Origin of the sequence: Evansella cellulosilytica DSM 2522 (assembly GCF_000177235.2) — a bacterium.
GTDB lineage: Bacteria > Bacillota > Bacilli > Bacillales > Salisediminibacteriaceae > Evansella > Evansella cellulosilytica.
This window is the reverse complement of the sequence record NC_014829.1, coordinates 2,710,565-2,768,235: the sequence shown is the minus strand read 5'-3', so window position 1 is coordinate 2,768,235 and position 57,671 is coordinate 2,710,565. Positions and strand designations below refer to the sequence as shown.

Genomic DNA, 57,671 nt, shown 5'->3' with positions numbered 1-57,671 from the left:
ATTATCGCCGCATATATGATATCCAATTCAAAGATAGAAATTCGTTCTTACAGGAAGCGAAATAAAGGGGGGAAACAGCTTGTCACATAAAGATGTACAAACGAAAGAGAATGTTGAAGATAGAACACTTAAACGATTTCATTATTCAAATGATAATGCAATAGAAAAACCGTTTAACTGGAAACAAATGACAAGGCTTTTTGGTTATATGAAACCATATGCGAAAAAGTTATTGCCTTTAGCCATACTAGGTATGGTTCTAGCAACAGCTGTCCGCCTTATCGCACCAATACTGATTGGTAGTTATGCACTTGATAATATTATAGAAGAAGGTAGTCTTAACTTTTTATGGCTCATTGTCACTATATTAATTGGATTATATCTGATCCAATGGGCTGGAAATGCGATTAGAATTTACTATATGAATAAAGTTGGGCAACATGTCATTTTTGATTTAAGAAAATCGTTGTTTGATCATATTCAACGGCTTTCACATCGCTTTTTTGACCAACGCTCTGCTGGATCAATACTTGTGAGAGTAACAAACGATGTAAATTCACTGCAAGATTTATTTACAAACGGAGTTATTAACCTACTTATGGATGTCATTATGTTGTGTGGTATCATCTTCTTATTGTTTATGATAAGTCCAGAACTCACGCTAGCGATCATGGTCATCCTTCCAATTATGTTTTTAATTTCCACTAAATTAAGACGCAAAATACGTAGGTCTTGGCAGGATGTAAGAATAAAACAATCTATGATTAATTCACACTTGAATGAGAGTATTCAAGGTATTAGAGTCACACAATCATATACACAAGAAAAAGAAAATATCGGTTTTTTTAGAAAAATGAATAAAGAAAACTATGAAGCGTGGAGAAATGCAACACAGAAGAATGCTATATTTCGTCCATTCGTTGAAATGAGTGGTGCGTTCGGAACTGGAATTTTGTTATGGTACGGTGTGTACCTCATACAAATCGAGTCTATTTCTATTGGAGACTTCTTAACTTTTGCTATTTTTATAGGGATGTTCTGGGAGCCAATCTCAAGGTTGGGGCAAGTGTATAATCAGTTATTAGTAGGGATGGCCTCTTCAGAAAGAATATTTGAGTTTCTAGATGAGCGTCCTTCTGTTCCAGAAAAGCCTAAGGCGGAAAAACTGCAACATATAAATGGTGAAATTCGTTTTGAAAATGTTGAATTTGCTTATGATGAAGAAAGAAAAGCGCTAAAAGGTATCGATTTAACGATGCATGCTGGGCAAACTGTAGCATTAGTTGGTCATACAGGAAGTGGGAAAACGACTATTGTAAATTTAATAACTAGATTCTATGACCCTACTAAAGGAAAAGTGACGATTGATGGTACTGATTTAAGAGATATTACGCTAGATAGCTTACGTGAAAAGGTTAGTATCGTATTACAGGATACTTTTATTTTCTCAGGAACGATTATGGATAATATCCGTTTTGGTCGTCCAAGTGCTACGGATAAGGAAGTAATCGAATCTGCAAAAATTGTAGGGGCACACAAGTTCATATCTCAATTAAAGAACGGATATGAGACAGAAGTTGAAGAGAGAGGTAATGTTCTTTCAGTTGGAGAGCGACAGTTAATCTCTTTTGCCCGTGCACTATTAGCAGATCCTCAAATTTTAATATTAGATGAAGCGACAGCGTCTATCGATACAGAAACAGAGCAAGTAATTCAAGAAGCATTGCGTAAGCTTCTTGAAGGGCGTACTGCTATTATGATCGCACACCGTTTATCTACTATTAGAGAAGCAGATAATATTATTGTATTAGAGCAAGGGAATATTATCGAACAAGGTAATCACGACGAGTTAATGAATCAAAAAGGGGAATACTATTCATTAGTAAAAGCACAATTTAAAGTTTTAAATGCAGGATAATGAAAAAAGAGGCACTGAAAAAGTACAATACAACTTTTTCAGTGCCCTCTGTTTTTTACTTTTCGAATACAGATTTTGAATAAAGCTGTTTTCGTAAACTTTGTTGTTTTTTATGCGGCTTCGGCTACTAAGCACATTCCTTACATTCAAATCGATCGTTAAAAATAATCTTATGACTCAATTTTTTGCTTATTTTTTTAGTTTTCTTATAAGGTCTTCGTCAGGTGTAACATACAAAGTATTTTGATTATCATATATTACATAACCTGGTTTTGCACCATTAGGTTTTTTTACATGGCGAATAAGCGTGTAATCAACGGGCACTTGACCTGAATGACGACTTTTACTATAAAATGCTGCTAAGTTAGCAGCTTCGTTGAGAGTAGTTTCTCCAAACTCAGTGCTACGAATAACAACATGCGAGCCTGGAATATCCTTTGTATGCAACCAAGTATCATTTTGATGTGCCATTCGGTTTGTTAAGTACTCGTTTTGTTTATTATTTCTACCGACATAAATGTCGACACCTTCAGAGGATACGTAGTGATCAAGTATAGGTTTTTCTTGTTTTTTCTTTTGTTTTTTTTGCGGGCGTTTTTTAATATATCCTTCTTCTGCTAATTCTTCACGAATCCCTTCTATATCACGCGGTGAAGCACTTTCTACTTGCTGTATAAGTTGATCTAAATAACTCATTTCATTTTTTGCAGCAACAATTTGTTCCTTAACTACCGATACTGAATTTTTTAATTTATGGTACCGTTTAAAATATTGTTGTGCATTATCAGCTGGTGACTTTTGTGGATCAATTGGTATCGTTACTGTACCTTGATTTTCGTCATAATAATCAGTTACAGTTACTTCTTTGTCACCTTGACGAACAATGTGCATATGGGCAGTTAAAAGCTCACCGAATCGTTGTTGCTTTTGAGCTTTATCTGCATCCTTTAATGTTTTTTCAAGCTTTTTTATTTTTTTCTTATTTTTATTGTATTCGTTACGTAAAAATTTTTCTAAGTCATGAGCCTGTTGCTTTACACGATCCCTCTCTGCTTTACCATAAAAGTATCTATCTAACAGATCGTGTACATTTTCAAATTGTTGTCTTTTTCCATTTTTATGTGTGAGATCTATAACAGAGAAAGCCTCTGTATCGTTCGTTTGTATCATCTGAGGTGTGTATTTGTGCTGTTTTATTGGTTCTAACACGTCAAAGAAAGCTTTAGGTAGCGTCTCTCTATTTGTAAATTTTGCACGAGATAATATTTCTTTCACTACTTGTGGAGACAATCCACTAAAGAGTTGTATTAATTGTTCATTCATTTTTCCTTTATTGAAATCAAGCTTTTTTAGTAAATCCTCCTCGGTTACCTCTAATGGATTAAGCTTTTCTAGGTGTGGCGGCTCCTTATAAGGCTGACCAGGAAGTACAGTGCGATAGCTAGATAGAGAGGGTGGGATATGCTTAATGCTATCAATAATTTTATTGTCATCCGTATTAACGAAAAGAATATTACTGTGCCTTCCCATTAGTTCAATAATTAGTGTTTTATACGATACATCACCGATTTCATTTGTTCCTTTAAAAGAGAAGGTCACAATTCTTTCTAAGCCAGTTTGTTGAATATTTTCTAGGACACTTCCTTCTAAATGTTTCCTTAATAACATGCAAAACATTGGTGGCTCTTGAGGGTTGTCGTATTTCTCCTTTGTAATATGAAAGCGAGCAAAAGAAGGGTTTGCTGACAGGAAAAATGATTTATTTCTCCCGTGAACCCTGATGGTCAACACTAAGTCGGTCTTATATGGTTGGTGTATTTTTACGATTCTTCCTGAAATTAATGCTTTTTGTATGTCATGAACAACTGCTCTTGTTACAATGCCATCGAAGGACATATTAAAACCCCCATACTTACTTACAATTTAAATTTTAATACTTTAAAATAATAATCTAATTATTAATTATAGCAAAGAAGTATAATCACAGGAAATAATTCCTAAAATGCTCACAATATTTATGCACTTTCATATTGGAATAACTTGTTAAATTATGTTTTAATGTACGAAGAAAGACGGAATTAAGTGTAGATATACATGTTTCTTATACTTTCTCTTGTTGTAGGCGATAAAATAATTTAGAATATAAGTGTGGATGTGATAGAAATGATTATAAGTATGACAGGATATGGAAGAACTCTAAAGGAAAACAGGGATTGTCACGTAACAGTGGAGATGAGAGCTGTAAATCACAGATTTTGCGAAATAAATATTCGAATGCCCCGACAATTTTTCTTTCTAGAGGATAAATTAAAGAAAATTATATTGAAGCAGGTCAAAAGAGGTAAAGTTGATGTCTTCATTAATTTAAAAGGTGAGGGTATAGTTAATCGTTCTTTACAAGTTGACTGGGATTTGCTAGATGAATACCATCAAGCATTCGAAGAAATTGGTAGTAAGTACGTTACCTCACAAACCTTTCCTATAGATAAGCTTTTACTACATGAGGATGTCGTTGAAGTACAAGAGTCAGACAGTGTAGCTGAATCTTTAGAAACGATGGTGATTGAAGGGACGATTGAAGCTACTAGCCAATTGAAGGAAATGAGGAAAAGAGAAGGGATAATGCTTTATGAGGATATACATAAACGCATTAATAAAATGGACGAAGGTACACAAAAACTAAAGGACTATGCACCTCAAGTACAAGCACATTACCGTGAACGATTAATGAAACGGGTGCAAGAATTTATGAGTGGAAACCTTGATATTGATGAATCGCGTATATTAACGGAAGTGGCAGTATACGCAGATAAAGCAGACATACAAGAAGAGCTAACCCGAATTGAGAGCCATTTAAAACAGTTTTCACAAGTGTTAAATCAATCGGAGGTTGTCGGTAGAAAGCTAGACTTTCTTGTACAAGAGTTAAATCGAGAGATAAATACAATCGGTTCAAAAGCGAATGATGTATCTATTAGTCAAACTGTCGTCGATTTAAAATCTGAACTCGAAAAAATACGGGAACAAGTACAGAATATTGAATAACTGAAAGAGATTATGAACTACAATGACATATTATATAGTTAGGGGAAATGAAAATGGATATTCGTCTTATTAATATTGGGTTTGGAAATATTGTATCTGCAAATAGAATTATTTCCATTGTAAGTCCAGAATCAGCACCTATTAAGAGAATTATTACAGAAGCAAGGGACCGAAACATGCTTATCGATGCAACGTACGGGAGAAGAACACGTGCAGTTATTATTGCTGACAGTGATCATGTTATTTTATCAGCTGTTCAACCAGAAACAGTTGCGCAGCGTGTATTCAATAATAAAGATGAAGTGTCTGAAGAGTAAAGCGGTTGACAATAATAAATGCGAGGGTGTCCTATCATAAGTCCGGCAATGACGACTCTCGCGGCGTGCCCACTATAAGAAACACACTTATAGTGGGCTTTCAAGTAACAGAGGTGACACCGCACATCCCTTCGAGGGATCGGAAAAGATAAGTAACGGAGGACACTGAAAAAGTAAAAAGCATGATTGTATCGTATATTAATATTCATAATCTATATTTTAAGAACGAATTGATGAGATTGGAGCAAGCGAGACTCCTGTGGGATCAAAGGCAGGGGTGAGACCCCACAGACCGCAGGTCGAGGAGGCTCACCAGCCGCCCACGGAAAGCGAGCTTGTGCAGGGATCATCAATTCACAATATACAGAGCAATGAGCGTCCTGAATCGAAAATCAACAACAAAGTTTAACATAGCCAAAAGATAAAAAAATAAATATGTTTGCATTACCCACCTTGTCATTCAAAATATACATTTATGATGAAAGACGCAGAAAAAATTTGCTGAATTTCATAAAAGTCCTTGAATATAGGTGAACATTTATGGTAAAACATGATAGATGAGTTGGTATCATGAAAGCTGGGGGTTAGTATGAAAAGAGATAAAGGTTTACTAATTGTTCTGTCTGGACCGTCTGGAGTTGGAAAAGGAACGGTATGTGGGGCGTTACGAAAGCATGACACACATATTCGTTATTCTGTTTCTGCAACAACTCGAAACCCTAGAACAGGTGAAGTAGACGGGGTAAACTACTTCTTTAAGACAAAAGAACAGTTTGAGCATATGATTGAAAATAATCAACTATTAGAATGGGCAAAATATGTAGATAACTATTATGGAACTCCTCGAACTTATGTTGAAGAGACCATTGCGTCAGGACATGATGTAATACTTGAAATTGAAGTACAAGGGGCACTTCAAGTAAAGGAAACGTTCCCTGAAGGAGTATTTATTTTCTTAATGCCTCCTAGCTTGAAAGAGTTACGCAATCGCATAGAAGGTAGAGGTACGGAAACGAAAGATCTTATAGATAGTCGCATGACAATTGCTAAAGATGAAATTGAATTAATGGATAAATATGATTATGTAGTTGAAAATGATGAGGTGGAGGCTGCTGTAGAACGTATTAAAGCAATCGTAACAGCAGAGAATTGCAAAAAAGAACGTCTCATTGATAAATATAAAGAGCTTGTGGAGGAGTGAGTCTATGCTACAACCATCAATCGATTCTTTAATGACAAAAATTAATTCAAAGTATACGTTAGTAACGGTTTCATCTAAACGAGCTAGAGAACTTAGAGAAAAACCTGAATCTTATCAAAAAACTTCTAAATCAAAGTCTGTAAACTATGTAGGGATGGCTTTAGAAGAAATTGATGCAGAAAAACTAACGTTGCAAGGCAAACTAGATTAAATAGTATTATATGACGTAGTTGAAGAAGAGGAATCAAAGGGGGGGAAAGAAGCAACCTTTGACGCCTCTTCTTTATTGTTTTTCTCAACGTTTTTCTGTAATGTGTAAGTAGATAAAGATAGTATTATTTGCTGGAGGCGAATATTGTGGAGAAGAGAAATGTTTTACTATGCGTATCAGGTGGTATTGCCGTTTTTAAATCGGCAGCGCTAACAAGTAAACTAGTACAAGCTAACTACAATGTGAAAGTGGTTATGACAAAATCCGCTTGTGAATTTGTAACACCTCTAACATTCCAAGCACTTTCTCGAGACTATGTTTATACAAATACATTTGAAGAGCTAGAAAGAGATAAAATAGCACATATAGATGTTGCTGACTGGGCAGATGTTGTAGTCGTTGCTCCAGCTACGGCGAATGTTATAGGGAAGCTTGCTAATGGTATTGCGGATGATATGCTCACAACAACTTTGCTAGCTACTACTGTGCCGGTATATATTGCACCTGCAATGAATGTACATATGTATGAACATCCAGCTGTAAAAAAGAACATGGATACACTGCATGCATACGGTTACCAGTTTATTGAACCGAATGAAGGATATTTAGCTTGTGGTTATGTCGGAAAAGGAAGAATGGCTGAGCCAGATGATATCCTATCTGTCGTGCAACGTCATTTTACTAAATTAGAAAATAAAAGTTGGCAGGGGAAAAAAATACTAGTTACCGCAGGTCCAACCCAAGAAAAAATCGATCCCGTGAGGTTTTACTCGAATCGATCTTCAGGAAAAATGGGTTATGCAATAGCAGAGGAAGCAGCAGAAAGGGGAGCGGAAGTAATCCTTATAACAGGTCCGACTAATATAAAGCCTCCTCATGGTGTTACTACTATTCCTGTAGAGAGTGCAAGTGACATGTATGACGCTGTCACAAAACACTTTGAAGGTCAGGATATTGTTATTAAAGCAGCGGCTGTTGCAGATTATAGGCCAAAAACTACTTTCGACCACAAAGTGAAAAAACAAAGTGGAGACTTAACTGTAGAAATGGAAAGGACACTTGATATTTTAAAAACATTAGGGGAACAACGCACAAACCAAATACTAGTAGGTTTTGCAGCTGAATCCGAAAATATCGAGACATATGCAAAGAATAAATTGAACAATAAGAATCTTGATATGATAGCAGCAAATTCAATTATAAGCCCTGGAACTGGATTTCAATCTGATACGAATGAGCTTCTCTTATATAAAAGAGATGGACAAACTGTTCATATACCGATGACAACGAAAAAAGAAGCTGCTAAAAAGCTATTAGATAACACGCTTGAAATTTATATGGAGAAACAAAAATGATTGCAAGAGTGATAGTTGATGTGGCAACGAATAATACAGATAGGCTATTTGATTATATCGTGCCAGATACGTTAATGCATATCGTGTTACCTGGAATGAGGGTCGTTGTACCGTTTGGTCCTCGGAAAGTACAAGGGTTTGTCATCGAAGTGAACAAAAATAGTTCGGTTGATGAATCGAAACTGAAGCCAATAGCAGATTTAATCGATATTGAGCCTCCATTAACGAGTGAATTACTACAATTAGCTCAATGGTTGAAGGAGAAAACACTGTCTTTTCATATTAATGTACTGCAAGTAATGCTTCCTGCTGCAATGAAGGCGAAATATAATAAGCTTGTTATGTTACATCAAGATGCCGATATGAATGATTTAACTCCATATATAAAGAAAGTTTTTTCGTCAAAAGAGCAAACGTACAATTGGAATGACTTAATTAAAAAGTCGGGTCCAAGAGAACATAAAGAGCTGTTAAATGGGGTGAAATCTCGACTCCTTTATATAAAGCCTGTAGTAAGTTCAAAAGAAACGAAAAAATTAAGAACTGTAGTAAAACCAAATATGACAATCACTGAATTACATTCAATTTGTGAGTCTTTACCTAATAACGCTAAAAAGCAAAAGGAATTAGTGCAGTATTTTATTAATCATTTTGAAACAGTTACAGTAGTTGATCTCATTGAAAAAGTCCCAACGTCAAGAAGTACCATCAGTACGTTAGTTGAGAAGGAGATACTCATTAAGGAAGAGGTTGAAATGAGAAGAGACCCTTTTAAAGGAAGGGAATATAAAAGGACGAGTGCACTACCTCTAACCGAACAGCAAACAGTCGCATTGAGTCCAATTATAAACACACTAGAAAATAATAAACATGAAACGTTTTTACTAAGAGGTGTGACAGGTAGTGGGAAAACAGAAGTATATCTCCAAGCAATTGATAAAGCGTTGAAGTTAGGAAAAGAAGCGATTATGCTTGTTCCAGAGATATCATTAACCCCACAAATGGTTACACATTTCAAACAGCGTTTCGGTTCCGAAGTGGCAGTCCTTCATAGCGCTCTTTCAAAAGGTGAAAAATACGATGAATGGAGAAGGATAAGGGATAAAAAAGTAAAAGTAGCTGTAGGAGCTCGCTCCGCAATTTTTGCACCATTTGAAAATTTAGGCATTATTATTATAGATGAAGAGCACGAAACGAGTTATAAACAAGAAGAAGCACCACGTTATCATGCACGTGACGTAGCAATTAAGCGCGGTGAACATTACTCATGCCCTGTAATTTTAGGAAGTGCTACCCCTTCACTCGAGAGTTATGCGAGGGCAAAAAAGTCTGTATATCATTTATTAACGATGACCACACGAGTGAATAATGTTCAAATGCCCTCGGTAAACATTATTGACATGCGTGAGGAATTACGAAGTGGAAACAGGTCCATGTTTTCAGAGCCGCTTATTGAGGCCATGATTAACAGAATAGAGAAACAAGAACAAATCGTTCTCTTTTTAAATAGAAGGGGCTACTCGACCTTCATTCTTTGTAGGGATTGTGGTTATGTGGCTGAATGTCCGCATTGCGATATATCTTTAACATACCACCGCACAAATCAAACGCTTCAGTGTCATTACTGTGGACATGTCGAAACACCCCCTAATGTTTGTCCTAGCTGTGAAGGTGACTCTATTCGTTTTTTCGGATCCGGTACGCAAAAAGTAGAAGAAGAGTTAAACAAAGTGTTGTCTGGTGTCCGTGTGATTAGAATGGATGTAGACACAACTAGAAGAAAGGGATCACACGAAGAACTACTTAATAAGTTTGGTCGTGGTGAAGCGGATGTCCTTTTAGGTACTCAAATGATTGCAAAAGGGTTAGACTTTCCTAATATTACGCTCGTCGGTGTATTAGCTGCCGACTCAATGTTGCACATACCAGATTTTCGTTCAGCAGAAAGAACCTTTCAACTTTTAACGCAAGTAAGTGGGAGAGCTGGGAGGCATCAAAAGAAAGGTGAAGTACTCATTCAGTCGTATACACCAGATCACTATAGTATTCAAGATGTAAAACAACATGATTTCGTATCTTTTTTCGAGAAAGAAATGAAGATTAGAAAGCAAGCGGGTCACCCACCTTACTACTATCTTATACTCATACATGTTAGTGATACTGACCTTGGGAATACTGTAAGTGTTGCAGAAAAAATCAGCAAATTTATAAAGTCTAGCGTATCTCCCGACACTTATGTATATGGACCAGTAACATCAGCTATCCCGAGGATCAAAGATAGATATCGCTATCAATGCATGATAAAATACAAAGTTGAACCAAATATCACTGTCGTTTTACAAGAAGTGTTAAAAACGTATCAAAGTGAAATGAATAAATCTGATTTATCTATCATGATCGATACAAACCCATACATGATGATGTAGATTTGCACATTTACCTAATGGTGGAATGTGGTAAAGCCTACAATTGAAAGCGAGGTTAAAACATGAAAGTAGTTTTTATGGGAACACCAGATTTTGCGGTTCCAATATTAAATCAACTAGTTGAAAATGGGTACGACGTCCAATTAGTTGTTACACAACCTGATCGACCGAAAGGCCGGAAGCAGCAATTAACAGCACCACCAGTAAAAGTGGCAGCTGAAGAACATGGTATTAAAGTATTTCAGCCCAAGAAAATAAAAATGGAAGAACAGTGGAGGAAGGTTGAGGAGGTTCAACCTGATATCATCATTACTGCAGCTTTCGGTCAAATACTCCCAAAAGGACTTTTAGAAATACCACCATTAGGTTGTATTAATGTTCATGCATCACTCTTACCAAAATATCGAGGTGGTGCACCAATACATCAATCCATTATTGATGGAGAACGTGAGACTGGAATAACAATTATGTACATGGTCGAGAAATTGGATGCCGGAGATATTTTGTCTCAAAAAGCGATCCCTATAGAAGAAAATGATACAACTGGTTCGATGCATGACAAGTTAAGCAAGTTAGGTGCAACCCTATTACTAGAAACATTACCGGAAATACAAAGCGGAACAATTGTTGCTGAAGAGCAAGCAGAGGATGAAGTTACATACGCACCAAATATATCAAAAGAGCAAGAAAAAATTGACTGGAATAAAACAGCAAGAGAAATTTATAACCAAGTTCGTGGTTTGGCACCTTGGCCAGTGGCTTATACTACTATTAACGGCAATAGGTTAAAAGTTTGGTGGACAGAAGAAACGGATGAAACAACGAAAGAAACACCAGGTACTATTATAAACGTCGAAGAAGGTCGTATTCTAATTGCTTGTGGAAATGGCTCTGTTTTAAGCATGAGGGAGTTGCAACCTTCCGGTAAAAAAAGAATGGATGTAAAAACTTTCCTTCTCGGTGCAGGGAAGGATTGGTCAAAAGGTATGAAATTAGGAGAAAATGATGAAACAAGGTAATGTACGAGATACTGCAGTAGAAGTACTATTAAAAATTGAAAAGCAACAAGCATATAGCCATTTACTTCTTAATGAGACGATAAAAAAGTCAAATTTAAATCAAAAAGATGTTCCTTTATTAACAGAGCTAGTTTATGGTACGATACAGTATCAAAAGCTGCTTGATTTTTATTTAAAACCTTTCTCAAAAAGACCGTTAGAAAAGCTAGAACCTTGGGTTCTTGTTTTACTTAGGCTAACGCTCTATCAGATGGTTTATCTAGATCGTATTCCAGATAGGGCAGCTGTACACGAGGCGGTACAGATTGCAAAAAAGAGAGGTCATCAAGGAATTTCAGGAATGGTAAATGGTATTTTAAGATCGATTCAACGCAATGAACTTCCTCAGTTAGATACTGTTAAAGACCCTGTGGAGAGACTTGCTCTAAAAACGAGTCATCCAGAGTGGCTCATCAAGCGGTGGATTGATCAATATGGCATTGACAAAACTGAAGAAATGGCTTTAGCTAACTTAACTCACCCTACTCACTCTGTAAGGGTAAACGAATTAAATGCTAGTGTAGAAGAGGTTATTGCAGCTTTAAAAAATGAAGGAATTGAGGCGGAACAAAGTAAAAATATTCCTGAAAGTGTTTTAATTTATAAAGGTTCTGTCATTAATACGAAACCATTTGTAGATGGTTGGATTACTGTACAGGATGAAGGGTCAATGCTTGTAGCCCACGCTTTATCTCCTAAAGAAAATGAAAGAGTGTTAGATGCATGTGCTGCACCAGGAGGAAAATCAACACATATAGCAGAAAAAATGAAAAATAGTGGGCAAATTGTCTCGCTCGATATCCATAAACATAAAGTAGGTTTGATCGAAAAAAACGCGAAAAGATTAAATCTCTCTATTATAAATACAGAACAATTAGATGCACGTCAAGTGAGTGGGCAATTTGAGGAACATTCATTTGACCGTATATTAGTCGATGCCCCTTGTTCTGGATTAGGTGTAATACAACGAAAACCCGACTTGAAGTGGTCAAAAAATGAGGGCGATATAAACCGTTTAGCTCAAATTCAAACGGAAATCCTTGAAGCTGTGTGGCCGTTATTGAAAAAAGGTGGAACGCTCGTTTATAGTACTTGTACTGTTGATAAGGAAGAAAATAACGAGGTTATTACACAGTTTGTGCAAAAAAAAGAAAATGCTCAATTTGATGACCAACTCATGGACAGACTCCCAAAAGCTTTTCATGATTGTAAAGGAAAGGGAAATGGAATGATTCAGTTGTTCCCTGGTGAACAATCAACTGATGGTTTCTTCATTTCTTCTGTCATTAAGAGTTAAAAAATACTAGAATCTTATATAAAGGTGGATATGATGTTAACACAAGAAAATAAACAAGAAGAAAAAACGAACGAAAAGCCTTCTATATATTCCTTAACTTACGAGGAATTAATACAATGGATAGAGGGAATTGGAGAGTCAAAGTTCCGAGCAAAACAAATTTTCGATTGGTTATATGTAAAAAGAGTAACTTCTTTTGAAGAGATGACAAATTTGTCAAAGGATTTACGGCATAATTTGGCGAATGAATATTCAATAACGACATTATCTACTATTACAAACCAAACTTCTAAAGACGGAACAATTAAGTTTTTATTTGAACTTCAGGATGGGTATTCAATAGAAACAGTTGTTATGCGTCATGAATATGGCAACAGTGTATGTGTGACTACACAAGTAGGGTGTCGATTAGGATGTACTTTTTGCGCTTCTACATTAGGTGGTTTAAAAAGAAACTTGGAAGCTGGTGAAATAGTAGCACAAGTTTTAAAGGCACAGCAATTTTTAGATGATACAGATGAGAGAGTTGATTCCGTTGTTGTAATGGGAATTGGTGAACCATTTGACAATTATGATGAATTGATTCGATTTTTAAAAACCATTAATCATGATAATGGTTTAAATATTGGAGCGAGACATATTACTGTTTCAACTAGTGGAGTAGTTCCTAAAATTTATCAGTTTGCAGATGAAAATATGCAGATTAATTTTGCCATTTCACTTCATGCAGCTAAAACAGAAACGAGAACCCGTCTTATGCCTATTAACCGCGCGTATCCAATAGATAAATTAATGGATGCTATTCGTTATTATATTAAAAAAACAAATAGGCGGATAACGTTTGAATACGGTTTGTTTGGAGGCGTTAATGATTCGATAGAGGATGCAGAATTATTAGCCGACCTGATTAAGGACATAAAGTGTCATGTTAATTTAATACCTGTTAATGATGTTTTGGAGAGGAATTATGTTCGTACACCAAAAGAGCAAATTTTTGCTTTTGAACGAGCATTAAAAAATAGAGACATAAACGTTACTATCCGAAGAGAACAAGGACATGACATAGATGCTGCTTGCGGACAACTTCGGGCAAAGGAGCGTAATGAAGAAACGAGGGGATAATGGATGGATGCAGTTTTTTTAACAGATGTAGGTCAATTAAGACCACATAATGAAGATGACGGTGCTTTTCAACAAGATAATCTCGGTCAATTAATTGCGTTAGTTGCAGATGGAATGGGTGGTCATCAAGCAGGAGACGTTGCTAGTAAGATGACGAAAGAAGCATTAATAAACAAATGGAAGCAAAATGATACTCAATTTACTGCAGGAGAAGCAGAAAAATGGCTCGAAGATGCAATACATGAAGTGAACAGCACTCTATATGAACATGCACAAAATAATCCTGAATGTGAAGGTATGGGAACAACGTTAGTTGCGGCGATTTGCAACAGCCAATTTATTTCTGTCGCACATGTTGGAGACTCAAGAATATATTTAAAGTCCCCAACTGGATTAAAGCAAATGACGGAAGATCACACTTTAGTAGGGGAACTTGTTCGATCTGGTCAAATTACAGAGGAAGAAGCGATGTTTCATCCGAGGAAGAATGTTGTGTTAAGAGCTCTAGGTACTGAACCATCTATAAAAGTAGACATTGATACAATTCATTGGGAAGAAGGATCATCTTTACTGCTATGCTCCGATGGCCTTACGAATAAAATTGATGATGATGATATAAATGAAATGCTTTCTTTAAATAAGCCACTTCACACGATAGCTGAAGGATTCATTCAAATGGCTAACGATAGAGGTGGGGAAGATAATGTTACGATTGCAATTGTACGTCATAGCATCACGCAAAAGGAAGTGGCTGACGCATGATGAATAAAAGAATTAACGACCGTTACCACATCCTTAGACCGATTGGTGGCGGAGGTATGGCAGATGTCTATTTAGCTAGAGATATTATTCTAGACCGAGATGTTGCTGTTAAAGTACTGAAGCCACAGTTTTCTGATGATGAAGATTTTATTAAAAGGTTTCGTAGAGAGGCACAAGCTGCTACTAGTCTATCTCACCCTAATGTCGTCAATATTTATGATGTAGGTGAAGAGGACAAGCTTTACTTTATAGTGATGGAATACGTATCAGGATATACACTAAAAGACTATATACAACAAAAGGGTAAGCTACATGTCCATGAAGCAATACATATTATGGAGCAAATTACAGCCGCAATTGAACATGCTCATGAGAACCATATTATCCATCGAGATATTAAGCCACACAACATTCTCATTGGAAAAGGGGGAACGGCAAAGGTTACCGATTTTGGTATTGCACGAGCAATAAGTGATGCTACTATTACGCATACTAACTCTGTACTAGGATCTGTACACTATTTGTCACCTGAACAAGCTCGTGGTGGACATGTGACCTACAAATCTGACATTTACTCACTAGGGATCGTCATGTACGAAATGCTTACTGGTCAGGTGCCTTTTAGTGGTGATACCGCAGTGTCTGTAGCTATTAAACACTTACAAAGCACATTACCATTAATCAGAGATAATGATCCGTCAGTTCCACAAAGTGTTGAAAATGTGGTTATAAAGGCTACTGCAAAGGACCCTCAAGATCGATATGAAACAACAGGTGAAATGGTGACTGATATTCACACCGTTTTTGATCACACACGCAATGCAGAAAAAAGGCTACATATTCCGATCAAAGATGATGAAGCCACTAGAGCTGTTCCAGTTATTGGTAATGGCGTAAAACTAGATGACAATCAACAAACAGTTGAACATCAAAAAACAGAGGACAATGTAGAAGAAAAAAAGAACAAGAAGGGTAAAAAGAAAAAAACAAGAAAATTTTGGATTACATTAAGCCTTTTAATCGCATTCTTTTTAGTTGGTATCATTTATTTGGCATTTTCACTGATTCCTAGATTACTACATGTAGACGACGTTGAGATACCAGATGATTTAGTTGGAATGGAATACGAGGAAGTATATGACATATTGACTGAATTAGAACTAGAGGTGAATCGTGAAGATCGTTATAGTGATGAAATAGAAAAAGGTCATGTAATAGCACATACACCTTCTGCAGGAACGCTTGTAAAGGTTGGTTATACAGTTGATGTCATCGTCAGTGATGGTATTGAACCTGAGCCAATGGTTGATGTAGTAGGAGCATCAAGAGATTGGGTAGAAAGGGTATTAGAAGACTTTTTAGAAATAGAATGGGAGTACGAAGAATCATCTGACCATGATGATGACACAGTATTAAGGCAAAGTCCTGAAGCTGGAGAGTTAATCATTCCAGGTGAAACAATCGTTACGATAACGTTGAGCCAGAGGCCAACATTTGTAATGCCTAACTTAAACGGATTAAATAGAGATGAAGTTATTGATTCCCTAGCAAGTCATCCGCTTTTAATTTTACATTTAGATGAGGAACAATATCACCCCTCCATTGAAAAAGGAAGAGTGATTTCACAAAATCCTGATCGAGGAACGGAAATAAGAGAACAAACAGAGGTGAAGGTTATCTTTTCACTTGGTCCTGAACCAGAGGAAGAACCTGAAGATTTGCCAATTACAGTAACGGTACCGTATCCGGTAGATTACGATGAAATAGAGGATATATTAGGTGAGGACGAAGGTGAAGAGGAAGATAACGAATCTTATAGTGTTCGTATTTCCATTATTGATATGAATAATAGTACGCCAAGACGTGTTGTAGATAGGGATATTACAAGCAACGAACAGTTTTATATTCCTATGACGGTTGCACCAAATGCCTCTGGATTTATCCTCCTATATGTGAATGGAGAAGAATTTGCAGAGCATGAATACACTTACGAAGAACTGAAAGAATATGAATAACAAAAAAATAAGGAGGAATTTCTTTGGTTAAAATTGGAGGTACGGATGGCGCAAGGTAGAATTATTAAAGCGTTGGCTGGATTTTATTACGTTGAAAATGAAGAAGGCATTTTTCAGTGCCGAGGAAGAGGGAATTTTAGAAAAAGGAAGATCACGCCATTAGTAGGTGATTGGGTAGAGTTTGAAGCTGAAAATAAAACGGATGGATATTTGTTAGAAGTAAATGAAAGAAAAAATGAATTAATACGGCCGCCCATCTCCAACGTAGATCAAGCTATTCTTGTTTTTTCGACAGAAGAGCCAGCTTTCAGTTCTTTGTTGCTTGACCGATTTTTAGTCCATGTCGAGGCAAATCAGATTTCACCGATTATTTGTATGTCTAAAATTGACCTTTTAGAAAAAGTCAAAGGTGAAGAAATGCAGCAGTATAAGAGCTATTATAAGAGTCTTGATTACGAAGTTGTTAGTACATCAATTTTCGTAGAGGAAACAATTGAAGATCTTCGACCATATTTAATCGGTCACGTTTCCGTTTTTGCTGGACAATCTGGTGTAGGGAAATCATCATTATTAAATGCGCTTAGACCTGAATTAAATATTGAAACGGCACCGATTTCTAAACATTTAGGTAGAGGGAAGCATACAACGAGGCACGTGGAGCTCATTAAAATAGATGAAGGTGGTTACGTAGCGGATACACCTGGTTTTAGCTCCTTAGATTTTCAAGGAATGGAAGCAGAGGATTTGAGTCTTTACTTCCCAGAGATGAGAAATAGAATAAATGATTGTAAATTTCGAGGGTGCACACATGTAAATGAACCGAAGTGTGCAGTAAAAGAAGCAGTTTCCTCTGCAGAAATTGCAACTTATCGTTATGAACATTACTTACAATTTTTAGATGAGATAAAATCACAGAAGCGGAGGTACTAGTATGATAAAAGTTGCGCCTTCCATTTTATCTGCTAATTTTTCAAAACTAGGAGAGGAAATCATTGATGTGGAAAAAGGGGGGGCTGATTACATTCATATTGATGTAATGGATGGCCACTTTGTGCCCAACATAACGATGGGGTCGCTAGTGGTAAACGCTATTCGTCCATTAACCAAACTTACTCTTGATGTTCACTTAATGATTGAGAATCCTGATTTATTTATTGAGGATTTTGCAAAAGCAGGAGCAGATATTATTAGTGTTCATGTAGAGGCGACTCCCCACCTGCATAGAACAATTCAACATATTAAAGACTTAGGTGTAAAACCAGGTGTAGTTTTAAATCCTGCTACGCCAATTTCTTCCCTTTATCATATTATAGAGGATGTTGATTTAATATTATTAATGACTGTTAACCCTGGTTTTGGTGGGCAGTCATTCATCCCTTCAGTCATCCCAAAGATTGTACAAGTGAAAGAATTAGTTTCTAAGGTTGAAAAAGATATTGATATAGAAGTAGATGGCGGTGTTAATCCAGATACAGCTCGTCAATGTATAGAAGCTGGTGCAAATGTATTAGTTGCTGGATCTGCAATTTACAATAGTAAAAATCGCAGAACGGCAATCGAGAATATTAGAGGCAATATGTCGTATTAATCCGTTCTCACTAAATGAAATAATAAAAAGGGTGAAGAAAAATTCAAATACTTTTTCTTCATCCTTTTTTGTACTTTCTACTCTAAACTTGTCTTCCTTCTTTTAGTGCACATTGAATCGCCTACACGCTCTATGTTTCCTGTATCTGTTTAGTTAGCCTAGTTTACTTGAGGGCACTTAAAAAGTGAAAGAACGCCACTTTTTCAGTGCCTTTAAAGAACACCACTTTTTCAGTGGCCTCTGAGGCTGAGTTGTTGTGCTTTATAGAGTTACGAGAAAAAATATATAACAGTCAGTAGCGTTATTGTTAAGACTTTAAGAAAGTCGAAACGGTTTTTTCACATTAAATGATATAGGGAATAGACTAAATTGAAAGAGGAATTACATGCGGTAAAAAGTTACTAAAAAACATTTATATAATTATTTTAAAAATATAAAAGGATTTCTATAGAAAATAGGTACTATTTTTATCTGCATGAATATAATGGATAATAACGATGCACGTTAAACTCATCATGTCCTTAAAACTCGCAGGGCAGCTCATTCGAGGAGGGGGAAAAATGAAGTTTTATACGATTAAACTACCTAAGTTCATCGGAGGCTTTGTAAAAGCGTGTTTAGGCGCATTTAAAAAGAGCTAGTATCATATAAGAGGGATTTATTTTACACTTGTTCTCTTAAGTTTTTGAGCAAGGAGCTATTATTAGGCTTTCGCCAAGAATTCTTGGTGAGTAGCCATAATTTTTTCAAAAAAAGGAAAAAAACGGCGCGGTAAGCGCCGTTTTTTAGTACAACTACTATTCAAAAATAAATAAGGAATAGTAATCCCAATTTAATGTCATTTCAATTATACACGTTCTACTTTACCTGATTTTAAAGCTCTTGCAGATACGTATACGCGCTTCGGCTTGCCGTCAACCATAATACGTACTTTTTGTACGTTAGCACCCCAGCGACGTTTAGTAGCATTTAATGCATGAGAACGTTTGTTACCAGAACGTGGTCCTTTACCAGTAATAACACACTTACGTGACATAATTTTCCCTCCTTCACACATCCCGAGAAGTAAACCGTTTTATTCGATGATGAATAAAAAACACTACGTAATCTTAGCATAACGTAGAAGAGATTTCAAGTTAATTTATCTAATCTTTCAAGGAAATTCCCTTGACATGTTTATAAAGTTACGTTGTAATAATGATAGATACGTGTTATTCCTATGGCTAAAGTTATTTTCAATAATGACAATACGTAAAGTAAATAATAGTACTTATTTGTAACTTCTTTAAAATTAATGATGTTTATAGTAAAATAGCCATAGTTATAAGGTAAAACCCAAAGGAGGCATTTGCATGACCATCGAAATGAAAACGAATTATGGAAAAATTGACGTTTCAAAAGAAGTGGTTGCCGTTATTGCAGGAGGAGCAGCTATTGACTGCTATGGTATAGTAGGAATGGCTTCCCAAAAACAATTGAAGGACGGTATCACTGACCTCTTGGGGAAGGAAAACTTAGGTAGAGGCGTAGTGATTCGTGAATTAAATGACGAAGAAATTCATATTGATATGTATATTATTGTTAGCTATGGAACTAAAATTTCTGAAATTGCTCACAACGTCCAATCGAAGGTGAAATATCAATTAGAACAAATGTTAGGCTTACAAGTTGATTCAGTAAATATTTTTGTACAAGGTGTACGCGTAACTAACCCATAGTGTAAGGAGGAACATTCGTGACGATCAAGAGAATTGAAGGAGAAATGTTTGCACATATGTTAATTGAGGGTGCTAACAATCTATCCAACAATGCTAAAACCATTGATGCATTAAACGTATTCCCAGTTCCAGATGGTGATACAGGGACAAATATGAACTTAACTATCACTTCTGGTGTAAAAGAAGTAAAAGGAAATAGTACAGATCATGTAGGAAAAGTTGCTGGAGCTTTTGCGAAAGGGCTACTCATGGGTGCACGTGGAAATTCTGGGGTTATTCTTTCTCAGCTATTCCGTGGCTTCTCTAAATCTGTAGAGGGTAAAGAAGAAATAACAGCTAAAGATTTAAGTAAGGCTTTAGAGTATGGTGTAGACATGGCGTATAAAGCTGTCATGAAGCCTGTAGAAGGAACGATTCTTACGGTAGCAAAGGATGCCGCTAAACAGGCAGTTGAATTTGCAAAAAAGAGTGATGATGCAATAGCATTAATGGAAACTGTTGTGAAAGAATCGAAAGCATCTCTAAAAAGAACACCAGACCTTTTACCGGTTCTAAAAGAAGTAGGTGTAGTCGATTCCGGCGGGCAAGGACTAGTGACAATATATGAAGGATTTCTTGCAGTTCTAAAAGGGGAGAAGGTAGTTGATCTCATTCAACAAGCACCGAGCATGTCAGAGCTTGTTCAAGTTGAGCATCACCAATCTGCTCAGAGTCATTTATCAACAGAAGATATTGAATTTGGTTATTGCACAGAAGTAATGGTCAAGTTTGAACAGGATAAGGTTGAAGAGAACCCATTTACAGAGCAAGGGTTCCGTGAAGAGTTGAGCCAGTATGGTGATTCATTACTCGTCGTCTCTGATGAAGATTTACTAAAGATACATATCCATGCTGAATATCCAGGTAATGTCATATCGGCGGCACAAAAGTTTGGTGCGCTTGTCAATGTAAAAATTGAAAATATGCGAGAACAGCACACTTCCATTTTAGCAAATGAACCAATCGGAAACGCACCTGTTTCTAAGGAAAAAGATAAGCGAACAGAATATGCTATTGTAACAGTTGCAATGGGACAAGGTATTGCTGATTTATTTAAAGGACTTGGTGCAAAAAAAGTAATCGAAGGTGGACAAACGATGAACCCATCTACCGAGGACTTTGTTAAAGCTATTGAGGAAGCAAATGCAGATAAAATTATATTGCTACCTAATAACAGTAATATTATTATGGCTGCAGAGCAGGCAGCATCAGTTTCTGACCTAGATGTTGTTGTTGTTCCTTCTAAATCCGTTCCTCAAGGACTTGGAGCATTATTGGCATTTAACCCTGTAGATACTTTAGATTCTAATAAATCAGTAATGCAAGACGCTTTAAGTGGTATTAAAACAGGGGAAGTTACTTATGCGGTACGAGACACTAGTTTGAATGGTGTTCAAATAAAAAAAGGTGATTTCATGGGTATATATGAGAAAGACATTGTGTCTACCTTACCTGATGTACATGAAGTAGCCAAAGAACTGTTAAACAAAATGGTTGATGAAAATAGTGAGATAGTCACAATCATTTATGGAGAAGACCGTTCCGAAGAAGACACAGAAAAAATTGTAGCTTACTTAGAGCAGGCATTTGAGGATGTTGAAGTCGAGGTGCATAAAGGTAATCAACCACTATATTCCTACATCATTTCAGTGGAGTAAGTGGCTAAATATGAGGAGGTGTTTTTGATGGGGAAAGTTCGTATCGTTGCCGATTCCACTGCAGATATTCCTAAGGATCTTCAAGAAAGTTTGAACATATCAGTAGTTCCACTAAAGGTTCATTTTGGTGAAGAGACATTTGAGGATGGAGTAAATTTAAATTCCGATCAATTTTACAAAAAATTAAAGGAAGCTGAACAAATTCCTACAACATCTCAGCCAACGCCACATCAATTTGAAACGGAATATCGTCGCATTCACGAGGAAGACAAGCAATCGGACATTATTTCTATTCACTTATCTTCTAAACTAAGTGGAACATTTCAATCAGCTTATATTGCATCTCAGACACTTGGTGATGAGATCCCTGTAACAGTAATCGATTCAAAAAGAGCTTCCTATGCAATAGGGATTATTGTAGTTGAAGTTGCAAAACTAGCTAACAACGGTGCATCTAAAGAGGAATGTCTTGCTCGAATAGATGAACTGTTACAAGATACTACAGTATTCTTTATGGTAGATACTTTAGAGTATCTTGAGAAAAATGGAAGAATTGGAAAGGCTTCAGCTGTGTTAGGGTCCTTATTAAAAATAAAGCCTATATTATCACTGACTGAAGAGGGGGAAGTGTACCCTCATGATAAGGTTAGGGGACAAAAGAAGGCGACGGCAAAAATTATTGATGAGTTCACAAATCGCTATGGGCAATCTGCTGTAAATATTGGTATATCTCACGCCAATGCGGTATCTGAAGCAGAACAACTTATGAGCAAATTAAAAGAACACTTCAATGTTAAAGATACAGTTATCACCAATATAGGCCCTGTTATTGGAACGCATGTAGGTCCTGGAACGATAGCTATCACGTTTACCAAAGTATAAATATTACTTGGAAACATATATAATAAAAAATATCACTATAGGAGCCCTTCCTGTAGTGATATTTTTTTCTATAGGATCTGATATAAGGTAACGTTGATTTTCACAAAAGGTGTGAGACACCGGCGGAAATAGTATTATTTGAAGATCACATCGGTCGGTTATAGGGACGAAAAAGTTCCAGATTTAAGGGCACTGAAAAAGGGCGATATTTGAGGACACCACTTTTTAAGTGCACTTCGATGTTTATTTTTTTAGTCCCTCAAAGCATAGCCCACTACAATTGAGCCTCCTGAAGTGAAAACAAACAACATAATTTAACGTAGCCATTCTAAAAAATGTTGTAGTGGAAATTTACTCGTACAATTGTTCAAAAAGTGCTAGTTTCGTAGCTTAGTTAATATAATTTTGATACTATATAGATAGAAGTGACATAAAGACGAGGCATCTAGAGGAGGCTACTATGAAATATAGAAGTGTTTTCGATATTATCGGCCCAATCATGGTTGGACCATCAAGTTCACATACAGCTGGAGCAGCAAGAATTGGACTAGTTGCAAGGCAGCTTTTTCAAATGGAACCAACATGGGTAAGTTTTCATTTATACGGTTCGTTTGCAAAAACATATCAAGGGCACGGCACAGATGTAGCGCTCATTGGTGGTGTTTTAGGTTTTGATACATTTGATAATCGAATTACAGAAGCAAAAGAAATTGCAGATCAACGTGGTTTAGCTTTTACCTTTCATGAAGAGGACGCTCAACTTGATCATCCAAATACAGTGAAAGTTAGATTAGGAAATAATAGTGACGAAATGGAACTAGTAGGGGTTTCTATAGGTGGTGGAAAAGTAGAAATAAAAGAGTTAAATGGCTTTAAACTACGTTTAAGCGGAAACCATCCAGCAATTTTAGTCGTTCATAACGATCGTTTTGGTGCTATTGCGTCTGTATCTACACTCTTAGCAAAACACGAAATAAATATTGGTCATATGGAAGTATCGCGTAAAGAAGTAGGTAAGGAAGCGTTAATGGTGATAGAGATAGACCAAAATGTGAGCGAAGTAATTTTAAAGGAAGTAGAAACTTTGGACCATGTAAGTAAAGTTACAAAAATTCATGAGTGATTTGAAAAGGCACCTAGGAGGAGACAGCTATGTTTCGTAATGTTAAAGAATTAGTATCTTTAGCGGAAGCTGAAAATATTAGTATTTCAGAAATAATGATAAGGCAAGAAATGGAGCAATATGACCGATCGAGGAATGATGTTTTCTCCCAGATGGATAAGAATTTATCCGTTATGGAGAAAGCTGTGCATAGGGGCATCACAGAACAAGTTCAATCGGTATCAGGCTTAACTGGTGGAGATGGAAAAAAGCTTTATGAATACATTCAGTCAAACGAAACGCTAGCAGGCCCCCTTCTATTAGATGCTGTTGCAAAGGCGATGGCTACAAATGAAGTCAATGCTGCAATGGGAACTATTTGTGCTACACCAACTGCTGGTTCTGCAGGTGTAGTTCCTGGTGTTTTATTTGCAGTGAAAGAAAAGCTAAAGCCTACGAGAGAACAAATGATTCGATTTTTATTTACAAGTGGTGCATTTGGATTTGTTGTTGCAAATAATGCTTCTATTTCTGGTGCGGCTGGTGGTTGTCAAGCAGAAGTAGGATCTGCAACAGGAATGGCAGCTGCAGCTGTTGTAGAAATGGCTGGAGGAACACCGCAACAAAGTGCAGAAGCAATGGCCATTTCTTTAAAGAATATGTTAGGTCTTGTTTGTGACCCCGTAGCTGGACTCGTAGAGGTTCCTTGTGTAAAGAGAAATGCAGCAGGTGCATCAAATGCAATCGTGTCAGCTGACCTAGCATTAGCAGGTATTACGAGTCGAATACCTTGCGATGAAGTAATTGACGCGATGTATAGAATTGGAGAAGCGATGCCATCTGCACTGAAGGAGACTGCAGAAGGTGGTTTAGCAGCAACGCCAACAGGTCGGAGATACCAAGAAGAAATTTTCGGTTTTTCAACAAAAAAGGTGTAGGTGTGATAATGATGAATCAACCCGTGTCTAAAATTCATGGCGTTGGCCCACGGATGGTGGAACAATTAGAGAATATGGGGATAGAGACAGTTCAACAGTTAATTGAACATCTTCCATTTAGGTACGAAGATCATGCAGTAAGGCGTGTTACAGAAGCGGAGCATGAGGAAAGAATAACAGTCAGAGGAACAGTACACAGTGAACCGTTATTACGCTTTTACGGTAAAAATAAATCTCGCTTGACCGTTCGCGTTCTCGTGGACGGTCTCTTACTGCAGGCTGTGTTTTTTAACCAACCGTATTTAAAAAGACAGATTTCATTAGGTGAGGTTATTACTTTAAGTGGTAAATTTGATCGGCATAGGTTGATGTTATCTGGTGGAACATTAAAAACTACAGAAAATAACGTTAACGAAGGCTTAGAACCTGTTTATTCTATTAGAGGGAACCTAAAAATTACAGCATTAAGAAAAATCATTCAACAAGCTTTTACCCAATTTGAAGGTCAAATGGAAGAAATATTACCTTCTCAGCTTTTAACTTCTTACCGGTTAATGGGGCGTGCGGAGACCATTCACCAGCTTCATTTCCCTACGTCTATAGAAAAATTGAAACAAGCTAAAAGAAGAATGATTTATGAAGAATTTTTGCTATTTCAGTTAAAAATGCAATTGTTTCGAAAGAAAGAACGAGAAGCTGTTCAAGGACAAAAAAAATTTTTTTCACAAAATGTCATTGAGGAATTTAAAACAAAGCTACCGTTTCCTTTAACTAATGCACAATTAAGAGTGATCGACGAGATATTAAAAGATCTTCAAAGTGAGTATCGGATGAACCGACTACTTCAAGGTGATGTAGGATCAGGGAAAACGGTAGTTGCTGCTTGTGCTTTATTTGCAGTGATTCAAGCTGGATTACAAGGCGCTTTGATGGTTCCTACAGAGATTTTGGCAGAACAGCATAAGGAGTCACTAGTTGATTTACTCGAGCCTTTCGGAATAAAAGTGCAATTATTAACAGGTTCTACTAAAGTGAAAGAACGTAGGGCAATATTAGAGGAACTAAGAGAAGGGAAAATTGATATTATTTTAGGAACGCATGCGCTTATACAAGAAGGGGTAGACTTTAAAAACTTAGGCCTAGTTATTACTGATGAGCAACATCGGTTCGGTGTCGAGCAACGAAGAATATTAAGAAAAAAAGGCATTCGTCCAGATGTTTTATTTATGACTGCAACACCGATACCACGCACATTAGCCATTTCAGCGTTCGGTGACATGGACGTTTCCGTGATAGATGAGATGCCAAAAGGAAGGCTTCCTGTAGATACGAGATGGGTGAAGCATGATATGCTTCCTCGTATCATACAATTTATGGACAAGCAATTAAATGTTGGCAAACAAGCATATGTCATCTGTCCTCTCATTGAAGAATCTGAAAAGTTAGACGTCCAAAATGCAATAGATGTACATTTGCAACTCTCTCAAGCACTGCCACAGTATAAAATAGGTCTTATGCATGGACGACTATCATCTGATGAAAAAGAATCAGTGATGAATGAGTTTGCTCGTAATAAAGTATCCGTTCTCGTTTCGACTACTGTTGTAGAGGTAGGGGTAAATGTACCAAATGCAACACTTATGGTTATTTATGATGCAGAAAGGTTTGGTCTCGCACAGCTACATCAGTTACGTGGGCGTGTAGGGAGAGGAAAAGAGCAATCTTATTGTATATTACTTGCTGATCCGAAATCGGATATGGGAAAAGAGAGAATGCAAATTATGGTTGATACAAACAACGGTTTTGAATTGTCCGAAAGGGACCTTGAATTAAGAGGGCCAGGAGACTTTTTTGGTTCGAAACAATCTGGGTTACCAAAATTCAAAGTAGCAGATATTGTAGAGGACTTTAAAGTGTTAGAAGTAGCTAGACAAGATGCAGTAAAATTAGTTCAATCAAAAGCTTTTTGGGACGGGGAAGATTATGCTTTACTGAGAGACTACTTGAAAAAGCAAACCAGTTTTACAGAGGAGAAACTAGATTAAAAATATTATTAGTTGAAATAGTCCCATTTCAACTATATACTACTATTAGTACCTAGTCCTATAAGTGTGGATGTGATAATGATGAAAGTAACTAAAAAAATAAGACAACCTAAGTTAAAGGAAAAAATAGAAGAAAACCCGTTTATAACGGATGAAGCATTAGCAGAATTATTTCAAGTAAGTGTTCAAACGATTCGTTTAGATCGTTTAGAGTTAAATATTCCAGAAGTTCGTGAACGAATTAAGCATGTTGCTAAACAACAATACGACACAGTGAAAGCACTCCCAATTGAAGAGGTAATTGGTGAGGTAATTGACTTAGAACTCGATAAGCATGCAATTTCTATATTTGATGTAAGAGAGGAGCACGTTTTCTCAAGAACTGGTATTGCTCGTGGACATCATTTATTTGCGCAAGCTAATTCACTTGCTGTCGCGATAATTAATGAAGAATTAGCGCTCACAACAAAAGCGAACGTATCATTTAAACGTCAAGTAACTGTTGGTGAAAGGGTTATTGCAAAAGCCCAAGTGAAGGAAATTGGAAATGTTAGAACGATTGTAGAAGTCAATAGCTTTGTAGAGAAAGAATTAGTGTTTCATGGTGAGTTTGCCATGTTTCGTCAAGAACAATAAATAAAGGATGGTGCTAAATGAAGCTTGCAGTCGATGCAATGGGTGGAGATAATGCCCCGGAAAGTATTATTAATGGATGTAAACTAGCACTCGAAACATATAGCGACTTAGAAATTATTTTAATTGGAAAAGAGAACGAAATTAAAAAATTTATAGACCCATCAGATAGGGTGAAAATTTTACATACAGACGTTGTGATAGAAGGAGAAGATTCTCCTGTGAAAGCAGTTCGGCGTAAAAAGGATTCCTCTATGGTTTTATCGGTACAACAAGTGAAAGAAGGTAAGGCTGATTCAGCGATATCAGCTGGTAACACAGGTGCATTGATGACAGCTGGTTTACTTGGAGTTGGAAGAATCAAAGGGATTGAGCGTCCAGCATTATCTCCTATGCTACCAACACTAGGAGGCGAAGGTTTTTTGTTGTTGGATGTTGGTGCTAATATGGAAGCGAAAGCATCACACCTTTATCAATATGCATTAATGGGTAGCATATATATGCAGAAGGTACGTAAAGTGAAACAACCTCGAATTGGTTTACTGAATGTAGGATCTGAACCAGGGAAAGGAACGGAACTATCTAAAGAAGTCTATACACTTTTAAGTGAAAGCTCATTAAATTTTGTAGGTAATGTTGAAGCAAGAGATTTACTTGAAGGTGTTGCTGATGTTGTAGTGTGCGATGGATTTTCTGGTAATTTAGTTTTGAAATCTATTGAAGGAACTGCACTTTCATTATTTACTATTTTAAAAAAGGAACTAACTTCTTCTTTAAAAAATAAATTGGCAGCCGGGATTTTAAAACCTGCCTTTAAACAAGTCAAACTAAAGATGGATTACTCAGAATATGGAGGCGCAGGTCTTTTTGGCCTTGATGCACCAATAATAAAAGCACATGGTTCTTCAGATGATCGCGGCTTTTTTAGTGCCATTAAACAAGCTCATACGATGCATGAAGAAAATGTGGTTGAAACTATACGTAAAGAGTTAGAAATAAACGAAGAGGGGAAGGAGTAGATACTATGGGGAAAATAGCTTTACTTTTTCCTGGACAAGGCTCACAACAAGTTGGGATGGGGAAAGAACTATTCGATTTATATGAACAAACGAAGAACATTTATAACGAAGCAGACGATGTTTTAGGGGAATCTTTGTCTAGTTTAATTTTTTCTGGAGATGAAGAAGAACTAAAAAAAACAGAAAATACGCAACCAGCTTTATTAACGACTAGCATTAGTATTTGGGAAGTCCTAAAAAGTAAAGGAGTCAATCCAGATTATGCTGCGGGACATAGTTTAGGAGAATATTCTGCCTTAGTAGCTGCGGGAGCAATGAGCTTTCAAGATGCTTGTGTTGCTGTACGGAAAAGAGGGCAATGGATGGAGCAAGCAGTTCCTAAAGGAAAAGGAACAATGGCTGCAGTCTTAGGAATGAAAAGGGACGAGCTTACCGAACTAACGATAGAGGCAACAAAGGCGTCAAATATTGTAGAACCAGCAAATTTCAACTGTCCCGGTCAAATTGTTATTTCAGGGACGGTAGAAGGTGTACAAGCTGCTACTGAGTTAGCGAAGGAAAAAGGGGCAAAAAGAGTGATACCTCTTTCTGTGAGTGGGCCGTTTCACTCTTCATTAATGAAACCAGCTGCAGAAAAAATGAAGGAGCATTTAGACAGCATTCAAATACATGCACCACAAATACAAGTTGTTGCTAACGTTACAGCTGATGTAGTAAAAGATAGTGAGATGATTCGACAGCTCCTATTTGAACAAATTTACTCTCCTGTTTTATGGGAGGATACATTACATCGCCTAGTAAATGATGGGGTAGATACATTTATTGAAGTGGGCCCTGGGAAAGTTCTTAGCGGTTTAGTGAAAAAGGTATCTAGACGTGCAACGGTTTTACCCGTCTTTGATCAAGAAACACTAGAGAAGGCTTTAACTACTTTAGGGGGAGATGATTCGTAATGAAAGGGCAAAATGCAATAGTGACTGGTGGTTCAAGAGGAATAGGGAAGGCAATATGTATAGAACTAGCTAAACAAGGTGCTAATGTAGTAGTTAATTTCTCAGGAAACAAAGAAAAGGCTGAAGAGGTTGCTGAAGAATGTAAGAGCTATGGTGTAAATGCTATTGCAATACAAGCAAATGTTGCAGACGCTGACTCAGTTCAAGCGATGGTGAAATCTGCTATAGAGGAGTTAGGATCGGTTGAAATCCTTGTAAATAATGCTGGAATTACTAGAGACACATTAGTAATGCGTATGAAGGAAGCTGATTTTGATGATGTCATAAATACGAATTTAAAAGGTGTTTTCAATTGTTCAAAAGCAGTAACAAGACCAATGATGAAGCAGCGTTATGGTCGTATTATTAATATTTCTTCTGTTGTTGGAGTATTAGGGAATGCAGGTCAAGCAAATTACGTTGCTAGTAAAGCTGGGGTTATTGGTTTAACAAAGTCAATGGCTAGAGAACTTGCGAATCGTAATATACATGTAAATGCGGTGGCACCTGGTTTCATCGAAACTGATATGACCGATTCTCTTAGTGAAGACATGAGAGAAGAAATGCTTAAACAAATTCCACTGTCTAAGTTAGGATCACCTAAACATGTAGCATCAGTTGTCGCTTTCTTAGCAAGCGATGCATCTGCATATATGACAGGTCAAACACTGCATGTAGACGGCGGTATGGTTATGTAAAAAACAAACTAGTAATTTCTTCTATTTTATCCTATAATGTCTGAGAGGAGGTGAGCTACATATGGCAGCAGTAATAGATCGTATTGCAAAAATTGTATCAGACAGACTGGGTGTAGATGAATCAGAAATTAAACCTGAAGCTACTTTTAAAGAAGATTTAGGTGCAGACTCCTTGGATGTAGTTGAACTAGTAATGGAACTTGAAGATGAGTTCGACTTAGAAATTTCCGATGAAGATGCTGAGAAAATTTCAACTGTAGGTGACGTTATTGATTACATAGAGCGTCAACAATAGTTTTCCTTACCCAAGCCCTTACGTTAGGGCTTGGGCTTTCAAAAAAATAATATAACAGAGAAGCGATGGGGGTTCTCATGCAACAAACAAGAAAAATACAGCGTAGGGGAGTAAAAAGGCAAGCTAAAAAGATGAAAATTTCTGATCAACTAAAATTAGAGTATAAAGATTTTTTAACTAGTCTAGAAGTTAAAACGACTAATGTTGATATTTATATTCAAGCTTTTACTCATTCTTCCTATGTAAATGAACACCGGATTCGACCACATGATGATAATGAAAGGCTTGAATTTTTAGGCGATGCTGTTTTGGAATTGGCCATCTCACAATATTTGTTCAAAAACTATGCGAACATGAGTGAAGGAGAGATGACCAAACTCAGAGCTGCCATCGTATGTGAGCCATCACTAGCAAAAATAGCTGACGAACTCAAGTTTGGCGAACGCGTTTTACTCGGTAAAGGAGAAGAAATGACGGGTGGTCGAAAAAGACCAGCGTTGCTAGCTGATGTATTTGAATCATTTGTAGGAGCACTTTACTTAGATCTTGGAATGGATGCTGTTTATGACTTCCTTAAAGTTAATGTCTATCCCAAAATAGCGGATGGAGCATTTTCTGATATGATGGACTATAAAAGCCAATTACAAGAGCTGGTCCAACGAGAAGGACAAGGTCAAATACAGTATAAAATAGTACAAGAGAGAGGCCCTGCTCATGCTAGAGAATTTGTTTCTGAAGTATGGTTAGAAAATAAACTTCTTGGAATTGGCGCTGGACGTTCAAAAAAAGAAGCAGAGCAAATGGCCGCACAAAAAGCGTTAGAAAAATTTACGAAATAATACTAAAAAGGCTGTAGCCAAATAAAAGGAAAGGTCTATTGATCAAATGCATCTATATCAATAGACCTTTCCTTTTATATTGTAAAAATAAAATGAATCATCTAGTAATGATGTTTCACCTTCGAGTCCGAATACTCACCGTGAAACTATTTTAATACCAAAATGTACCTTTGCTTCTCTGGTGGAGAAATGTTATATTAATTGTCCAAGTCATATCAGAACAACGGTTTAGAAAAAAAATAAAAATAACTATTGATATGAAAGTTTCATTATGGTATTATATAATTCTGTCGTTAAGAAAGAACAACGACGTTAGTGTTAAAAAGTTGTTGACAGCAAATTATTATTCTGATATAGTATAAGAGTTGCTAAAAAACAACAACATCAAGTTTTGACCTTTGAAAACTAAACAAAAAGCCAAGCGAAGTGGGATAGACACATTAGTCGTATATACGATTGGTGAAAGGATATCCCGTCAATAAGATTTAAAAATTAGCCAAAATTTGGCTTGATGTCAGAGACATCGAACTCAACAATTTTTTGGAGAGTTTGATCCTGGCTCAGGACGAACGCTGGCGGCGTGCCTAATACATGCAAGTCGAGCGGATCAAATAAGAGCTTGCTCTTATGAGATCAGCGGCGGACGGGTGAGTAACACGTGGGCAACCTGCCTTACAGACTGGGATAACTCCGGGAAACCGAAGCTAATACCGGATGATCAACGGAACCGCATGGTTCTATTGTAAAAGTTGGGATTTATCCTAACACTGTGAGATGGGCCCGCGGCGCATTAGCTAGTTGGTGAGGTAATGGCTCACCAAGGCAACGATGCGTAGCCGACCTGAGAGGGTGATCGGCCACACTGGAACTGAGACACGGTCCAGACTCCTACGGGAGGCAGCAGTAGGGAATCATCCGCAATGGGCGAAAGCCTGACGGTGCAACGCCGCGTGAACGATGAAGGTCTTCGGATTGTAAAGTTCTGTTGTTAGGGAAGAACAAGTGCCATTCAAATAGGTTGGCACCTTGACGGTACCTAACCAGAAAGCCCCGGCTAACTACGTGCCAGCAGCCGCGGTAATACGTAGGGGGCAAGCGTTGTCCGGAATTATTGGGCGTAAAGCGCGCGCAGGCGGTCTCTTAAGTCTGATGTGAAAGCCCACGGCTCAACCGTGGAGGGTCATTGGAAACTGGGGGACTTGAGTGTAGGAGAGGAAAGTGGAATTCCACGTGTAGCGGTGAAATGCGTAGATATGTGGAGGAACACCAGTGGCGAAGGCGACTTTCTGGCCTACAACTGACGCTGAGGCGCGAAAGCGTGGGGAGCAAACAGGATTAGATACCCTGGTAGTCCACGCCGTAAACGATGAGTGCTAGGTGTTAGGGGTTTCGATACCCTTAGTGCCGCAGTTAACACATTAAGCACTCCGCCTGGGGAGTACGGCCGCAAGGCTGAAACTCAAAGGAATTGACGGGGGCCCGCACAAGCAGTGGAGCATGTGGTTTAATTCGAAGCAACGCGAAGAACCTTACCAGGTCTTGACATCCTCTGACACTCCTAGAGATAGGACGTTCCCCTTCGGGGGACAGAGTGACAGGTGGTGCATGGTTGTCGTCAGCTCGTGTCGTGAGATGTTGGGTTAAGTCCCGCAACGAGCGCAACCCTTGATCTTAGTTGCCAGCATTCAGTTGGGCACTCTAAGGTGACTGCCGGTGACAAACCGGAGGAAGGTGGGGATGACGTCAAATCATCATGCCCCTTATGACCTGGGCTACACACGTGCTACAATGGGTGGTACAAAGGGCAGCAAAGCCGCGAGGCCGAGCGAATCCCATAAAGCCACTCTCAGTTAGGATTGCAGGCTGCAACTCGCCTGCATGAAGCCGGAATTGCTAGTAATCGCGGATCAGCATGCCGCGGTGAATACGTTCCCGGGCCTTGTACACACCGCCCGTCACACCACGAGAGTTTGTAACACCCGAAGTCGGTGAGGTAACCTTTTGGAGCCAGCCGCCGAAGGTGGGACAGATGATTGGGGTGAAGTCGTAACAAGGTATCCCTACCGGAAGGTGGGGATGGATCACCTCCTTTCTAAGGAGCAGTTATTTTCTACAACAACTGTAGAAACATAAAGCTCATTACTTTCGAACTTCGCTTTGGACTTTTTGTTTAGTTTTGAAGGGTTAAACCTTCAATTATATAGTGTTGTGTGTATCAGGTTTAACTGATAGCATAATTACCTACATTTCAAACGTTTACGCGTTTTGAATTTGTCCTTTGAAAACTAGATAACAAAAACTGATTTAAATGATCACCAGTAGATATCAATAGAAGTCTATTCTTCTAACGAAATCAACTGTGTGTCTTAGTTAAGGCAAATGTAAGACGCCACACTTTTTAGTGGTTAAGCTAGAAAGGGCGCACGGTGAATGCCTTGGCACTAGGAGCCGATGAAGGACGGGACGAACACCGATATGCTTCGGGGAGCTGTAAGTAAGCTTTGATCCGGAGATTTCCGAATGGGGGAACCCACCATCCGTAATGGGATGGTATCCATACTTGAATACATAGGGTATGAGAAGGCAGACCTGGGGAACTGAAACATCTTAGTACCCAGAGGAAGAGAAAGCAAATGCGATTTCCTGAGTAGCGGCGAGCGAAACGGAATTAGCCCAAACCAAGAGGCTTGCCTCTTGGGGTTGTAGGACACTCCACACGGAGTTACAAAGAAACAGCGTAGGTGAAGCGATCTGGAAAGGTCTGCGAGACAAGGTAACAGCCCTGTAGCCGAAATGTTGTTTCCTCCGGAGTGTATCCTGAGTACGGCGGGACACGTGAAACCCCGTCGGAATCCGGGAGGACCATCTCCCAAGGCTAAATACTCCCTAGTGACCGATAGTGAACCAGTACCGTGAGGGAAAGGTGAAAAGCACCCCGGGAGGGGAGTGAAAGAGATCCTGAAACCGTGTGCCTACAAGTAGTTGGAGCCCGTTAATGGGTGACAGCGTGCCTTTTGTAGAATGAACCGGCGAGTTACGATAACGTGCGAGGTTAAGTTGAAGAGACGGAGCCGCAGCGAAAGCGAGTCTGAATAGGGCGCCATAGTACGTTGTTGTAGACCCGAAACCGTGTGATCTACCCATGTCCAGGGTGAAGTCCAGGTAACACTGGATGGAGGCCCGAACCCACGCACGTTGAAAAGTGCGGGGATGAGGTGTGGGTAGGGGTGAAATGCCAATCGAACACGGAAATAGCTGGTTCTCCCCGAAATAGCTTTAGGGCTAGCCTCGAGGTGAGAGTATTGGAGGTAGAGCACTGATTGGACTAGGGGTCCCCACAGGATTACCGAATTCAGTCAAACTCCGAATGCCATTTACTTATCCTCGGGAGTCAGACTGCGAGTGCTAAGATCCGTAGTCAAGAGGGAAACAGCCCAGACCATCAGCTAAGGTCCCAAAGTATACGTTAAGTGGAGAAGGATGTGGAGTTGCTTAGACAACCAGGATGTTGGCTTAGAAGCAGCCACCATTGAAAGAGTGCGTAATAGCTCACTGGTCGAGTGACTCTGCGCTGAAAATGTACCGGGGCTAAACGTATCACCGAAGCTATGGATTGTCCTTACGGACAGTGGTAGGGGAGCGTTCCAAGGGCGTTGAAGCATGACCGGAAGGACATGTGGAGCGCTTGGAAGTGAGAATGCCGGTATGAGTAGCGAAAAGAGGGGTGAGAATCCCCTCCGTCGAAAGCCTAAGGTTTCCTGAGGAAGGCTCGTCCGCTCAGGGTAAGTCGGGACCTAAGCCGAGGCCGAAAGGCGTAGGCGATGGCAAACAGGTTGAAATTCCTGTACCACCACGTCACCGTTTGAGCAACGGGGGGACGCAGGAAGGTAGGGTAAGCGCACTGATGGATATGTGCGTCGAAGCAGTGAGGCTGACAAGTAGGCAAATCCGCTTGTCATAAGGCTGAGCTGTGATCGCGAGGGAAATTATAGTACCGAAGTTCCTGATCCTACACTGCCAAGAAAAGCCTCTAGCGAGGTGACTGGTGCCCGTACCGCAAACCGACACAGGTAGGCGGGAAGAGAATTCTAAGACGCGCGGGAGAACTCTCGTTAAGGAACTCGGCAAAATGACCCCGTAACTTCGGGAGAAGGGGTGCTCTATTAGGGTGTATGCCCGAGAGAGCCGCAGTGAATAGGCCCAAACGACTGTTTATCAAAAACACAGGTCTCTGCCAAGCCGTAAGGCGAAGTATAGGGGCTGACACCTGCCCGGTGCTGGAAGGTTAAGAGGAGGGGTTATCCTTCGGGAGAAGCTCTGAATTGAAGCCCCAGTAAACGGCGGCCGTAACTATAACGGTCCTAAGGTAGCGAAATTCCTTGTCGGGTAAGTTCCGACCCGCACGAAAGGTGCAACGATTTGGGCACTGTCTCAACGAGAGACCCGGTGAAATTATATTACCTGTGAAGATGCAGGTTACCTGCGACAGGACGGAAAGACCCCATGGAGCTTTACTGTAGCTTGATATTGGATTTTGGTACAACTTGTACAGGATAGGTAGGAGCCTTGGAAGCCGGAGCGCTAGCTTCGGTGGAGGCGTCGGTGGGATACTACCCTGGTTGTACTGGAATTCTAACCTCGGTCCGTAATCCGGATCAGGGACAGTGTCAGGTGGGCAGTTTGACTGGGGCGGTCGCCTCCTAAAAAGTAACGGAGGCGCCCAAAGGTTCCCTCAGAATGGTTGGAAATCATTCGTAGAGTGCAAAGGCATAAGGGAGCTTGACTGCGAGACATACAGGTCGAGCAGGGACGAAAGTCGGGCTTAGTGATCCGGCGGCACCGTATGGAAGGGCCGTCGCTCAACGGATAAAAGCTACCCTGGGGATAACAGGCTAATCTCCCCCAAGAGTCCACATCGACGGGGAGGTTTGGCACCTCGATGTCGGCTCATCGCATCCTGGGGCTGAAGTAGGTCCCAAGGGTTGGGCTGTTCGCCCATTAAAGCGGTACGCGAGCTGGGTTCAGAACGTCGTGAGACAGTTCGGTCCCTATCCGTCGCAGGCGTAGGAAATTTGAGAGGAGCTGTCCTTAGTACGAGAGGACCGGGATGGACACACCGCTGGTGTACCAGTTGTTCCGCCAGGAGCATAGCTGGGTAGCTACGTGTGGAAGGGATAAGTGCTGAAAGCATCTAAGCATGAAGCCCCCCTCAAGATGAGATTTCCCATCACGTAAGTGAGTAAGATCCCTCAGAGATGATGAGGTTGATAGGTCTCATGTGGAAGCATGGCGACATGTGAAGCTGAGAGATACTAATCGATCGAGGGCTTAACCAAACTTTACTAAGACGATCATTTAATCAGAATATGTTATCTAGTTTTGAGAGGATAAACTCTCATACATAGTCAAGTGACGATAGCGGAGAGGTCACACCCGTTCCCATGCCGAACACGGTAGTTAAGCTCTCCAGCGCCGATGATAGTTGGGGGTTTCCCCCTGTGAAAGTAGGACGTTGCTGGGCAGATAAAGTTATCCTCAATAGAGAGTGGCTTTTTTTATTTTGTTTAGGATTTGGGCTTTTGTGTACCGAAGGTAGGGTTTGATTTGATAAATGTGGTGAAATGAATGAGGAGTGTTCTTTTAGGGAGGGGCAATGATGCGTTAGATATAGTATATGGAAACGAATAAAGTGTGTGTCATAGAAGTGGAATGATGCATGAGAAAGTGGGAGGAACGGAATAAAGTGTATCATACGAGGCCAATGACACGCGAGAAAGTAGTGGGAATGAAATAAAGTGTGTCATACGAAGGCAATGACGCATGAGAATGTTGGAGGAAACGAATAAGGTGTATCATACGAGCTCAATGACACGTGAGAAAGTAGTGGGATCAAAATAAAGTGTGTCATAGAAGTGCAATGACACGTGAAGATTTATGTGGAAACGAATAAAGTGTGTCATACGAAGGCAATGACGCATGAGAAAGTAGTAGGAACAAATAAAGTGTATCATAGAAGTGCAATGACACGTGAGAAAGTATGTCGATACGAATAAAGTGTGTCATAGCTAAGCAATGCTACCCGAAAATCAAAAAACGAATGCACGAAGGTCATCATAGGCGGCCAATGCTGCCCCAAAAGCCAAACCACACTCAACGAAGGTCATCATAGATAAGCAATGCTGCCCGATAATCAAAAAGTCAATCCACCGAAAGTCATCATAGAGACTCAATGCTGCCCGATAATCAAAAAGTCAATCCACGAAAGTCATCATAGAAAAGCAATGCTACCCGAAAATCAAAAAACCAATGCACGAAGGTCATCATAGGCGGCCAATGCTGCCCCAAAAGCCAAACCACACTCAACGAAGGTCACCATAGGCAAGCAATGCTGCCCGATAATCCAAAAGTCAATCCACGAAGGTCATCATAGAAAAGCAATGCTACCCGAAAATCAAAAAACCAATGCACGAAGGTCATCATAGAAAAGCATTACTGCCCAAAAATTCATAAACGAATCCAAGAAGGTCATCATAGAAGAGCAATGCTACCCGAAAACCTAATACTCAACGCTCGAAGATCATCATAGGAACTTAATATTGCCCTATAAAACAAGTAACGAAGGCCACAAAGCAAAAGCCCCCACAAAAAAACAAACCACCTCAAAAACCGAATCATAAGCGAAAATTACTACCTAGTAAATGGGAAGCACAATCATACTTTAGAAAACACACATCGAGAACAAGGACAATTATCCTTTTCAATAAATAAAAGCCCTGAAAAAACAGGGCTATCAAATAAATATAATATGCTTATTTGTCTCTTAAATTACCGAGTTCGGTAACAATAGCATCCATTTCACTAACACTAAAGTTAGATTTTTTCATAACCATTTCGTAAAGTTCTTCCACATCACTAAAGCGGTCTAAAGAATAATGTTCAGCCTTCATTGCACCAGCATTTACGATTTGGAGTTTCTTTTTTATTTCCTCAATCATCGCACTTAAATTCTCTCTAGTATGTTCTTTAGTATTCATATAAACCATCCTTTCTAAAACATATATTTATTATTGTACCATTCTAATATAAAAACTCCACTCTATATTAACTTTCAAGGTTATGAGATCATCTTGTTTATGGTAAAATAAATAAGTTAATATACGATTCATTTTTTATAAATTTAGTTAGAGGTGAATGACATTGTTCCTTAAACGACTAGACCTCGTTGGCTTTAAATCTTTTGCAGAAAGATTATCAATCGATTTTGTAAAAGGTGTAACTGCTGTTGTTGGTCCTAATGGAAGTGGAAAAAGTAATATATCTGATGCAATACGGTGGGTGTTAGGAGAACAATCTGCTAAAAATTTACGTGGTGCAAAAATGGAGGATGTTATTTTCTCAGGAAGTGATAGTAGGAAGCCATTAAATATGGCTGAAATCACACTTGTATTAGATAATGAAGACCAGCATTTAGCGATTGATTATAGTGAAGTAGCTGTTACTAGAAGAGTTTATCGTTCTGGAGATAGCGAATATTTAATAAATAAACAGCCTTGTAGGTTAAAAGATATTGTTGATTTATTTATGGATTCCGGATTAGGAAAAGAAGCTTTTTCTATCATCGGACAAGGTAGAGTAGAGGAAATTTTAAGTAGTAAGTCAGAAGAGCGCCGCATGATTTTTGAAGAAGCTGCTGGTGTATTGAAATATAAAAATAGAAAAGTGAAGTCCGAAAAAAAACTTAATGACACACAGGAAAACTTAAATCGTGTCAAGGATATTATTTACGAACTAGAAGGGCAGGTAGAACCACTAAAGGAGCAATCCTCTATTGCAAAAGAGTACTTAGAAAAAAAAGCAGAGCTGAAAGACTTTGAGGTTGGTGTACTTGTAAAAGAAATTGAGGAAATGCATACGAAGTGGGATGTAGAGAAAAAACAGCTTGAGGATCTGCAGGACAAGGAAGCTAGTTCACAAGCTACTGTTAAGCAATATGAGGCTAAAATTGAGCGTTTACGGACAGATATGCAAACGTTAGACAATTCTATTAATGAATTACAAGATCTTCTTTTAAAAACGAGTGAAGAACTAGAAAAGCAAGAAGGGCAAAAAGAAGTTTGGAAAGAGCGTAAGAAAAACTTTGCACAGCATCGTGAACAGTTTATCGAAGAGATGTCTGAGCTAAAAAGTCAAAAAGAATCGATATCTAAAGAAGTAGTGAAATATGAACACGAAGTAAATACAAATAAAGATAAAGTTAAACGTACAAAAGAGCTTTTGGTACAACAAGAGAAAGAAATGACACTATTAGAGCAAAATACCGTGGAACGCTTAGAGCAACTAAAGGCGGATTACATAGAATGGTTGAATGAAAAAGCGTCTCAAAAGAATGAGATACGGTATTTAGAAGAACAGTTATCGAAGCAAGAAAATAAACAAGAGAGAATGGACAAGGACAATCAAGAGCTTCTAACAAAACGTGAACAAATAAGGGTTAAACTTCAAGAAGCACAGCAGGAATGGAAAACAGAAAAATCGGTGATAGAAGAGAAAATTAATGCTTTTCAATTGAAAAAGCAGCAATATGGTGAAACTGAAAGAGAGTATGAAAAGAAGGAAAACTTTTTATATGAAGCATTTCGCCATGTGCAACAGTTAAAATCACGTAAAGAAGTATTAGAAGAAATGCAAAATGATTATTCTGGTTTTTTCCTTGGAGTAAAGGAAATTTTAAAAGAACGTGATCGACAATTTAAAGGTATTAAAGGAGCAGTAGCTGAGTTAATTGATGTTTCTAAAGAGTTTCAAACAGCTATTGATATAGCTTTAGGGCCTGCTCAGCAGCATGTGGTTGTAGAGGATGAAGCAACTGGTAGAAGTGCTATTCAATTTTTGAAGCAAAGGAAATTAGGGAGAGCAACCTTTTTACCAATGACTGTTATTAAACCTCGCCATATACAAGGTCAGGACGTAATTGAAGCTCAACAACAGCAGGGTTTTGTAGGTGTTGCGAAGGAACTCGTTCAGTATGAAACTGAATATGAAAATATAGTGTCACATTTACTTGGTAATATTATTGTAGCAAAAGATATTAAGTCAGCAAATAACATTGCTCGCGCAGTTAGGTTTCGATTTCGAATAGTAACTTTAGAAGGGGATGTCATTAATCCTGGTGGTGCGATGACTGGAGGAAGTATTAAACAAAAGCAAAGTCAAATTTTAGGAAGACAGCAAGAGCTGGAAAGAGTATCGTCTAAGCTAGAACAGTTAGATAATGAAGCAATGAAGCTACAAAAGGATGTAAGTCATTTAAAACAAAAGTTATCTTCAATTCAGCTTGAGATGAAGGAGCTACAAGAGCAAGGAGAAGAACTTCGGGAAAAAGAACAAGAAAAAAAATCTCGTTTTAAGGAATTAGAGCTTTCTGAAGAAACAATTAATGAACGTTTAAAGTTGTATGACTTAGAAAAGAATGATTTTGAAGAAGATGTAAAAGAAAAGCAAGAGCGAATTTCGCAGTTGAGAAGCGCGATTATACAATGTGATGAGAAAATTTCAACGCTAAATAAGGAAATTGACTATTTATCTACTGAGCAGGAAAAAGCAAAAGCTTCGAAAGAAACGCTAAGTACAACAATTACAAATACGAAGATTAATTTAGCGAAAGAAGAAGAACAGTTAAATTATGCACTGGAAATGTATACTCGTATACAGAAATCGCTAGAAAATATCGTACAATCACTTTCGCTTAAAGAAAATGAATTTCATGCATTAGAGAGGGATTTATCAACACAATCAGAAAGTGCTGATTCGTTAGAAGAAGTAATTGAAAAGCGGAGAATTGAAAAGGATAGAACAATTGAATTAATTTCTAGACGTAGGTCTGATCGCTTGTCATTACAGCAAGAGCATGATGATGCTGAGAGAGAGTTAAAAGAGCATAAACGACAATTGAGGTTTGTATCTAGCACATTACATGAAACAGAGGTTAGGGTGAACCGTCTTGATGTTGATTTAGACAACCGACTTAGCAAACTTCAAGGTGAATATGAGATTTCATATGAAGCAGCAAAAGGAGAATATCCACTAACTGTAGATTTAGATGATGCTCGTAAAAAGGTGAAATTGATTAAGTTAGCAATTGAGGAGCTAGGTAATGTAAATGTTGGTGCAATTGAAGAATATGATCGTGTAAAAGAACGATATGAGTTTTTACTAGAACAGAAAGAAGACTTAGAAGATGCAAAAGCCACTTTACACCAAGTTATTACAGAAATGGATGAAGAAATGACAAAGCGATTTAAGGAATGCTTTGATCAAATACAAAGCCACTTCCATGTAGTATTTAAAGAGCTGTTCGGGGGTGGACAAGCTGACTTGCGGTTAACGGACCCTGAGGATTTATTAAATACTGGTGTAGAAATAGTGGCTCAACCACCTGGTAAAAAACTTCAGCATTTAGCTTTATTATCCGGCGGTGAACGTGCACTTACAGCAATTGCTTTACTATTTGCAATTCTAAAAGTGCGTCCAGTTCCTTTCTGTGTGTTAGATGAAGTGGAGGCAGCATTAGATGATGCAAATGTTGTTAGATTTGCACAGTATTTAAAAGATTTTAGTCATGAAACACAATTTATCGTCGTCACTCATAGAAAAGGAACGATGGAAGAAGCGGATGTTCTATATGGGGTAACGATGCAAGAATCAGGTGTATCAACTATGATGTCTGTAAAGCTTGAAGAAAGTAAAGCGTTGGTTGGTGTGAAATAGAAAGAAGTACACAATTGTTGGAGGCGTTAACGATGAGTTTTTTTAAGAAACTAAAAGAAAAAATTACTGGTCAAACAGAGAGCGTAACAGAAAAATTTAAAGATGGCTTAACAAAAACAAGAGATTCTTTCGTTGGAAAAATGAATGATCTCGTAAAAAATTACCGAAAAGTAGATGAGGAATTTTTTGAGGAACTAGAAGATATTTTAATATCTGCTGATGTTGGCGTCCATACGGTAATGGACTTAATTGATGAACTAAAAGACGAGGCGAAATCAAGAAAAATTAGCGATGCAGTTGATATACAACCACTTATTTCTGAAAAGCTTGCGGAGTTATTGCAAAAGTCTGAGGAAGAAACAAAGCTTAATATGCAAGATAATGGTTTAACAGTCATACTGTTTGTCGGTGTAAATGGAGTTGGGAAGACGACAACGATCGGGAAGTTAGCAAACAAGTTTAAGCAAGAAGGAAAAAAAGTCTTATTAGCTGCTGGAGATACTTTTCGTGCAGGGGCAATTGAGCAGCTAGAGGTTTGGGGAGAACGTGTTGGAGTGGATGTTATAAAACAGCATGAAGGATCAGATCCAGCTGCAGTGATGTATGATGCCATTCAATCGGCAAAATCAAGAGAAGCAGATGTTCTCCTTTGTGATACAGCTGGAAGATTGCAAAATAAAGTTAATTTGATGAATGAGTTAGAGAAAGTGAAAAGAGTGATTACTAGAGAGATACCAGATGCACCACACGAAGTATTATTAGTATTAGATGCAACAACTGGACAAAATGCAATGAGTCAGGCAAAAACTTTTGGAAAAGCAACTGATGTATCAGGGATAGTATTAACAAAGCTAGATGGCACTGCAAAGGGAGGAATAGTCCTAGCAATCCGCCATGAGCTAGATATCCCAGTGAAGTTTGTTGGCTTAGGAGAGGGAATGGATGATTTACAAGAGTTTCAGGCAGACCAATATGTACATGGTTTGTTTGCGGAGGTGCTAGAGAAGTCTGAAGAACTAGCTGAGGAATAGTATTCCCTTGACATAGTTGTTCTCGTTCTAGTATCATTATTTAGTGTAAAGTAAAAAACCTTAACAAAGGCGGTGGAATTGTTGATTGAAAAAACAATCCGCATGAACTATTTGTACGATTTTTACCAAGTGTTATTAACGGATAAGCAAAATCACTATATGACGATGTATTATTTAGATGATTTGTCGTTAGGTGAAATTGCAGACCAATTTGAGGTTAGTCGTCAAGCCGTTTATGATAATATAAAACGTACAGAATCTTTGTTAGAGGAATATGAAACAAAATTGATGCTTTTACAGCGCTATCAAGAGCGGAAAGAGCTATTAAATAACTTAAAGATATTAGTAAAAGAAAACGGGAGTCCCGATACGATGATCGAGATTGTCGAATCTCTCGAGAAACTGGAATAGGGGGCAAAGGTGAATGGCATTTGAAGGATTAGCCGAGCGTCTGCAAGGGACATTGAACAAAATCCGTGGTAAAGGAAAAGTCTCCGAGGCAGATGTAAAAGAAATGATGCGTGAAGTTCGTCTAGCGTTACTAGAGGCGGACGTAAACTTCAAAGTAGTTAAACAGTTTATTTCAAGTGTGAAGGAAAGAGCCGTCGGTCAAGAGGTTCTAGAAAGCTTAACACCAGGACAACAAGTAATAAAAGTTGTTAATGAAGAACTAACATCTCTCATGGGTGGAGAACAAAGTAAGATTGCAGTGGCATCAAAGCCACCGACAGTTGTTATGATGGTCGGCTTACAAGGTGCAGGTAAAACAACGACAACTGGTAAACTTGCGAATCATTTGAGAAAAAAGCATAATCGAAAACCGTTAATGGTTGCTGCAGATATTTATCGACCAGCTGCAATTAAGCAATTAGAGACGTTAGGGAAACAGTTAGATATGCCAGTTTTTTCAATGGGTGATCAAGTGAGTCCAGTAGAAATTGCTAAAAATGCAATGGAAAAGGCAAAGGAAGAACATCATGATTATGTCCTAATTGATACTGCTGGCCGTTTACATGTGGACGAAGAACTCATGGGAGAACTTGAGGAAATAAAAGCTTTAACATCTCCAGATGAGATACTCCTCGTAGTTGATGCTATGACTGGGCAGGATGCTGTTAATGTTGCAGAAAGCTTTAACGAGCGTCTAGGTATTACAGGTGTCGTTTTAACGAAGCTAGACGGTGATACAAGAGGTGGTGCAGCGTTATCGATTAGATCTGTCACTGATACACCTATTAAATTTGCTGGGATGGGTGAAAAAGTAGATGCATTAGAGCCTTTCCATCCTGACCGAATGGCGTCACGTATTTTAGGTATGGGTGATGTTTTAACCCTTATTGAAAAAGCACAAACAAATGTTGATGAGAAGAAGGCCAGAGAATTAGAAAAGAAAATGCTTTCAAATGATATAACTTTCGATGATTTTCTAGAACAGTTAAATCAAGTGAAAAGTATGGGGCCACTTGATGAAATTTTAAGTATGATGCCAGGTGCAGGCAAAATGAAAGGTCTTAAAAATATCCAAGTAGATGATAAGCAGCTTGGTCATATTGAAGCAATAGTACAATCGATGACAAAAGCTGAGAAAGAAGATCCATCTATTTTGAATGCTAGCCGTCGTAGAAGAATTGCAAAAGGAAGTGGTACCTCAATTCAGGAGGTTAACCGACTAATAAAGCAATTTGGAGAAATGAAAAAAATGATGAAACAAATGGCTGGTATGCAAAAAGGTAAAGGGAAGAAAAAGGGTGGATTTAAGCTTCCATTTATGTAAAATGTAGGGTGTAAAGTTTTTTTACTTTACTGGGGTTGTCCTTCAGTATAGTTTATGGTAATATACTTAATTGTGTGAATGAATTTTGGAGGTGAAACACATGGCAGTTAAAATCCGTTTAAAAAGAATGGGAGCTAAGAAATCTCCGTTCTATCGCGTAGTCGTTGCTAATTCTCGTTCTCCGCGTGATGGTCGTTTTATTGAAGAAATCGGAACTTACAATCCTTTGAAAAATCCGGTGGAATTTAACGTAGATGAAGAAAAAGCATTGAAATGGATGTTAGATGGTGCAAAACCTTCTGACACAGTTCGCAACTTGTTCTCAAACGTTGGTTTAATGGAAAAACTTCACAATGCGAAGAACGTAAAGTAATGTAATTCGCGTGGAAATAATCCTTAAAGGTGAGTGACATGAAAGAACTAGTGGAATCAATTGCAAAGGCCCTTGTTGATCACCCAGATGACGTCCGTGTAACAGAAGTTGAAAATGGTCGATCACTCACACTGAAGCTTGAAGTACATGCGGACGACATGGGGAAAGTGATTGGCAAGCAAGGTCGAATAGCGAAAGCGATTCGCTCTGTTGTAAACGCAGCTGGAACGAATCAAAACAAACGCATTAATTTAGAAATTGGGTAAAGGGTGAGGTATGTCCTCTCCCTTTTTCCGTATATAAGAATGGATCAATGTGTTAATAATAATGCTACATAAATAACCGGAGGTGGGAGCATTGGAAATAATAAAAAAAGTTGTAGTAAAGCAAATTCTCACTGAAAATAGTAGAACGAGATTAAAAGAACAATTTTTAAGTAAGCAATACCAATTAAACAAAGAAATTCAACAACTAGAATTCGTTTTACATAAAAAGATAAAGGAAAATAAGAATAACGTAAAGTACCAAACTTCCTTGAAAGAAAGCTTTAACCGTGAAGTGTTAAGACGAAAAGAAAAGAGTAGACAGCTTGAGTTGAAACTTGGTCAATTAGATGAGTTAGAGCTTGGCTCAGAGCTTCGAGAAGGTACAATACAAATGATTGAACAGGTTGAAGAAGGAGATAATTGGGAAGAATTGATGAAGGGAACGGAAATTGTCATTAAAGATGGTGTCGTTCATGAGATCCGCCAAGGAGGCATGGAGGATGACTGATTGGTTAAATGTGGGTAAAATTGTAAACACTCATGGAGTACGTGGGGAAGTGCGTGTAATATCGCGTACAGACTTTCCTGAAGAAAGATATGCCATAGGGAATACACTATATGTTACTAGTGATACTGATGTTAGAACACCAGTCGAAATTACTTCATGGCGTAAGCATAAACAATTTGATCTACTCACATTTAAAGGGTTAGACAATCTTAATGAAGTAGAAAAGTTTAAGGGCTCTTTATTACAAATCCATCAAAACGATGCTTCGGATGAGTTATCTGAAGGTGAGTTTTATTATCATGAAATTATAGGATCAACTGTTTACTTACAATCTGGAGAAGTGCTTGGTCACGTTAAGGAAATATTATCTCCAGGAGCAAACGATGTATGGGTTGTTCAAAGTAATACAAAAGGAAAAAAAGACATGTTAATCCCCTATATCGATGATGTTGTAAAGCAAGTTGATGTTAAAAGTAAAAAAGTAGTTATTCATCCGATGGAAGGATTGCTTGACTAATGAAAATCTCTGTTTTAACCCTTTTTCCTGACATGTTTAATGGAGTTTTTCAAAGCTCTATTTTAAAAAATGCGCAAGAAAAAGGTGCTGTTCAATATGATGTTGTTAATTTCCGTGATTACACTGAAGATAGGCATAATCGTGTAGATGACTATCCTTATGGTGGTGGCGGGGGGATGGTGTTAACTCCTCAACCAGTTTTTGATGCTGTCAATTCAATTAAGACTGAGTCCAAAACTGAGCCCAGAATTATATTGCTCTGTCCACAAGGTGAAAGGTATAGCCAAAAGAAGGCAGAGGCATTGGCGAATGAGGAACACTTAATTCTTATTTGTGGTCATTATGAGGGATACGATGAGCGAATTAGAGAACATCTTGTAACAGATGAAATTTCTATTGGTGATTATGTTCTTACAGGTGGAGAAATTGGAGCCATGGTGATTGCCGATAGCGTAACGAGGTTATTACCAGGTGTATTAGGAAATGAAACATCAGCGGTTACTGATTCATATAGTACAGGCTTATTAGAATATCCGCATTACACTAGACCTTCAAAATTTTTAGATTATGAAGTTCCAGACGTACTCCTTTCTGGTCATCATGAGCGGATTGACAAATGGAGAAGAGAGCAATCTTTAAAAAGGACGTATGAGAGAAGGCCAGATTTATTAGAAAATATGGAGTTAAGTGAAGAAGATAAATTATACTTAAAAACTTTGAATAAATCAGAAGAGAATAGTTGAGATGGCTGCTATGTTGTGGTATTATAAATCTTGTGGCTTTTAAAGCTATGTTATCAAGACGTTCCGCTGTCATTGGCTTGTAAGAGACATGAATGTCTGGAGGGAAGGAGGCGAACAGATAATGGAACATATTATTCGTGAAATTACGAAGGATCAATTAAAATCAGATCTTCCAGCATTCCGTCCTGGGGATACGGTTAAAGTACACGTTAAAGTTGTTGAGGGTACTCGTGAGCGTATTCAGGTTTTCGAAGGGGTAGTTATTAAACTAAAAGGATCTGGAATTAGTGAAACGTTCACTGTTCGTAAGGTATCATACGGTGTTGGTGTTGAACGTACATTCCCAGTTCATTCACCACGTATTGATAAAATTGAAGTATCTCGCCGCGGTAAAGTACGTCGTGCGAAGCTTTATTACTTACGTGATCTTCGCGGTAAAGCGGCTCGTATTAAAGAAAGATAATAAACAAAGGGAGGGTGACTCAAAAGGTGAATATTACCTAATGAGTCACCCTTCTAGTCTTATGACGGAACTTATTTTCATAGAAATAATCAGTACATACAATTGTGTTAGAACCATTTAAAAATCAATAGAGTAATTTTCAACCATTTTAACAGGTATAGGGTGACTTAAAAGGGTGGTTCCTAACCTGTTGAGTCACCTTATAACTAAATAGAAGCCACCATAGTTGCTGCTTTTGAATAAAGATTACTAAAAGTAAGGTAAAGACAAGCTATTTATGTTCTCTCGATAGTCGAATACAAAGACACGCGAGAAAGCGGAAAAACCGAAATAAGACGTGTCATACGGGGTCAATGACACGCGAGAAAGCGGAAAAACCGAAATAAGACGTGTCATACGGGGTCAATGACACGCGAGAAAGCTGAAGAATTGAAATAAGATGCGTCATACGGGATCAATGACACGCGAGAAAGCTGAAGAATTGAAATAAGATGCGTCATACGGGATCAATGACACGCGAGAAATCTGAAAAATTGAAATAAGATGTGTCATACGGGAGCAATGACACGCAAGAAAGCTGAAGAACTGAAATAAGACGTGTCATACGAGGTCAATGACACACGAGAGAGCACAATAACTGAAATAATACGTGTCATACGAGGCCAATGACACGCGAGTAGTTAAAGAATCTAGTTGGGAGTGTAGTCATTCCTGAACAAAAACAATCCTATACTATTTGTACTGAATAAATACATAAATGGAATAAGTAAAAAAGGGAATTATATGTTAGAATAATCATACACGAAATAAGTAGAAAAGCTTTTAGAGATTATTATTTTTGATTTTGATGATTGGTGGAGGATATACGTAATGGCTAAATCAGAATCTTGGGAATGGGTTAAAGCAGTAGTTGTAGCTTTGTTACTAGCAGTTGTAATCCGATACTTCTTTTTTGCACCAATAGTTGTAGATGGTCAATCGATGATGCCTACGTTAGGCCACAATGATCGAATGATTGTTAACAAAATAAGTTATACCATTGGCGAACCAGATCGCTTTGATATAGTGGTGTTTCATGCCCCTCAAAATAAAGATTATATAAAAAGAGTAATAGGTCTACCAGGGGACACTTTATATTATGAGAATGATGTACTTTATATTAATGGACAAGCTGTTGAAGAGCCGTACTTAGATGAATTTAAAAAAGAAGCAACAAGACTTCCTTTTACTGGTGATTTCAATCTTGAGGAAGATTATGGTTATGATGTTATTCCGGATGGACATGTTTTTGTATTAGGTGATAATCGACAACATAGCAAAGATAGTAGACATATCGGTGTTATTCCTTATGAAGAAATTGTTGGAAAGGCAAATATTGTATTTTGGCCAATTTCTGATTTTGGGGTAGTTAACTAGGAGGTTCATAAAGTAATGTCAATTCAATGGTTTCCAGGTCACATGGCTAAGGCGAAGCGACAAGTTCAGGAAAAGCTTAAAGTGATAGACGTAGTAATCGAGTTAGTGGATGCTAGAGTACCACTCTCCTCTCGAAATCCTATGATTGACGAGTTAGTAAAAAGCAAACCAAGATTAATCCTACTAAATAAATCGGACTTAGCTGATCAAAAGGTGACAGACTTGTGGGTAAAATATTTCGAAACTAAAGGTTTTGCTGTGCAACAAATAAATGCGCAAAAAGGAACAGGTGTAAAAAAAATTCCTGCCATAGTGGAAAAACTTGCAAAACCAATAACGGATAAAATGCGTGCAAAAGGAATGAATCCAAGAGCAGTCAGAGCACTTATACTAGGAATTCCAAACGTTGGGAAGTCAACGATCATTAATCGACTTGCAAATAAAAGGATAGCCACTGTTGGTGATAAACCAGGTGTTACTAAAGCACAACAATGGATAAAGGTCGGTAAAGAAATGGAATTATTAGATACGCCTGGTATCTTATGGCCAAAGTTTGAAGATGAGTCTGTAGGCTTCAGACTTGCATTAACAGGAGCCATAAAGGAAGAGTTATTTGACTTTAACGAGACGACCTTGTTTTTACTACGTTACTTGGCAGAAAAATACCCTGAACGATTAAAAGATCGATATAAATTAGAGAATATACCAGAAAATATAGTCGAGATATACGATCATATCGGTAAACTAAGAGGAACATTAATGAGTGGTGGGTTGATTGATTATGATCGTGTTTCTGAAATACTTTTTAGAGAATTTAGATCAGGTATGCTAGGCAATATAACTTTAGAATATCCTCCAAATTAATTGTTGGTCCAAAAGGCATTGTGCTTTTTGGACCTTATTATCTTCTATAGATGAGATAGTAGATGCATTGAGTATTAATATATTACGAAAAAGGACCGATAATATAAATAAGGAGTTGGTTACAATGATTACAAAGTCTTTACCACTATCAGAAATAAAGAAAAAATTAGATGGAATTACTGATGAAAATAACCCTTTTATTAAGGAATTACATATAGATGATCGTGTGGGTGCTCAGAAGCTTTTACAAACATGGAATAGGAAGAAAGAAAAACAACATGAATTAGAAAAAATGTTCTATGAGATGAGGACGTATGAAGAAGATTTATGGAAAGAAGGTTACCATTACATTGGTGGAGTAGATGAGGTCGGAAGAGGTCCACTAGCAGGACCGGTTGTTGCTTCATGTGTTATTTTATCTCCAGAATTTTATTTAGCAGGATTAACGGATTCTAAACAACTATCGAAACAAAAAAGAGAAGAATTTTATTGTAATATAATGGAAGAGGCTATTTCTGTAGGTATTGGTATCGCTACCTCGGAAGAGATAGATCAGATAAACATATATGAAGCTACGAAACTAGCAATGAAAAGAGCAATACATAAATTGAGTATTGAACCAAGCTATCTATTATTAGATGCAATGAAATTACCTATAGGTTTACCACAAATGTCACTTATTAAAGGAGATACAAAAAGTGTTTCTATTGCAGCGAGCTCTGTTATTGCAAAGGTTACGAGAGATAATTATATGGAAGAGATAGCGCAAACATACCCGGAGTATCGTTTCCAAAAAAATATGGGCTATGGAACGAAAGAACACTTACATGCAATTGAACAGCATGGAATTACAAAAGAACACCGTCGTTCCTTTGCACCAGTTAAAGAATCATTGTCTTTATTTTAGAGGGGGAGGTACGTGTGTTTCAATCTACTGTATTGAATAGCCTTATCAATGGTTTAGATCCTATACATGGTAAATCGGTTCAGCTAAGACCAGGTCAAGTATTTCAAGGTACGATCACTCATTTATATCCAGGACAGTTAGCACAGTTAAAGCTAGGCCCTTTAACTTTAACGGCAAAGCTAGAAGCGCAGCTGGAAAAGGGCAATAAATACTTTTTTCAAGTGTTAAAAGGGGACGGACTACCACAATTAAAGGTTTTACAATCACAACCTTTTTCATCCATGGATAGAGGCTCATCTTCACCGTTGCAAAGTTTGATGCAACAATTAGCCATCCCTCCAGGAGGGGAAGCGGAAGTAATTCTACAAAGGTATATAAAGGAAAGCGTCCCATTTTTAAAAAATGATATTCGTGAAGCGGTAATGTTAATGGAGCAATCTAGAATGCCTTTAGAGGACACGTTGAAAACGATCTTACAGATACATAGTAAAGGATTGCCCAAAACGGTAGATGTATTCAATAGTATAGCTACATTACAATCAAGTACTTCGATCGGTGAAGGAATAGGTCAGTTACTGAAGGGGATAAACGATTATGGATTACATCAATCTTTTCCTAAGCTCGTTGAAGTTTTACGAGCCTATGAGCAACCTATATCCCAAAATGCATTATTAAATAATGGTCAACCACCTTATTCGTTTTTAAAGCAAATAATATCTCAGTTAGGACTTCAATATGAGTTTAATTTAAATAAAAGCAACGACATTCAGCAACTAAATCAGTCAACTCAGGATTTAAAACCACTTTTAATGAGCTTTTTGGAAAATGTACCTGAAAGGTTGGTTAGTGTAAGGGAGCAAGCTGAATTTTTATTGCATCGCCTCACAGCTTACCAATTACTTTCATCAGATAGCCACGACCTATTACACCGAACTCTCGTACAAATACCAGTCTATTTCGATCAGAAATACCGAGACGTAACGATACAATGGGAAGGGAAACAGCAAGCAGACGGGACAATTTCAGAAGAACATTGTAGAATATTGTTTTATTTAAATATGACACATTTAAAAGATGTTGCTGTAGATTTGCAAATTCAAAATCGAATCGTATCCATTAAAATATATAATGAAAATCCAAAACCACATCTGATAATTAATAGCCTTTTTCCGTCAATAAAAGAGAAATTAGAGGAAATGGATTATCAATTATCAACAATCAATTGGTATCATCCAAATGAAGGTAACAGAAAGTTGATAAAATCTGAAGGAAGCTACGGGTCACAAGGAATAAGTTATCAAGGAGTGGACATTCGTATATGAACAATGGAGAAAAATCTTATCAAAATATCATAAATAAACGAGCTGTAGCTTTAGGTTATAACCGAAGTGAAGATGAGGCTCCTGTCGTGAAAGCAAAGGGAAAGGGTTATGTAGCTGATGAGATTATAAAACGAGCAAGAGAGAATAATATACCGATACAAGAAGATTCTTCTTTAGTGGAAATATTATCGCAATTAGAGATGAATGAACGGATACCTACAGCATTATATGGGGTCGTTGCTGAAGTGTTTTCATTCGTTTACCGTGTTGATCAATCCTATCGTGGAAAAAGTTCCTAATATGACAATTCACCATTTTGGTCACTCTAATGTTAAAGGAGGAGTGTCCTAAATGAAGAAAAAGAGGGAATTCGAAGCGAATCCTGAAACACCGTTGGATCATTGGAGTATTAATATTGATCCTGCAATTATGTCAGGTGATCACTGGGTAGAAGAAGAGGAAGCTCCTATTTCGGACAGTGACTCATCAAAAATTAAATTGAGTACGAGGATGGGAAAACATTTTCAAACGGAGCAGTTTATGCATCCTACTCATAATGTAGGTGAAAAAAATTGGAATAAAGATGAGGAATAATGGTTCAGGAGCCTTTAAGCATATGACTTGGAGGCTCCTTCACTATTTTCTAATACTTTTCTGAGCATTTATTCACAAAATTGTCGGAAAGTATAGTAAAATAAGCATTGTGACTATTTATATTAGTTTTAAAAGTCACATTTTTATCACTATCTTATTTTTAAAAGGGTTTGTGACTGTTTTATCGAATAAATTATAGTGGTAGTAACACGCACAAACTTCAATTACTCTGTAAGGGGGATGACGATGAATATCCATGAGTATCAAGGTAAGGAAATACTAAGAAGCTACGGGGTTGCTGTTCCAAATGGTAAAGTAGCTTTTTCTGTTGATGAAGCAGTTGAAGCAGCCAAGTCGTTAGGAACAGAAGTAAACGTTGTCAAAGCTCAAATCCATGCAGGTGGACGCGGGAAAGCGGGCGGTGTAAAAGTAGCTAAAAGTTTAGACGAGGTACGTACATACGCTGATGAAATTCTTGGGAAAACGTTAGTTACTCATCAAACTGGTCCTGAGGGTAAAGAGGTAAAAAGATTGTTAATAGAAGAGGGCTGCGATATTAAAAGTGAGTATTACGTAGGCCTTGTAGTTGACAGAGCAACTGATCGCATTGTGATGATGGCTTCTGAGGAAGGCGGAACAGAAATCGAGGAAGTTGCAGAAGAGACACCTGAGAAGATCTTTAAAGAAGTAATCGATCCTGTAGTTGGTCTCATGCCATACCAAGCAAGAAGACTTGCATTTAACATTAATATTCCGAAGGATTTAGTTCGTGAGGCAGTAAAATTTATGTTAGGGCTTTACCAAGTATTTGCAGACAAAGATTGTTCCATTGCTGAAATCAATCCACTAGTAACGACTGGTGATGGTAAAGTAATGGCGCTAGATGCAAAACTTAACTTTGATTCAAATGCGCTCTATCGTCAAAAAGCAATTTTAGAATATCGTGATCTCGATGAAGAGGATCCAAAGGAAATTGAAGCTTCTAAATATGACTTAAGCTACATATCGCTAGATGGAAACATTGGCTGTATGGTAAACGGTGCAGGTCTAGCAATGGCAACAATGGACATTATTAAACATTATAATGGTGACCCTGCAAACTTCTTGGACGTTGGCGGTGGTGCAACGAAAGAAAAGGTAACTGAAGCATTCAAAATTATCCTATCTGACGAAAACGTAAAAGGTATTTACGTAAATATTTTCGGTGGAATTATGAAATGTGATGTGATTGCAGAAGGTGTTGTTGCCGCAACAAAAGAAGTAGGCTTAGAAATTCCACTTGTTGTTCGATTAGAAGGAACTAATGTTGATCTAGGAAAGAAAATCTTAGAAGAATCTGGACTAGATATTACAGCCGCGGATTCAATGGCTGATGGTGCAGAAAAAATCGTTTCTCTAGTTAAAGGATAGAAAGGCGGGGTAAAAATGAGCATCATGATTAATAAGGACACAAAGCTAATTGTGCAAGGTATTACAGGTGCAACAGGGCTTTTTCATACTAAACAAGCAATTGAATATGGAACGAATGTAGTTGGCGGTGTAACTCCTGGAAAAGGTGGAACAGAGGTTGAAGGTGTTCCTGTTTTTGATACAGTATCACAGGCAGTAGAGGCTACTGGTGCAAATGCTTCTGTAATTTATGTGCCACCACCGTTTGCGGCAGATGCAATTATGGAAGCAACGGATGCTGGTGTGGAACTTGTGATCACCATTACTGAGGGTATTCCAGTAACAGATATGATAAAAGTAAAACGCTATTTAGAAGGAAAAAATACACGTCTAATAGGCCCAAATTGTCCTGGTGTGATTACGCCCGAAGAGTGTAAAATTGGTATTATGCCAGGATACATTCATAAAAAGGGTCATGTCGGTGTTGTATCTAGATCTGGTACTTTAACGTACGAAGCAGTCCATCAATTATCAACCGAAGGAATAGGCCAATCTACTGCTGTAGGAATTGGTGGAGATCCGGTAAACGGCACTAATTTTATTGACGTATTGAAGCTTTTTAATGAAGATGAAGATACGTATGCAGTAATTATGATAGGTGAAATTGGTGGAACTGCAGAAGAGGAAGCTGCTGAATGGATTAAAGAAAACATGACGAAGCCGGTTGTTGGGTTTATCGGTGGTCAAACAGCTCCTCCTGGTAAGCGTATGGGTCACGCAGGTGCGATTATTTCTGGAGGAAAAGGAACTGCATCAGAAAAAATAAAAACGCTTGAGAACGCAGGTGTTAAAGTGGCAGAGACTCCAGCAGTTATGGGTGAAACACTAATTTCAGTTTTAAAAGAGAAAAATATTTATGAAAAATGTGTTACCCATAAATAATAAACGAATCTAAACATCTCGAGGTTGACTCAAAAGGTCGAAATTGACCTTTTGAGTCATCTCTAAACAATACTAATTGCTTTTGGGACAGCCTCCTTTTTTAAGTTTGCCTCATTCACCTCAAAATACATCCTCTTGAAAGGAAGAAAAAAATGAATAAAATGAAAGAAAACCTTCTTCTCTTGCATTATTGCTGCCATGGGAACTATCACCTCGTCAAAAAAATCTCTACTATTAATCCCACTTTTTTATCCCTTTCAACATTAGAAGAAAAACACTTAATAGAACAATTGAAAATTCCATTAAAGAGAGCAAGACAAATTATATATTTGTTACGAAATGTCAGTATAGAGAAATTGAAAGAGGAATACAAAAATAAGAATATCCATTATGTAACAATTTTTGACGATGATTATCCCAAATTATTAAAAGAAATTTTCGACCCACCGTGGATTCTATATTATCAGGGCAACAGTCAATATTTGTCTAATACTTGTTTAAGTGTGGTTGGCACAAGACATCCAAGTGAAATTGTCTATCGAGAATTAACGGAAATACTGGAGCCAGTAGTAAAATCTGGTATTACGATAGTGAGTGGATTAGCTATAGGTATAGATAGCATGGCACATGAATTGACCATGAAGAAAAAAGGCCGTACAATCGCAGTATTGGGCTATGGTTTGGATTGGGTATATCCAAAGTCAAATGAGCAATTATTAAACGATATTAAACACCAACACCTTGTACTGACAGAGTATCCCCCATATGTAAAGCCCCAGAGGTGGCAATTCCCAGAAAGGAATAGAATTATAAGTGGGTTTTCAAAGGCAACATTTGTTGTTGAAGCACAAGATAAAAGTGGCTCACTTATTACAGCTGATTTGGCTGTACAGCAAAATCGAGATATTTTTGCACTTCCAGGAAGAATATTTGAAGTTACTTCTGTTGGAACAAATAAACTAATTCAAGATGGTGCTAAAATGATTTTACAAGCAAAAGATATTTTAGAGGAATATTTTTAAAGATAAACGTAAAAGACTTATAAATAAACAGTATAGTAACAACCGTTCGAAAAATTCAAAATATATTTTATAGATAAAATATGTTGATCTGACAAGCTTTATCACCATTATTTTTGCTGTATGTAGACAATAAATGTTTGACAAACAAGGAAATTGTGTTTAATAATAGGGAAGATTTTAATAATAATTTACCTCTGAAGGGAGAGGAAGTAGGGTATGTCCGATTACTTAGTGATCGTGGAATCACCCGCTAAAGCGAAAACGATTGGAAAATACTTAGGGAAAAAATATGCTGTCAAAGCATCCATGGGACATGTTATTGATTTACCAAAAAGTCAAATGGGTGTTGATGTTGAAGAGGGATTCACACCTAAATACATAACGATTCGTGGGAAAGGGCCGATTCTAAAGGACTTAAAGGCTGCAGCTAAAAAAGCAAAACGCGTTTACCTTGCAGCCGACCCTGATCGTGAAGGGGAAGCTATCGCTTGGCATTTGGCACACAGTTTAAACATTGATGAAAAATCTGAGTGCAGAGTTGTATTTAATGAAATAACTAAACAAGCGATTAAGGATTCGTTTAAACGTCCTAGAACTATTAACATGAACTTAGTAGATGCACAGCAAGCCCGACGTGTATTAGATCGTCTCGTAGGGTATAACATAAGTCCACTATTATGGAAGAAAGTTAAAAAAGGTTTAAGTGCTGGTCGAGTACAATCAGTAGCTGTAAAGATGATTATTGACCGTGAAAAAGAAATAAACGCATTCGAACCAGAAGAATATTGGTCTATTGATGCAAAATTTGAAAAAGATGGGGAAGCTTTTGAAGCGAAATTCATTTCTAAAGATGGGGAGAAGCTTTCATTAAAATCAGAAAATGATGTCAAGGAAGTATTGAAAGCCTTGTCAGGGGAAAGTTTCCAAATAGAAAAGGTAAAAAAGCGTGAAAGAAAAAGAAATCCTGTCGTTCCGTTTACAACATCATCATTACAACAAGAAGCAGCTCGTAAGCTTAATTTCCGTGCCAAGAAAACGATGATGCTTGCTCAACAGTTATATGAAGGTATAGATATAGGGAAACTTGGAACTGTCGGTTTAATCACGTATATGAGAACTGATTCTACAAGGCTTTCCGAAACAGCTAAAGCTGAAGCTAAGACGTATATAGAATCTCATTATGGAAAAGAGTATGTTAACCAGCAAGAAGCAAAAACAAAGCAAAAATCAAACTCTCAAGATGCCCATGAGGCTATTCGACCAACGTCAGTTGATTTAGACCCTAAATCTGTAAAATCGTATTTAAGCAGGGACCAATTGCGTTTATACAAACTCATTTGGGAAAGAATGGTTGCTAGTCAAATGGCACCAGCCATATTAGATACAATGTCCGTAGATCTTGTTAATAATGGGGTAGCTTTTAGAGCAACTGGGTCTAAATTAAAATTTGCAGGTTTTATGAAAGTATATATTGAAGGAAACGATGATGGGAAAAAAGAAGAGGATCGTCTACTTCCAGAGATGAGCGAGGGTGAACAAGCAAAAGCGGAAGCGATTGATCCTAATCAACACTTTACACAACCACCACCACGATATACAG

The 57,671-nt window shown here is 38.0% G+C and carries 52 protein-coding genes and 3 rRNA genes (2 of these 55 running past the window's edge); 52 read left to right on the top strand and 3 right to left on the bottom strand.

The window, feature by feature from the left end; genetic code table 11:
* Both BCELL_RS12695 and BCELL_RS12690 read left to right on the top strand, forming a co-directional pair.
* Positions 1-65, top strand: the end of a protein-coding gene (locus tag BCELL_RS12695; RefSeq protein ID WP_013489153.1) for an ABC transporter ATP-binding protein. The gene continues 1,687 nt to the left of window position 1, outside the view; the window shows 65 of its 1,752 coding nt (coding positions 1,688-1,752); its start codon lies off the left edge, out of view; it ends in the stop codon at positions 63-65.
* A gap of 14 nt (positions 66-79) precedes the next feature.
* Positions 80-1,918 (top strand): ABC transporter ATP-binding protein, encoded by a 1,839-nt coding sequence (locus BCELL_RS12690; RefSeq protein ID WP_013489152.1) that lies wholly within the window; start codon positions 80-82, stop codon positions 1,916-1,918.
* Positions 1,919-2,107: 189 nt separating this feature from the next.
* Here BCELL_RS12690 and BCELL_RS12685 read toward each other — a convergent pair whose 3' ends face one another.
* The gene (locus BCELL_RS12685) at positions 2,108-3,814 is read right to left on the bottom strand and encodes an Rqc2 family fibronectin-binding protein (RefSeq protein WP_013489151.1); all 1,707 of its coding nucleotides are present in this window, start codon (positions 3,812-3,814) and stop codon (positions 2,108-2,110) included.
* Positions 3,815-4,081: 267 nt separating this feature from the next.
* Between BCELL_RS12685 and BCELL_RS12680 the strand changes: the two genes are divergently transcribed.
* From BCELL_RS12680 to spoVM, 14 genes are all read left to right on the top strand, one after another.
* Complete coding sequence (locus tag BCELL_RS12680) at positions 4,082-4,963, top strand: YicC/YloC family endoribonuclease (RefSeq protein WP_013489150.1); 882 nt, start codon at positions 4,082-4,084, stop codon at positions 4,961-4,963.
* A gap of 53 nt (positions 4,964-5,016) precedes the next feature.
* Positions 5,017-5,280 (top strand): extracellular matrix/biofilm regulator RemA, encoded by a 264-nt coding sequence (gene remA, locus BCELL_RS12675; RefSeq protein ID WP_013489149.1) that lies wholly within the window; start codon positions 5,017-5,019, stop codon positions 5,278-5,280.
* Positions 5,281-5,869: 589 nt separating this feature from the next.
* Entirely contained in the window at positions 5,870-6,481 is a 612-nt protein-coding gene (gene gmk, locus BCELL_RS12670) for a guanylate kinase (protein WP_013489148.1), read from the top strand.
* A gap of 4 nt (positions 6,482-6,485) precedes the next feature.
* Entirely contained in the window at positions 6,486-6,692 is a 207-nt protein-coding gene (gene rpoZ, locus BCELL_RS12665) for a DNA-directed RNA polymerase subunit omega (protein WP_013489147.1), read from the top strand.
* A 143-nt stretch (positions 6,693-6,835) separates the two neighbouring features.
* A complete protein-coding gene (coaBC, locus tag BCELL_RS12660; protein ID WP_041808970.1) occupies positions 6,836-8,047 on the top strand; it encodes a bifunctional phosphopantothenoylcysteine decarboxylase/phosphopantothenate--cysteine ligase CoaBC in 1,212 nt (403 codons plus the stop codon).
* Complete coding sequence (priA, locus tag BCELL_RS12655) at positions 8,044-10,473, top strand: primosomal protein N' (RefSeq protein ID WP_013489145.1); 2,430 nt, start codon at positions 8,044-8,046, stop codon at positions 10,471-10,473. The genes coaBC and priA overlap by 4 nt, the downstream gene beginning before the upstream one ends.
* A 62-nt stretch (positions 10,474-10,535) precedes the next feature.
* On the top strand, positions 10,536-11,492 hold the full coding sequence (gene fmt / locus BCELL_RS12650; protein ID WP_013489144.1) for a methionyl-tRNA formyltransferase: 957 nt from the start codon (positions 10,536-10,538) through the stop codon (positions 11,490-11,492).
* On the top strand, positions 11,479-12,828 hold the full coding sequence (gene rsmB / locus BCELL_RS12645; RefSeq protein WP_013489143.1) for a 16S rRNA (cytosine(967)-C(5))-methyltransferase RsmB: 1,350 nt from the start codon (positions 11,479-11,481) through the stop codon (positions 12,826-12,828). Before fmt ends, rsmB begins: the two co-directional genes overlap by 14 nt.
* Positions 12,829-12,861: 33 nt before the next feature.
* Positions 12,862-13,950 (top strand): dual-specificity RNA methyltransferase RlmN, encoded by a 1,089-nt coding sequence (gene rlmN, locus BCELL_RS12640; RefSeq protein ID WP_013489142.1) that lies wholly within the window; start codon positions 12,862-12,864, stop codon positions 13,948-13,950.
* 3 nt (positions 13,951-13,953) lie between these two features.
* A complete protein-coding gene (locus tag BCELL_RS12635; protein ID WP_013489141.1) occupies positions 13,954-14,712 on the top strand; it encodes a Stp1/IreP family PP2C-type Ser/Thr phosphatase in 759 nt (252 codons plus the stop codon).
* Positions 14,709-16,727: a Stk1 family PASTA domain-containing Ser/Thr kinase gene (gene pknB, locus BCELL_RS12630; RefSeq protein ID WP_013489140.1), complete on the top strand. Its 2,019-nt coding sequence runs from the start codon at positions 14,709-14,711 to the stop codon at positions 16,725-16,727. The genes BCELL_RS12635 and pknB overlap by 4 nt, the downstream gene beginning before the upstream one ends.
* A 45-nt stretch (positions 16,728-16,772) precedes the next feature.
* A complete protein-coding gene (gene rsgA / locus BCELL_RS12625) occupies positions 16,773-17,657 on the top strand; it encodes a ribosome small subunit-dependent GTPase A (protein ID WP_013489139.1) in 885 nt (294 codons plus the stop codon).
* Position 17,658: 1 nt separating this feature from the next.
* Positions 17,659-18,315, top strand: a complete 657-nt coding sequence (rpe, locus tag BCELL_RS12620) for a ribulose-phosphate 3-epimerase (RefSeq protein WP_013489138.1) — start codon at positions 17,659-17,661, stop codon at positions 18,313-18,315.
* A 560-nt stretch (positions 18,316-18,875) separates the two neighbouring features.
* A complete protein-coding gene (gene spoVM, locus BCELL_RS12615; protein WP_013489137.1) occupies positions 18,876-18,956 on the top strand; it encodes a stage V sporulation protein SpoVM in 81 nt (26 codons plus the stop codon).
* 206 nt (positions 18,957-19,162) lie between these two features.
* Here the strand turns inward: spoVM and rpmB are convergent, their stop codons facing one another.
* Positions 19,163-19,351: a 50S ribosomal protein L28 gene (gene rpmB / locus BCELL_RS12610; protein WP_013489136.1), complete on the bottom strand. Its 189-nt coding sequence runs from the start codon at positions 19,349-19,351 to the stop codon at positions 19,163-19,165.
* A gap of 316 nt (positions 19,352-19,667) precedes the next feature.
* Here rpmB and BCELL_RS12605 point away from each other — a divergent pair, with 316 nt between their 5' ends.
* The 16 genes from BCELL_RS12605 (at position 19,668) to BCELL_RS23210 (ending at position 37,226) form a co-directional block, all read left to right on the top strand.
* The gene (locus BCELL_RS12605) at positions 19,668-20,033 is read left to right on the top strand and encodes an Asp23/Gls24 family envelope stress response protein (RefSeq protein WP_013489135.1); all 366 of its coding nucleotides are present in this window, start codon (positions 19,668-19,670) and stop codon (positions 20,031-20,033) included.
* A 17-nt stretch (positions 20,034-20,050) separates the two neighbouring features.
* Positions 20,051-21,730, top strand: coding sequence for a DAK2 domain-containing protein (locus BCELL_RS12600; protein WP_013489134.1), 1,680 nt, complete (start codon positions 20,051-20,053; stop codon positions 21,728-21,730).
* 27 nt (positions 21,731-21,757) lie between these two features.
* Positions 21,758-22,612, top strand: a complete 855-nt coding sequence (locus BCELL_RS12595; RefSeq protein WP_013489133.1) for a DegV family protein — start codon at positions 21,758-21,760, stop codon at positions 22,610-22,612.
* A 460-nt stretch (positions 22,613-23,072) separates the two neighbouring features.
* On the top strand, positions 23,073-23,735 hold the full coding sequence (gene sdaAB / locus BCELL_RS12590; RefSeq protein WP_013489132.1) for an L-serine ammonia-lyase, iron-sulfur-dependent subunit beta: 663 nt from the start codon (positions 23,073-23,075) through the stop codon (positions 23,733-23,735).
* Positions 23,736-23,764: 29 nt separating this feature from the next.
* A complete protein-coding gene (gene sdaAA, locus BCELL_RS12585) occupies positions 23,765-24,652 on the top strand; it encodes an L-serine ammonia-lyase, iron-sulfur-dependent, subunit alpha (RefSeq protein WP_013489131.1) in 888 nt (295 codons plus the stop codon).
* A gap of 8 nt (positions 24,653-24,660) precedes the next feature.
* Positions 24,661-26,697: an ATP-dependent DNA helicase RecG gene (gene recG, locus BCELL_RS12580; RefSeq protein WP_013489130.1), complete on the top strand. Its 2,037-nt coding sequence runs from the start codon at positions 24,661-24,663 to the stop codon at positions 26,695-26,697.
* An 81-nt stretch (positions 26,698-26,778) separates the two neighbouring features.
* Positions 26,779-27,333, top strand: coding sequence for a transcription factor FapR (fapR, locus tag BCELL_RS12575; RefSeq protein WP_041808247.1), 555 nt, complete (start codon positions 26,779-26,781; stop codon positions 27,331-27,333).
* A 17-nt stretch (positions 27,334-27,350) separates the two neighbouring features.
* Positions 27,351-28,349: a phosphate acyltransferase PlsX gene (gene plsX / locus BCELL_RS12570; RefSeq protein ID WP_013489128.1), complete on the top strand. Its 999-nt coding sequence runs from the start codon at positions 27,351-27,353 to the stop codon at positions 28,347-28,349.
* A 5-nt stretch (positions 28,350-28,354) separates the two neighbouring features.
* Positions 28,355-29,302: an ACP S-malonyltransferase gene (gene fabD / locus BCELL_RS12565; RefSeq protein ID WP_013489127.1), complete on the top strand. Its 948-nt coding sequence runs from the start codon at positions 28,355-28,357 to the stop codon at positions 29,300-29,302.
* Positions 29,302-30,039 carry a 3-oxoacyl-[acyl-carrier-protein] reductase gene (gene fabG / locus BCELL_RS12560; RefSeq protein WP_013489126.1) on the top strand — a complete coding sequence of 246 codons (738 nt, stop codon included), beginning with the start codon at positions 29,302-29,304 and terminating at the stop codon, positions 30,037-30,039. The genes fabD and fabG overlap by 1 nt, the downstream gene beginning before the upstream one ends.
* 61 nt (positions 30,040-30,100) lie before the next feature.
* Positions 30,101-30,334 carry an acyl carrier protein gene (acpP, locus tag BCELL_RS12555; RefSeq protein WP_013489125.1) on the top strand — a complete coding sequence of 78 codons (234 nt, stop codon included), beginning with the start codon at positions 30,101-30,103 and terminating at the stop codon, positions 30,332-30,334.
* Between the two features lie 77 nt (positions 30,335-30,411).
* On the top strand, positions 30,412-31,173 hold the full coding sequence (gene rnc, locus BCELL_RS12550) for a ribonuclease III (RefSeq protein WP_013489124.1): 762 nt from the start codon (positions 30,412-30,414) through the stop codon (positions 31,171-31,173).
* A gap of 537 nt (positions 31,174-31,710) precedes the next feature.
* A 16S ribosomal RNA gene (locus BCELL_RS12545) occupies positions 31,711-33,265 on the top strand.
* 311 nt (positions 33,266-33,576) lie between these two features.
* A 23S ribosomal RNA gene (locus BCELL_RS12540) occupies positions 33,577-36,509 on the top strand.
* A gap of 69 nt (positions 36,510-36,578) precedes the next feature.
* Positions 36,579-36,694, top strand: a 5S ribosomal RNA gene (gene rrf, locus BCELL_RS12535).
* The 16S, 23S and 5S rRNA genes sit together here, the layout of an rRNA operon.
* Positions 36,695-37,097: 403 nt before the next feature.
* Complete coding sequence (locus tag BCELL_RS23210; RefSeq protein ID WP_280964377.1) at positions 37,098-37,226, top strand: hypothetical protein; 129 nt, start codon at positions 37,098-37,100, stop codon at positions 37,224-37,226.
* A gap of 756 nt (positions 37,227-37,982) precedes the next feature.
* Here the strand turns inward: BCELL_RS23210 and BCELL_RS12530 are convergent.
* Positions 37,983-38,207, bottom strand: a complete 225-nt coding sequence (locus BCELL_RS12530) for a DUF1128 domain-containing protein (RefSeq protein WP_013489123.1) — start codon at positions 38,205-38,207, stop codon at positions 37,983-37,985.
* Between the two features lie 163 nt (positions 38,208-38,370).
* Here BCELL_RS12530 and smc point away from each other — a divergent pair, with 163 nt between their 5' ends.
* The 20 genes from smc to topA form a co-directional block, all read left to right on the top strand.
* Positions 38,371-41,940 (top strand): chromosome segregation protein SMC, encoded by a 3,570-nt coding sequence (smc, locus tag BCELL_RS12525; protein ID WP_013489122.1) that lies wholly within the window; start codon positions 38,371-38,373, stop codon positions 41,938-41,940.
* 32 nt (positions 41,941-41,972) lie between these two features.
* Entirely contained in the window at positions 41,973-42,971 is a 999-nt protein-coding gene (ftsY, locus tag BCELL_RS12520) for a signal recognition particle-docking protein FtsY (RefSeq protein ID WP_013489121.1), read from the top strand.
* An 81-nt stretch (positions 42,972-43,052) separates the two neighbouring features.
* The gene (locus BCELL_RS12515) at positions 43,053-43,382 is read left to right on the top strand and encodes a putative DNA-binding protein (protein WP_013489120.1); all 330 of its coding nucleotides are present in this window, start codon (positions 43,053-43,055) and stop codon (positions 43,380-43,382) included.
* A gap of 13 nt (positions 43,383-43,395) precedes the next feature.
* On the top strand, positions 43,396-44,745 hold the full coding sequence (gene ffh, locus BCELL_RS12510; protein ID WP_013489119.1) for a signal recognition particle protein: 1,350 nt from the start codon (positions 43,396-43,398) through the stop codon (positions 44,743-44,745).
* A gap of 100 nt (positions 44,746-44,845) precedes the next feature.
* Complete coding sequence (gene rpsP, locus BCELL_RS12505; protein ID WP_013489118.1) at positions 44,846-45,118, top strand: 30S ribosomal protein S16; 273 nt, start codon at positions 44,846-44,848, stop codon at positions 45,116-45,118.
* A gap of 38 nt (positions 45,119-45,156) precedes the next feature.
* The gene (locus BCELL_RS12500; RefSeq protein ID WP_013489117.1) at positions 45,157-45,384 is read left to right on the top strand and encodes a KH domain-containing protein; all 228 of its coding nucleotides are present in this window, start codon (positions 45,157-45,159) and stop codon (positions 45,382-45,384) included.
* Positions 45,385-45,475: 91 nt separating this feature from the next.
* Complete coding sequence (locus BCELL_RS12495; RefSeq protein ID WP_013489116.1) at positions 45,476-45,892, top strand: YlqD family protein; 417 nt, start codon at positions 45,476-45,478, stop codon at positions 45,890-45,892.
* Positions 45,885-46,409 carry a ribosome maturation factor RimM gene (rimM, locus tag BCELL_RS12490; protein WP_013489115.1) on the top strand — a complete coding sequence of 175 codons (525 nt, stop codon included), beginning with the start codon at positions 45,885-45,887 and terminating at the stop codon, positions 46,407-46,409. Before BCELL_RS12495 ends, rimM begins: the two co-directional genes overlap by 8 nt.
* Positions 46,409-47,152: a tRNA (guanosine(37)-N1)-methyltransferase TrmD gene (trmD, locus tag BCELL_RS12485; protein WP_013489114.1), complete on the top strand. Its 744-nt coding sequence runs from the start codon at positions 46,409-46,411 to the stop codon at positions 47,150-47,152. The genes rimM and trmD overlap by 1 nt, the downstream gene beginning before the upstream one ends.
* 121 nt (positions 47,153-47,273) lie before the next feature.
* The gene (gene rplS / locus BCELL_RS12480; RefSeq protein WP_013489113.1) at positions 47,274-47,615 is read left to right on the top strand and encodes a 50S ribosomal protein L19; all 342 of its coding nucleotides are present in this window, start codon (positions 47,274-47,276) and stop codon (positions 47,613-47,615) included.
* A gap of 870 nt (positions 47,616-48,485) precedes the next feature.
* Complete coding sequence (lepB, locus tag BCELL_RS12475) at positions 48,486-49,031, top strand: signal peptidase I (RefSeq protein WP_013489112.1); 546 nt, start codon at positions 48,486-48,488, stop codon at positions 49,029-49,031.
* 15 nt (positions 49,032-49,046) lie between these two features.
* Positions 49,047-49,895 carry a ribosome biogenesis GTPase YlqF gene (gene ylqF / locus BCELL_RS12470; protein WP_013489111.1) on the top strand — a complete coding sequence of 283 codons (849 nt, stop codon included), beginning with the start codon at positions 49,047-49,049 and terminating at the stop codon, positions 49,893-49,895.
* A gap of 124 nt (positions 49,896-50,019) precedes the next feature.
* Positions 50,020-50,802 (top strand): ribonuclease HII, encoded by a 783-nt coding sequence (locus tag BCELL_RS12465; RefSeq protein WP_013489110.1) that lies wholly within the window; start codon positions 50,020-50,022, stop codon positions 50,800-50,802.
* Between the two features lie 14 nt (positions 50,803-50,816).
* Entirely contained in the window at positions 50,817-52,124 is a 1,308-nt protein-coding gene (locus BCELL_RS12460; protein WP_013489109.1) for a hypothetical protein, read from the top strand.
* Positions 52,121-52,423, top strand: a complete 303-nt coding sequence (locus BCELL_RS12455) for an EscU/YscU/HrcU family type III secretion system export apparatus switch protein (protein ID WP_013489108.1) — start codon at positions 52,121-52,123, stop codon at positions 52,421-52,423. Before BCELL_RS12460 ends, BCELL_RS12455 begins: the two co-directional genes overlap by 4 nt.
* A 52-nt stretch (positions 52,424-52,475) precedes the next feature.
* Positions 52,476-52,718: a DUF3905 domain-containing protein gene (locus BCELL_RS12450; protein WP_013489107.1), complete on the top strand. Its 243-nt coding sequence runs from the start codon at positions 52,476-52,478 to the stop codon at positions 52,716-52,718.
* A gap of 246 nt (positions 52,719-52,964) precedes the next feature.
* The gene (gene sucC, locus BCELL_RS12445) at positions 52,965-54,128 is read left to right on the top strand and encodes an ADP-forming succinate--CoA ligase subunit beta (protein ID WP_013489106.1); all 1,164 of its coding nucleotides are present in this window, start codon (positions 52,965-52,967) and stop codon (positions 54,126-54,128) included.
* A gap of 15 nt (positions 54,129-54,143) precedes the next feature.
* The gene (sucD, locus tag BCELL_RS12440; protein WP_013489105.1) at positions 54,144-55,049 is read left to right on the top strand and encodes a succinate--CoA ligase subunit alpha; all 906 of its coding nucleotides are present in this window, start codon (positions 54,144-54,146) and stop codon (positions 55,047-55,049) included.
* A gap of 152 nt (positions 55,050-55,201) precedes the next feature.
* Positions 55,202-56,071 (top strand): DNA-processing protein DprA, encoded by an 870-nt coding sequence (gene dprA, locus BCELL_RS12435; RefSeq protein ID WP_013489104.1) that lies wholly within the window; start codon positions 55,202-55,204, stop codon positions 56,069-56,071.
* A gap of 216 nt (positions 56,072-56,287) precedes the next feature.
* On the top strand, positions 56,288-57,671 hold the 5' portion of the coding sequence (gene topA, locus BCELL_RS12430; RefSeq protein WP_013489103.1) for a type I DNA topoisomerase. It continues 689 nt past the right edge of the window; 1,384 of the gene's 2,073 nt are visible here — the first part of the coding sequence; it begins with the start codon at positions 56,288-56,290; the stop codon falls past the right edge of the window.

What these genes read in the sequence shown, in the direction of transcription:
- BCELL_RS12685 (WP_013489151.1), bottom strand. Translation starts at nt 3,814, where the DNA reads ATGTCCTTCGATGGCATTGTAACAAGAGCAGTTGTTCATGACATACAA.
- BCELL_RS12680 (WP_013489150.1), top strand. Translation starts at nt 4,082, where the DNA reads ATGATTATAAGTATGACAGGATATGGAAGAACTCTAAAGGAAAACAGG.
- remA (WP_013489149.1), top strand. Translation starts at nt 5,017, where the DNA reads ATGGATATTCGTCTTATTAATATTGGGTTTGGAAATATTGTATCTGCA.
- gmk (WP_013489148.1), top strand. Translation starts at nt 5,870, where the DNA reads ATGAAAAGAGATAAAGGTTTACTAATTGTTCTGTCTGGACCGTCTGGA.
- rpoZ (WP_013489147.1), top strand. Translation starts at nt 6,486, where the DNA reads ATGCTACAACCATCAATCGATTCTTTAATGACAAAAATTAATTCAAAG.
- priA (WP_013489145.1), top strand. Translation starts at nt 8,044, where the DNA reads ATGATTGCAAGAGTGATAGTTGATGTGGCAACGAATAATACAGATAGG.
- fmt (WP_013489144.1), top strand. Translation starts at nt 10,536, where the DNA reads ATGAAAGTAGTTTTTATGGGAACACCAGATTTTGCGGTTCCAATATTA.
- rsmB (WP_013489143.1), top strand. Translation starts at nt 11,479, where the DNA reads ATGAAACAAGGTAATGTACGAGATACTGCAGTAGAAGTACTATTAAAA.
- rlmN (WP_013489142.1), top strand. Translation starts at nt 12,862, where the DNA reads ATGTTAACACAAGAAAATAAACAAGAAGAAAAAACGAACGAAAAGCCT.
- BCELL_RS12635 (WP_013489141.1), top strand. Translation starts at nt 13,954, where the DNA reads ATGGATGCAGTTTTTTTAACAGATGTAGGTCAATTAAGACCACATAAT.
- pknB (WP_013489140.1), top strand. Translation starts at nt 14,709, where the DNA reads ATGATGAATAAAAGAATTAACGACCGTTACCACATCCTTAGACCGATT.
- rsgA (WP_013489139.1), top strand. Translation starts at nt 16,773, where the DNA reads ATGGCGCAAGGTAGAATTATTAAAGCGTTGGCTGGATTTTATTACGTT.
- rpe (WP_013489138.1), top strand. Translation starts at nt 17,659, where the DNA reads ATGATAAAAGTTGCGCCTTCCATTTTATCTGCTAATTTTTCAAAACTA.
- spoVM (WP_013489137.1), top strand. Translation starts at nt 18,876, where the DNA reads ATGAAGTTTTATACGATTAAACTACCTAAGTTCATCGGAGGCTTTGTA.
- rpmB (WP_013489136.1), bottom strand. Translation starts at nt 19,351, where the DNA reads ATGTCACGTAAGTGTGTTATTACTGGTAAAGGACCACGTTCTGGTAAC.
- BCELL_RS12605 (WP_013489135.1), top strand. Translation starts at nt 19,668, where the DNA reads ATGACCATCGAAATGAAAACGAATTATGGAAAAATTGACGTTTCAAAA.
- BCELL_RS12595 (WP_013489133.1), top strand. Translation starts at nt 21,758, where the DNA reads ATGGGGAAAGTTCGTATCGTTGCCGATTCCACTGCAGATATTCCTAAG.
- sdaAB (WP_013489132.1), top strand. Translation starts at nt 23,073, where the DNA reads ATGAAATATAGAAGTGTTTTCGATATTATCGGCCCAATCATGGTTGGA.
- sdaAA (WP_013489131.1), top strand. Translation starts at nt 23,765, where the DNA reads ATGTTTCGTAATGTTAAAGAATTAGTATCTTTAGCGGAAGCTGAAAAT.
- recG (WP_013489130.1), top strand. Translation starts at nt 24,661, where the DNA reads ATGATGAATCAACCCGTGTCTAAAATTCATGGCGTTGGCCCACGGATG.
- fapR (WP_041808247.1), top strand. Translation starts at nt 26,779, where the DNA reads ATGAAAGTAACTAAAAAAATAAGACAACCTAAGTTAAAGGAAAAAATA.
- plsX (WP_013489128.1), top strand. Translation starts at nt 27,351, where the DNA reads ATGAAGCTTGCAGTCGATGCAATGGGTGGAGATAATGCCCCGGAAAGT.
- fabD (WP_013489127.1), top strand. Translation starts at nt 28,355, where the DNA reads ATGGGGAAAATAGCTTTACTTTTTCCTGGACAAGGCTCACAACAAGTT.
- fabG (WP_013489126.1), top strand. Translation starts at nt 29,302, where the DNA reads ATGAAAGGGCAAAATGCAATAGTGACTGGTGGTTCAAGAGGAATAGGG.
- acpP (WP_013489125.1), top strand. Translation starts at nt 30,101, where the DNA reads ATGGCAGCAGTAATAGATCGTATTGCAAAAATTGTATCAGACAGACTG.
- rnc (WP_013489124.1), top strand. Translation starts at nt 30,412, where the DNA reads ATGCAACAAACAAGAAAAATACAGCGTAGGGGAGTAAAAAGGCAAGCT.
- BCELL_RS12530 (WP_013489123.1), bottom strand. Translation starts at nt 38,207, where the DNA reads ATGAATACTAAAGAACATACTAGAGAGAATTTAAGTGCGATGATTGAG.
- ftsY (WP_013489121.1), top strand. Translation starts at nt 41,973, where the DNA reads ATGAGTTTTTTTAAGAAACTAAAAGAAAAAATTACTGGTCAAACAGAG.
- ffh (WP_013489119.1), top strand. Translation starts at nt 43,396, where the DNA reads ATGGCATTTGAAGGATTAGCCGAGCGTCTGCAAGGGACATTGAACAAA.
- rpsP (WP_013489118.1), top strand. Translation starts at nt 44,846, where the DNA reads ATGGCAGTTAAAATCCGTTTAAAAAGAATGGGAGCTAAGAAATCTCCG.
- BCELL_RS12500 (WP_013489117.1), top strand. Translation starts at nt 45,157, where the DNA reads ATGAAAGAACTAGTGGAATCAATTGCAAAGGCCCTTGTTGATCACCCA.
- rimM (WP_013489115.1), top strand. Translation starts at nt 45,885, where the DNA reads ATGACTGATTGGTTAAATGTGGGTAAAATTGTAAACACTCATGGAGTA.
- trmD (WP_013489114.1), top strand. Translation starts at nt 46,409, where the DNA reads ATGAAAATCTCTGTTTTAACCCTTTTTCCTGACATGTTTAATGGAGTT.
- rplS (WP_013489113.1), top strand. Translation starts at nt 47,274, where the DNA reads ATGGAACATATTATTCGTGAAATTACGAAGGATCAATTAAAATCAGAT.
- lepB (WP_013489112.1), top strand. Translation starts at nt 48,486, where the DNA reads ATGGCTAAATCAGAATCTTGGGAATGGGTTAAAGCAGTAGTTGTAGCT.
- ylqF (WP_013489111.1), top strand. Translation starts at nt 49,047, where the DNA reads ATGTCAATTCAATGGTTTCCAGGTCACATGGCTAAGGCGAAGCGACAA.
- BCELL_RS12465 (WP_013489110.1), top strand. Translation starts at nt 50,020, where the DNA reads ATGATTACAAAGTCTTTACCACTATCAGAAATAAAGAAAAAATTAGAT.
- BCELL_RS12455 (WP_013489108.1), top strand. Translation starts at nt 52,121, where the DNA reads ATGAACAATGGAGAAAAATCTTATCAAAATATCATAAATAAACGAGCT.
- BCELL_RS12450 (WP_013489107.1), top strand. Translation starts at nt 52,476, where the DNA reads ATGAAGAAAAAGAGGGAATTCGAAGCGAATCCTGAAACACCGTTGGAT.
- sucC (WP_013489106.1), top strand. Translation starts at nt 52,965, where the DNA reads ATGAATATCCATGAGTATCAAGGTAAGGAAATACTAAGAAGCTACGGG.
- sucD (WP_013489105.1), top strand. Translation starts at nt 54,144, where the DNA reads ATGAGCATCATGATTAATAAGGACACAAAGCTAATTGTGCAAGGTATT.
- dprA (WP_013489104.1), top strand. Translation starts at nt 55,202, where the DNA reads ATGAATAAAATGAAAGAAAACCTTCTTCTCTTGCATTATTGCTGCCAT.